This is a genomic window from Psychrobacter sp. AOP7-B1-25 (assembly GCF_052376195.1).
In the GTDB taxonomy this organism is placed as follows: domain Bacteria; phylum Pseudomonadota; class Gammaproteobacteria; order Pseudomonadales; family Moraxellaceae; genus Psychrobacter.
Genome location: NZ_JBQSVK010000022.1, coordinates 1 through 43,989 on the forward strand (window position 1 = coordinate 1; position 43,989 = coordinate 43,989).

General features: G+C 43.8%; 29 protein-coding genes. 14 read left to right on the forward strand and 15 right to left on the reverse strand.

All coding sequences use genetic code 11. The features are described from left to right. The first annotated feature begins 116 nt into the window (after positions 1-116). Positions 117-614 (forward strand): ribosomal protein S18-alanine N-acetyltransferase, encoded by a 498-nt coding sequence (gene rimI, locus ACT3QR_RS12790; protein ID WP_444521711.1) that lies wholly within the window; start codon positions 117-119, stop codon positions 612-614. A gap of 91 nt (positions 615-705) precedes the next feature. On the opposite strand, the gene ACT3QR_RS12795 is transcribed toward rimI, so the two are convergent. From ACT3QR_RS12795 to trxB, 3 genes are read right to left on the reverse strand one after another with little or no spacing between them, the layout of a single operon-like run. Next, positions 706-1,140, reverse strand: coding sequence for a MerR family transcriptional regulator (locus ACT3QR_RS12795; RefSeq protein ID WP_444521712.1), 435 nt, complete (start codon positions 1,138-1,140; stop codon positions 706-708). Between the two features lie 30 nt (positions 1,141-1,170). After that, positions 1,171-1,977, reverse strand: coding sequence for a leucyl/phenylalanyl-tRNA--protein transferase (gene aat, locus ACT3QR_RS12800; RefSeq protein WP_444521713.1), 807 nt, complete (start codon positions 1,975-1,977; stop codon positions 1,171-1,173). Then, positions 1,978-3,000, reverse strand: coding sequence for a thioredoxin-disulfide reductase (gene trxB / locus ACT3QR_RS12805; RefSeq protein WP_444521714.1), 1,023 nt, complete (start codon positions 2,998-3,000; stop codon positions 1,978-1,980). A gap of 547 nt (positions 3,001-3,547) precedes the next feature. Here trxB and ACT3QR_RS12810 point away from each other — a divergent pair. Both ACT3QR_RS12810 and ACT3QR_RS12815 read left to right on the forward strand, forming a co-directional pair. Beyond that, positions 3,548-6,904: a DNA translocase FtsK 4TM domain-containing protein gene (locus ACT3QR_RS12810; protein ID WP_444521715.1), complete on the forward strand. Its 3,357-nt coding sequence runs from the start codon at positions 3,548-3,550 to the stop codon at positions 6,902-6,904. A 321-nt stretch (positions 6,905-7,225) separates the two neighbouring features. Beyond that, positions 7,226-8,719: an amidase gene (locus ACT3QR_RS12815; RefSeq protein ID WP_444521716.1), complete on the forward strand. Its 1,494-nt coding sequence runs from the start codon at positions 7,226-7,228 to the stop codon at positions 8,717-8,719. A gap of 31 nt (positions 8,720-8,750) precedes the next feature. Here ACT3QR_RS12815 and ACT3QR_RS12820 read toward each other — a convergent pair whose 3' ends face one another. From ACT3QR_RS12820 to dapC, 8 genes are all read right to left on the reverse strand, one after another. Beyond that, a complete protein-coding gene (locus tag ACT3QR_RS12820; RefSeq protein WP_444521737.1) occupies positions 8,751-9,533 on the reverse strand; it encodes a DODA-type extradiol aromatic ring-opening family dioxygenase in 783 nt (260 codons plus the stop codon). Between the two features lie 191 nt (positions 9,534-9,724). Continuing rightward, positions 9,725-10,213, reverse strand: coding sequence for a 23S rRNA (pseudouridine(1915)-N(3))-methyltransferase RlmH (gene rlmH, locus ACT3QR_RS12825; protein ID WP_444521717.1), 489 nt, complete (start codon positions 10,211-10,213; stop codon positions 9,725-9,727). 77 nt (positions 10,214-10,290) lie between these two features. Beyond that, complete coding sequence (locus ACT3QR_RS12830) at positions 10,291-10,839, reverse strand: DUF421 domain-containing protein (RefSeq protein WP_444521718.1); 549 nt, start codon at positions 10,837-10,839, stop codon at positions 10,291-10,293. Positions 10,840-11,034: 195 nt separating this feature from the next. After that, positions 11,035-11,520: an ABZJ_00895 family protein gene (locus ACT3QR_RS12835; protein ID WP_444521719.1), complete on the reverse strand. Its 486-nt coding sequence runs from the start codon at positions 11,518-11,520 to the stop codon at positions 11,035-11,037. Positions 11,521-11,595: 75 nt separating this feature from the next. After that, positions 11,596-13,638 (reverse strand): D-alanyl-D-alanine carboxypeptidase/D-alanyl-D-alanine-endopeptidase, encoded by a 2,043-nt coding sequence (locus tag ACT3QR_RS12840; protein ID WP_444521720.1) that lies wholly within the window; start codon positions 13,636-13,638, stop codon positions 11,596-11,598. Between the two features lie 151 nt (positions 13,639-13,789). Then, a complete protein-coding gene (locus ACT3QR_RS12845; RefSeq protein WP_444521721.1) occupies positions 13,790-14,395 on the reverse strand; it encodes a 3'-5' exonuclease in 606 nt (201 codons plus the stop codon). A gap of 82 nt (positions 14,396-14,477) precedes the next feature. Continuing rightward, on the reverse strand, positions 14,478-16,460 hold the full coding sequence (locus ACT3QR_RS12850) for a DUF294 nucleotidyltransferase-like domain-containing protein (protein ID WP_444521722.1): 1,983 nt from the start codon (positions 16,458-16,460) through the stop codon (positions 14,478-14,480). 155 nt (positions 16,461-16,615) lie between these two features. Next, positions 16,616-17,845: a succinyldiaminopimelate transaminase gene (dapC, locus tag ACT3QR_RS12855; protein ID WP_444521723.1), complete on the reverse strand. Its 1,230-nt coding sequence runs from the start codon at positions 17,843-17,845 to the stop codon at positions 16,616-16,618. A gap of 260 nt (positions 17,846-18,105) precedes the next feature. Between dapC and ACT3QR_RS12860 the strand changes: the two genes are divergently transcribed. Next, on the forward strand, positions 18,106-18,777 hold the full coding sequence (locus ACT3QR_RS12860) for a hypothetical protein (RefSeq protein WP_444521724.1): 672 nt from the start codon (positions 18,106-18,108) through the stop codon (positions 18,775-18,777). An 80-nt stretch (positions 18,778-18,857) separates the two neighbouring features. Here ACT3QR_RS12860 and glnD read toward each other — a convergent pair whose 3' ends face one another. Further along, a complete protein-coding gene (gene glnD / locus ACT3QR_RS12865; protein WP_444521725.1) occupies positions 18,858-21,614 on the reverse strand; it encodes a [protein-PII] uridylyltransferase in 2,757 nt (918 codons plus the stop codon). Positions 21,615-21,827: 213 nt separating this feature from the next. Further along, the gene (gene map, locus ACT3QR_RS12870) at positions 21,828-22,619 is read right to left on the reverse strand and encodes a type I methionyl aminopeptidase (protein WP_444521738.1); all 792 of its coding nucleotides are present in this window, start codon (positions 22,617-22,619) and stop codon (positions 21,828-21,830) included. 314 nt (positions 22,620-22,933) lie between these two features. Here map and ACT3QR_RS12875 point away from each other — a divergent pair, with 314 nt between their 5' ends. The 9 genes from ACT3QR_RS12875 (at position 22,934) to ACT3QR_RS12915 (ending at position 37,353) form a co-directional block, all read left to right on the forward strand. Beyond that, positions 22,934-24,010: an esterase/lipase family protein gene (locus tag ACT3QR_RS12875; protein ID WP_444521726.1), complete on the forward strand. Its 1,077-nt coding sequence runs from the start codon at positions 22,934-22,936 to the stop codon at positions 24,008-24,010. A 46-nt stretch (positions 24,011-24,056) separates the two neighbouring features. Further along, positions 24,057-25,166, forward strand: coding sequence for a lipase secretion chaperone (locus tag ACT3QR_RS12880; protein ID WP_444521727.1), 1,110 nt, complete (start codon positions 24,057-24,059; stop codon positions 25,164-25,166). A gap of 356 nt (positions 25,167-25,522) precedes the next feature. After that, the gene (locus ACT3QR_RS12885; RefSeq protein WP_444521728.1) at positions 25,523-26,008 is read left to right on the forward strand and encodes an META domain-containing protein; all 486 of its coding nucleotides are present in this window, start codon (positions 25,523-25,525) and stop codon (positions 26,006-26,008) included. 348 nt (positions 26,009-26,356) lie between these two features. Next, complete coding sequence (locus tag ACT3QR_RS12890) at positions 26,357-27,319, forward strand: Xaa-Pro aminopeptidase (RefSeq protein WP_444521729.1); 963 nt, start codon at positions 26,357-26,359, stop codon at positions 27,317-27,319. Positions 27,320-27,461: 142 nt separating this feature from the next. Next, positions 27,462-28,118, forward strand: a complete 657-nt coding sequence (locus ACT3QR_RS12895) for a hypothetical protein (RefSeq protein WP_444521730.1) — start codon at positions 27,462-27,464, stop codon at positions 28,116-28,118. Between the two features lie 267 nt (positions 28,119-28,385). Then, positions 28,386-30,398 carry a hypothetical protein gene (locus ACT3QR_RS12900; protein ID WP_444521731.1) on the forward strand — a complete coding sequence of 671 codons (2,013 nt, stop codon included), beginning with the start codon at positions 28,386-28,388 and terminating at the stop codon, positions 30,396-30,398. Between the two features lie 312 nt (positions 30,399-30,710). After that, positions 30,711-36,941 (forward strand): DNA repair ATPase, encoded by a 6,231-nt coding sequence (locus tag ACT3QR_RS12905; protein WP_444521732.1) that lies wholly within the window; start codon positions 30,711-30,713, stop codon positions 36,939-36,941. Between the two features lie 51 nt (positions 36,942-36,992). Then, positions 36,993-37,154, forward strand: a complete 162-nt coding sequence (locus ACT3QR_RS12910) for a DUF2256 domain-containing protein (RefSeq protein ID WP_444521733.1) — start codon at positions 36,993-36,995, stop codon at positions 37,152-37,154. A 52-nt stretch (positions 37,155-37,206) separates the two neighbouring features. Further along, entirely contained in the window at positions 37,207-37,353 is a 147-nt protein-coding gene (locus ACT3QR_RS12915; RefSeq protein WP_087945540.1) for a DUF2256 domain-containing protein, read from the forward strand. Positions 37,354-37,532: 179 nt separating this feature from the next. On the opposite strand, the gene ACT3QR_RS12920 is transcribed toward ACT3QR_RS12915, so the two are convergent. Further along, positions 37,533-38,360, reverse strand: a complete 828-nt coding sequence (locus tag ACT3QR_RS12920; protein WP_444521734.1) for a hypothetical protein — start codon at positions 38,358-38,360, stop codon at positions 37,533-37,535. A 495-nt stretch (positions 38,361-38,855) separates the two neighbouring features. Continuing rightward, positions 38,856-42,650 (reverse strand): methionine synthase, encoded by a 3,795-nt coding sequence (metH, locus tag ACT3QR_RS12925; RefSeq protein WP_444521735.1) that lies wholly within the window; start codon positions 42,648-42,650, stop codon positions 38,856-38,858. 713 nt (positions 42,651-43,363) lie between these two features. Here metH and ACT3QR_RS12930 point away from each other — a divergent pair. Then, positions 43,364-43,924: a fasciclin domain-containing protein gene (locus ACT3QR_RS12930; protein WP_444521736.1), complete on the forward strand. Its 561-nt coding sequence runs from the start codon at positions 43,364-43,366 to the stop codon at positions 43,922-43,924. The last annotated feature ends 65 nt before the right edge of the window (positions 43,925-43,989 follow it).

Here is a 43,989-nt window from a genome sequence, read left to right on the forward strand (position 1 = left end):
GAGGAATGGTTATCCATTTATTTGATTGTATGATCAGATGTACGGTAAGTTTTATATATAATCTAAGCGTAATGCAATAGTAAAGCCAGTCTAATAATAAGTATAAAAGGAATGTCATGTTTGCGATAGAAGAGTTATCAACAAATATAGCAGAGACCGAAACGGTGATCCAAATTGTCGCCAGTATCGAAGCGATAGTGCAACCAGATGATGCTTGGAATCAGAAAACATTGGCTGAACTGCTTGAACAAGACAGTATTAGTATGTTGATTGCTTACGATCAAGCAAAAGAAAAAGGTATCTTTCATCGTAAGATAGTTGGTTATTGCTTATATCAAATGACGTTTGAGCAAGCAGAGGTGCTGCGTATTGGGACTGATCCAGAACACCAAAGACAAGGCATTGCGTCAAAAATACTGAATAAATTGCACGAGATGCTACCGCTTAATCAGGTAGAGAGTCTCCTGTTAGAAGTACGTGCAGACAATACTGCAGCGATAGCGTTATACGAGCAACAGGCATTTAGCATTATTCATATACGCAAAGGCTATTATAAAGTGCCACATAAACCAGCAGTCGATGCATTGATCATGCAGCATACTTATATTCAGTAGAGAGAGGAAGGTTTGATAAAAAGGAAGTGGTCACAATAGAAATAGCTATAACAGCCAAGATATAGATACAAAACCAAATAAGCTTCAAACTCTATTTTAAAGGTATCTTCTTTTTACAGACTTCCACATCAAGTTGATAGTCACTATCTGCTTTCATTTGCCCTAGAATATCTAAGCGTTCGCTCAGTAGTTCTATCATGATGCTAATATTGGCTTGCTGTTTTTTGACTTGTTCTAATTTTTGCTGTGTTAGAGCAAGCTGCGAATCGATATCTAAGTGGCCATCATAATAATCATTTAAACTATTTTTGATTTCGATTAATGTGAAGCCAATGGCTTGCGCACTTTTGATCAGCTCTATACGTTCGATACATTCTGGATGAAACTCAGTATATAGGCGTGAGCCTGCCTGACGCTTGCGAGATTTTAGCAGCCCTAACTGCTCGTAATGGCGAACGGTGTCTTTTGTTGTATTGGCTTTTGCTGCTAGCTCTCCAATCAATAGAAACGATGTGTCAAGTGCCATAATAACCTCGTATTTTTACCGCTATAATAATCATAGTCTTAGCTGCCAAGGCGCTTCGCTATTCAGTAGCGAGACGGCTAATGATTTATGAGAGTGCTTTTGCCATGGCACAGAATGGCTACCTATCAGGTTGTCTAACTGAGTTAAAAAGTCAGTACGCGGTAAGGTCGTCGCACCTAAGCTCATCAAATGGTCGTTTGGTAGCTGGCAGTCAACGAGTGCAACATCACTTTGTTCACACAGGCGCATTAAGCCCCAAAACGCTAGCTTTGAAGCATTAGAGGCACGGTGGAACATGGATTCACCAAAGTAGATACCATTTATCTTCAACCCGTACAATCCACCGATAAGTTGCCCCGCTTCATCCCAGACTTCAATGCTATGAGCATAGCCTTGTGCATGCAGTTTGGTATAGGCATCGATCATCTTAGCGTGAATCCAAGTATGCTCACCTTCGGGCTGATTGTCATTGAGGCTATCGCTACGCGGTAAGCTACAGGCATGTATGACATCATCAAAAGCTTGATTAAGCGTCACTTGCCAACGTTCACGATTAGCCTGCTTGCGTAGAGATTTGCTCGGTTGATAGGCAGAGGGAACGATTACACAACGCGGTTCAGGACACCACCAAGCAATCGGCTCATCTTCGTTAAACCAAGGAAACAGACCTTGTGCATAGGCTGATATCAGCGTTTCAGGAGCCAGATCACCGCCCATAGCGACGATACCAATACCATCAGGATCGATAGAAACCGGATCAGGAAAGTCATAACGCCCAAGACTTTTTAAGGTCTCAGGCGTGATGAGTTTACCGTTCTGTTGAGTCAAGTTACCCATTTAGGCTTCTTTATCTTCAGTTAGTGTTGAATCGTAAGTGTGATCGCGAGCGACAGTCTCGCCCAATGCATCCAAGTACTTTTCAGCATCAAGAGCAGCCATACAGCCCGTGCCAGCAGAAGTGATGGCTTGACGGTAAACGTGATCGGCTACGTCACCTGCAGCAAATACCCCTTCGATACTGGTCTGAGTGGCATTACCATTCAAGCCGCTATTGACGGTCAGATAGCCATCTTTCATATCTAGTTGGTCTTTGAACAAGTCAGTATTTGGCTTGTGACCAATAGCGACAAACATGCCCATTGTATCTAGTTGTTTGGTGCTGCCATCAATCATTGATTCGATGACGACGCCATTGACACCCATGTCATCACCGACCACTTCTTTTACTTGATGATTCCATTCGATTTTGACGTTGCCATTCTTTGCTTTTTCAAATAGCTTGTCTTGAAGGATCTTTTCAGAACGCAAGCTGTCACGGCGATGTACCAGCGTCACTTCAGAAGCAATATTAGAAAGGTACAAAGCTTCTTCAACGGCTGTGTTACCACCACCAATTACCGCAACTTTTTGATCTTTGTAAAAGAAACCATCACACGTAGCACAGGCTGATACGCCAAGACCTTTAAATTTGGTCTCTGATTCTAGGCCCAAGTATTGTGCAGATGCACCAGTTGAGATAATGAGCGCGTCACAAGTATAGCTACCATTGTTGCCTGTCAGTTGAAAAGGGCGCTCGTTCAAGTTCACTTCATTAATATGATCATAGACCAATTCAGTACCGAAACGCTCAGCATGTGCTTTCATCCGTTCCATCAATGCAGGACCCGTCAAGTCGTGCGCATCGCCCGGCCAGTTGTCGACTTCGGTAGTGGTGGTTAATTGTCCACCGACTTCCATACCAGTAACCATAACTGGCTTAAGGTTAGCGCGTGCTGCATAAACTGCTGCAGAGTAGCCAGCAGGCCCTGAGCCTAAAATAATGAGCTTTTCGTGACGTGGAGCAGTAGTGTCAGTTGTCATGAGTTGTTCCTTGCTAAATATACGAATTAAAAATGTAAGTTATAAATATAATAAAAGAGGAGTATCAAAAATGACTACGAATATGCTTCTTCTAATTGTTGTGTGATAATAACATAAGGGCACAGAGCACAAAGTGCAAGTTTGCTAAAACAAACATAGTTATCATTAGAATCAAAGAATAAATAACTTGGGAATATAACTGCGAAAACGGCGAGTGTTTTACAGAATTTAGGCCACAAAGTTAGCCGTGTTCTGCTATTAGTGTTTCGCTAACCAACTGTTTCCTTACGCAAAGTGTCTGTTGATTTACTTTCTTATACGCTTTCTTGATAAGACTGTCGCCACTGCACCTATGTATTTGTTATTATAAGAAGTTATGCAAAGTGTAGTAGGGGCCAAGCGATAACGGTTGTTGCAAGGTTCTACAGTCGGTACCTATCAAACAAACACTTTGCTCGATAAATTTATGTCAACACTTTATGTCAGCATGATTAAGCTTAGTCATGCATTGGCGACTATTTAGTATTAATAACAAGGCAGATCTTACGTGATATCAGCACCGCTTATTGAGTATTTAAAAAAGGGAATGTTTACCCTCCTTGGGTTAATACTAGCCGTTTATCTGTTTGTCATTTTGATAACTTATACGGGTAACGATCCTAGCTGGTCGCATATCAGCAGTGATATGACCACGATTAATAACATGGGCGGTGAGGCAGGTGCTTGGTTATCCGATTTGCTTTATAGTTTTTTTGGATTTGGTGCTTGGTGGTTTTTAGCATTTGTGGTTTATGAGTCTATCTTGATTTGGTGGGAAAACAAACCAACGTTTTGGCTCATGCGATTGGTCGCTTATGTGTTTTTACTATTAAGTGCTAGCGCATTGTTTGCACAATTGGTAACTTTGGTTCAACAAGTCACGAACCCTGACGCAATCGGACTCAAAGGTGTCGCTGGTGGTATCATCGGGCTAGAGTTACAGGCGCGCTTGGCACAGTTACTATCGCAGTGGGGGAGTGTGGTTTTCTTAGCAGTATTTGTTGTGATTACCGCTACGTATGCCTTTAATATTCACTGGATAACGATATATCAAAAGGTTCGTGCACTATCGTGGTTTGGTTCAGGTATAAGAAGTCAGGATACTATTGAAACTACTCAACCGAGTAATACCTCACAAGATGATACCCAAGTTGCAGATGAGCCAGTAGCTCAAAAAGAAGAGCATGAGCAGTTACCACTTGAGTTGCAGTCTGCTGAAAACACTAGCGGTACTCAAGACGTTAGCAGTGGTGGACGTTTCGGTAATGTGTTGTCGGACTTTCTATCAACATCAGGACTGGCTGATAGTGTAAAGGCTTCTGCCATCGCAGCAAAAGCAGTGGCGACATCTAATAGCTTAAAAGATGAGCAGGACAATACCGATATAGGTTCGCTTAATAACTCTACTGATAATACCGTTAACAATACAGTCCAGCCATTAGCCTCAAACCCGACCGCACCTGTCGCCCGCAAAGTTGAACCAAGTTTTGCGTGGAATGATGCCAATACTGTTGATGACTTGCTCGCAAGTGAACAAATGGCTTACAGTACTAATAGTGTGGACAGTTCTGCTATGCCTGCCCCTAACTACTCCCAGACAGTTACTAGTACCACGGCAGCGTTAGAGAAAGCAGTACCTGCAACTGCAGTAACTACCACGATGAAAGCGGCTGCTCAACCAGTGGTACACGATAAAGAACCACTAGCTCAGTCATTAGCTGATGAGCCAATGCCTTACGATTTAGCCAGTCAGCCAGCCATTCAACCTACTGAGCCTGAAATCCCTACGACAAATGAGACGGCGGAAGTAGATAAATTAGCAGAAGCATGGTTGGCAGAGCATGCTGAAATATCAGAGCCTACAGAGTTGATTGTAGAAACGCCAGAAGACTCTAATCTTATTCAGGAAGCGATAGCAGCTGAGTCAATAGTAAAAGTGAAGACTCCAGAACCTATCGCAGAAGAGAAGATGAGTTCTGCAGAGGAGCCAGCCAATCAATCGTCTGACACGCCTGTAGAATTGCCAGATACTGAAAAGGCAACAATAATTTCTGAGCCTATAGTTGCTCCAGTAGTAGAGGGAAAGGATTCTACAGTGTCAAATGTTTCAGATATGACACCAACCAATACGCCTCCTGCTAATCCAAAAGCAGCACTAACAGTAGAAGTGACTAGTCCAACTTCAAACGTGCCTGAGCCTAAAACGCCTGCGCAACCGTCTGTTAGCTTCGCTGTACCAGAGGGCGATAGTAGTAACCATATCACTGATATGATGCCAGAGAGCGACAACGACGATACTAACGTACCAGTCATGCCGCATATTAGTGATGATGCCGCTTTCAGTCAAAAGTCGCGCTCGATGCAAACGGCAGCTTATCGCAGCAGCCTGACGCCTATTCCAGAAGTGTCTATATTGGATAAGCCAGATCCTGACCGCAAGCCTAGCTATACTGTGGCTGAGCTTGAAAAACTGTCTGAGTTGTTAGAAATTAAGCTACAAGAATTTAACGTCAAAGCCTCTGTGGTTAATGCTATCCCTGGCCCTGTCGTCACCCGTTTCGAAGTAGAGCTGGCTGCTGGTGTGAAGGCCAGTAAGGTAACAGGTATTTCGCGTGATTTAGCGCGTTCACTATCGATGGCTTCTTTGCGTGTGGTCGAAGTGATTCCGGGTAAACCTTACATTGGTATCGAAGTGCCAAACAAGAAACGTGAAATGGTACGTTTGATTGAACTGCTCAATACCGAAACGTTCAAAGATCCTAAAGCGCAGATTAGCATGGCGATGGGTAAAGACATCGGTGGTAACCCAATCATTACCGACCTTGCGCGTGCGCCGCATATGCTGGTCGCTGGTACCACGGGCTCTGGTAAGTCAGTATTGGTCAACTCGATGCTACTATCGATGCTACTCAAATATACACCCAATGAGCTGCGTCTTATCTTGATTGATCCAAAGCAGCTTGAACTTGCTAACTATAACGATATTCCACATTTGTTAACGCCAGTAGTCACCGATATGACGGAAGCGGCCAGTAGCTTGTCATGGTGTGTGGCTGAGATGGAACGTCGCTATCAGCTAATGAGCTTACTAAAAGTTCGTAAGCTCAATGAGTTCAATAAGAAAGTCATCGCGGCGGAGAAATCAGGTAATCCAATGCTCGATCCTCTATGGCGTCCAAATGACAGCGTAAGTATTAGCCAAGCACCCAAGCTAAAAACACTACCCATGATTGTCATTGTCGCGGATGAGTTTGCTGATATGATTATGCAAGTTGGTAAACAAGCCGAAGAGCTCATCACACGTTTGGCGCAAAAATCGCGTGCTGCCGGTATTCACTTAATGCTAGCGACTCAGCGTCCGTCAGTCGATGTCATTACAGGTCTGATTAAAGCCAACATCCCAGTGCGTGCGGCACTACGAGTCAACTCAAAAGTCGATTCACGTACGATTTTGGATAGTGGCGGTGCTGAGGATATGCTGGGTAACGGCGATATGTTGTTCTTAGGGCCAGGGCAGATTGAGCCGGATCGTGTACATGGTGCCTACGTCAGTGACGAAGAAGTTAATCGTGTCTGTGACGCTTGGCGTGAGCGCGGTGCCCCTGACTATATTGATAATATGGCAGGCAATTTTGAATTGTCTAGCCCAGGCGGTGGTAGTACAGCCAATGCCTCTGGTGAAGATGATGATTTATATAATGATGCCGTGGCCTTTATTATGGAAACACGTAAAGTTTCTGCTTCAAGCATTCAGCGTAAATTCAGCATCGGCTACAACCGTGCTGCGCGTATTGTCGACTCTATGGAGGAAGCTGGATTGGTCAGCTCGATGGGCAAAAGTGGTAAGCGTGAGCTGCTAATGTAAGCATGCTAAATATGAGGTCAATATTGAAAAAGCGAGTCATGAAAGTGGCTCGTTTTTTTGTGGAAGAGGTTTAATTGTATTTTCATAAAAAGGTTTAATAGTGAGCTCCTATTGTAAAATAAAGCCTCATCTTCAAAGAGTAGGTTTGCATACTATTCATTAATTACTGAAATCGACCAGATGACTAATGAGTCCATTTATCAGATATCAGGCATGGTTTTTTATACTAAACTGACAGGAGTATATGAAAAGATAGTCTGTAATTTTAAAAAATGAGCTTTAGAAAATCTTAAGAAAGTTACTCTCTAAGGAAGGTCGGTTATGTTTAAAGAATATACTCAGTATGACGGGTTAGCCTTAGCGGCATTGGTCAACTCAGGTGATGTCAGTGCAAAGGAATTGCTTGATGCTGCTGTTCATCAAGCAAATCAGATTAACCCTAAGCTAAATGCCATCGTACATCGATTTGATGAGCGCGCCTACAATGCTGCGCAGGCAGGCTTGCCTTCAGGTGTGTTTACTGGTGTGCCGTATTTGCTAAAAGATTTATCTTTTAGCTTCGCCGACGAGCCCATTACGATGGGCAGTCGCAGCGTTAATATCATCTCAGAAAAAGACAGCGAAATCGTTAAACGGATGAAAGCGACTGGCGTTAATACCTTCGGCAAAACAAACACTCCTGAGTTTGGTTTGATTATCACCACTGAGCCAAAGGCGCATGGCGCCACTCACAACCCTTTCAAAAAAGGCTACAGCTCTGGCGGCTCATCAGGTGGTAGTGCAGCAGCAGTTGCAAGCGGTATTGTCCCGATGGCAGGCGGCGGTGATGGCGGTGGCTCGATACGTTTTCCGTCTGCTTGGTGCGGTACGTTTGGGCTGAAACCAAGCCGTGGACGTAACCCAATGGGCCCTAATCTTGGTGAAGGCTGGGAAGGGGCAGTGGCTGACCATGTTATTACGCGTTCAGTACGCGATAGTGCGGCGATGCTAGATGCCACTAATGGAGCGGAGATTGGTGCGCCTTATATTATAGCTCCGCCAGATGGTACGTTTCTGCAAGCAGCAATGCGTGCACCGCGACAGCTAAAAATCGCCTTGCATCAGCAGCCTTTGATAGCTAATACGACAGTGGACAAAGAAGTGCTGGCGGTACTTGAGCAAACGGCTAAGCAACTAGAATCTATGGGTCATGAGGTGGTATCGGCCGAGCCAAATATCAATATCGATCAGTTCTGGCACGACTTTATCGTTGTGGTCTGCGCGCATACGGCCTTTACGATTGATAATCTCGAGCGTGATTTTGGGGCTGACCATATCAAAAACCTAGAGCCGCAAACTTACAACATGGCATTGCTCGGACGCTCATTGTCAGCGGTGGATCTAGCACATGCCAAACATGGCTGGCATCATAGCCAGTATCAGACGGGTCTATTACTAGAAGACTACGATATGATCTTATGCCCGACGGTACCTACGCCTGCGGTGAAGCATGGTGTGCTACCGCCTAGCCGTATGGATGAGATGATGATGCGTAGCGCTAAGGTGCTTAACAAAGGCTTCAATATGGGTAGATATGCCTTTAGCTCAGGCATGATCGAAAAGCTTAGCGCACCTGTATTAGGTAAGATGGGCTTTACGCTATTGGGTAATATTACAGGGTTACCCGCGATGTCAGTACCCGTCGGTATGAGCAAAAAGGGTCTACCAATTGGCATGCAATTAATTGGACGCATGAATGATGAAGCGACATTATTTAGCGTGGCGGGCGAGATGGAGCGCGCTGGTCTATTTACCAAACACGCTTTTGAAAAATAGGATGGATATCTATGGTCTGAATTAGCAGCTCTCAATCAAAGCGGTAGATATCCATGCCTAAGCTATGGTGGGCCATACTTTGATGAACGACAGAGACGCGTTGACCAGTACCTAATGCAAAAAACAGCGGTAGCAAATGCTCATCACTCGGATGAATGTCCTTGTAGTCTGGGTATTGCTGCCAATCAAGCGCTGCGGGAATATCTATCTTGAGCTGTTGCAGCAACCACTGCTTAAAGGTTTTGGCTGCTTGATCGATGCTGTCAGCTTCCCAGCGTAATGCTTGCAGGTTATGTGTGATATTCCCTGAACCGATGACAAGGATTTGCTCATCACGCAGGTGCGCCAACTGCACGCCCAGCTGATAACAGGCAACGCTGTCGTAATGCTGCGGCAAAGATATTTGTACGATAGGCACACCTGCTTCTGGATACAAATGCCTAAGCGGTGCCCAAACACCATGGTCACAGGCACGTACTGGATTGACACTGCAAGTAATACCACGCGCTGTGAGCTGCTGAGCAAGGGTCTCAGCCAGCGCTGGCTGACCTGCAGCAGGATACTGAATATCATAAAGCTCAGACGAAAACCCTGAAAAGTCATGCCACGTCTTTGGCTGTGGGTTGCTGCTAATCTCTAGCTTTGCTGACTGCCAGTGCGCTGACATAATGACAATGGCACGTGGTTTGGGTAAGTTTTGGCCGATGCGCGCCAGTGCGCTGGTTGTAGCAGATTGCTCAATCGCAAGTGTAGGTGCGCCATGAGAAATAAAGAGTGCTGGTAACTTAGAGGTACTTGCTGCCACATCAGACATATTTTCCCATGCAGCAGCCGCTGTGATAGGCGTCTGCACATTCTGATTGTCATCACGTTGATGAGAGGTATTAGAGGCGTTAGGTGTCGCACGTTTTGGATATTTCATGCTGTATTTATTAGGGCGCACGCCAGTTTTTCAATCTATTCTGTAATTGATGTCTTAAACTAAAAAACAGCTTAGTCTTTTATTTAGTTACCACGGTGATAAGGGTGGTTATTATTGATACTCATCGCACGATACAATTGTTCCATGAGTACAACGCGAACTAGTGGGTGTGGCAATGTCAGTGCTGATAGAGATAACTTTGCGTCAGCCTTTGCCAGTACTTCTGGTGATACCCCATCTGCACCACCGATAACCAAGGCGATATCATCTCCTTGCTGCATACCATCAGCGAGCTTGCCTGCCAGTCCTTCTGTTGAAATCATCTTGCCTTTGACATCTAACACCCATAATTGCTCGCGGCTTGATACGTTGTGAGCGGCTAGTATTGCTTGACCTTCTTGCTCGCGGTACTGTGCTAAGTTAGCGTCTGAGGGGTTCTTGGCTCGCTTTGCAGCCGCAATTTCAACAATTTCTGTGCTCAGCATTGGTTGAATGCGCTTATAGTACTCGTCAAAACCCGTCTGCACCCATTTGGGCATCTTATTGCCAACGGTCAAAATTCTTACTTTCATAGTGCTTACCATCTCGATAATTAAATTCAAGCTTATTAGGGTGTGTCCTAAATAATTTGTTCTTTACTGTCTATAGTTTACATCAGCGGGTTAATTGTCTCTGATACCTTGCTGCTTATACCTTGACCATCGTCGCTCTTATCTGCTTGGCTTGGCTTTGGAATGACAGTAAGCTTCGCATCAGACTCAAAGACAATAGCTTCGACATCATCGAAACTATTAATCCCTTCAGTACGCATGGCACACTCAATTTCCTGACGAGTCAAGCGCTCATCACGCATAACATCTGGCAAAAACTGCCCTTGATAAAAAACAATACGTGGCTCTGACAAAATAAAATCACTAAATTGCGGTGAGATAGATGCGTATTTCGTCACCAAAAACTGTAAAAGATACAATACCAAAATAGATGAGAATCCTTCGATAAGAGGAATTTCCTTAAGTAAAATCGTGCTGGCACCCAACGAGCCGATCATGACGGTAACGACCCAGTCGAAATTGTTGAGCTGAGAGGTAGAGCGTTTACCAGAAGCTTTGGTCACCAGTACAATCAAAATATAAACAATAATTGTCGTCAAAATAATACGGCTAAGTTTGTCTATATTATCGAAAAAAAACATATCCATGAGGTTGGCTCCTATTACTAAAATCAAATAGTGCGTCGCTAATAGCATACTTATTTGGGTAAGATCTCACACAGTCGTTACTTGTAAGCTTCTTATACCATTTTGAAGGTAAATACATGCCTTAACGTTAGCCTAACGGATTTTGCACATGAGTAGGGGGAAACTTTGTAGCACCTTGTAGATGATGATTTGTACTTACGTTAGTCTGCGTATAGGGTCTAATAATCGATTGACAGCCCATAGGCTTATACGCGCGCTGACTAAAGTGAGCGCCAGCATTAGCATCAGTGATGAAAGCAAAGGCAGTGGACGCTGCATTGCCATTTCAAACAGTACCTCGCGGCTTATCGCATCAAACAGCCAAAGCCAAATGGCTGAAAAATAAATGACAGTTAATATCCAGACAATAATAACCCCACCAAACATCAATTTATTAATTTCATCTCGCGCTAGTGCTCGCTTTTGATGCTTGATGAATTTGCTGACAGCGATGTAGGCACCTATGATAATAGAAACCACCATGACCAACTGTGGGTTAAGCGCTAGTTTGGTTTGTATTATCATAAATATGGCACTGGCGAGCGTGTACCCAATCGCAAAAAAACCGACATATCGGGCCAGTTTAGGCTGAGCTTGTAGAGGCGTCTGAGGTTTGTTAAGACTGGTTGTCTGGCGTGACATAAGCTAACCTTTATAAAGATAAAAAATAGAATATTAGGGTCTGTTAAACATCGATTTAAAGTATTAATTAAAAAATTAGCGCTTTGCCGTCCAGTCGAGCATGGCATCTAATACAGGCCGCGCTGCATAAGGATTTAATGCTTGGTCGGTATTAATGATACCGACGACAACGTAATCTTGTCCTGACAACCCTTTGACATAACCTGCCATTGACGTGACATTGTTGAGCGTGCCAGTTTTTATCCATGCACGTCCAGTAGCGGCCGACTCAGGTAAGCGATCGCTATGGGCGGCAATAGTGCCACTAACTCCAGCGATCCCTAACGAGTCGACATAGGACTCAAAATCTGGTCGAGCATAAGCATAAGTCAGTAGCTCGCTTAGGTTGGCTGCGGTGATAGTACACTCGCGGCAAAGTCCTGAACCATTGGTCAAATGAGGCGGCGGTGTACTGAGGTGGGTTTGCCACCATTGATTGATGGCTTGTAAGGCTGCAGGGTAATCTGTTGTAGCAGGCTTACCAAATTGATATAAGCTATCAGCCTTTTTGCTACTAGATTGAACAGCCCCTATTTTATTATCCATCTCATTACTAGCACTGGCTTTATGACTGCTTGGACTAGTCGCAGTTGTGCTAGACGATATTGTTTGATCCAGCCTTTCTTTGTCATAAGCGCCTATAGATAGCGCCACTTGCTCAGCCATAACATTGTTTGAAAAGTGGTTAATGTCATGAATCTGCTTTGTTAAATTCAACGACGGGTAGCTGACCATAGGTAGAGGGGACATCGCGATAGCCGTAAGCCCGTGCGCTCGTTTTGTCGTTTTGGTCATATCGTAAGGGGTTTCTTGCGAGATTACCTGCCCACTCAAGGTATTACTTAAGGCTTGCCATTTGGCAGCGACGACGTGTGCGGCAAACTCTTTGGCATTAGGATGTGCCACGTAAAAGACATGCTCACCGCAGCTCACTGGCAGACTGGTATTTAATACGAGCTGTGTATCCTGCCACTGCGGCGCTAGACTATAGCTTGCTTGCCCACAACTGGCTGCACGAGTATTTATTGTAGCAGGCAGTTGGTAGTCTGCTAGCTGCGGCTTATAAGTCACACTGGCTTGGCCATTATCTTGAGGATAAGTTTTGATACCAATGGTACTAAAGTTAACCAAAAACCCATCGGGACTGGCGTTATAAGGGCGTAGTGGTGAGTTATCAAAGGCGGCAGGATCTTTAGTGACATTGTTAAAAACGGTACTATCGAGAATGATGTCACCATCGATGTGATGAATACCTAATGCTTGTACTTTGTACAGCAACTGCTTTAATCGCTCATGGGTCATTTTTGGATCGCCACTACCTTGAATAATCAAGTCGCCATGTAGATGGTCACCGATGACGATACCTGTATGATATACCCGCGTATGCCACACAAAGTCGGCTCCTAAAGTGTCTAAGGCAATAAAACTAGGCACGAGTTTCATGGTACTAGCAGGCGTACGAGGGATGTCGGACTGGTGATCTAGCACAGGCGAAAATGAAATATTTATAGAGGCTTTATTGTTGCTAGTGGTCTCTTGGACTTTGCCGTTCTGAGGAAGTGTATTCTGAGGTTCGTCAGGGATAACCGTTGGAATACTCTCTACACTCTGATAAGTATAAGGGTCGTCGGTATAAGTATGTATTTTTCGCTCGTGCTTCTCAATGGTACGCTGCTCTATGGTGACTAGTGCGCTCTGATAGCTCGGATCGCTGACACTTGTATCCGTAGAGGCGTTTGTAGTCTGATGATTAGATATTGCATTAGGTGCAGGCTGACTGTCAGGCTCATCACTATCAATGACTTGAATAGGAGTAGGCAGCTGGCTGGCAGCCTTATCACCTATAGGTGTAATGACGATGCTGATATCCGCTTCTGTTAAGTCGGCACGCGTCAAGGCTTTTTGAATAGCTGTGGGTAACACGGCTTGTGCATGTATTGGTGCGACTATCACCGTTGCCAATAACGCTAATCTAGGTAGACGTTTACTAAGTTTATTTAGCGGTCGCAAATGACGACGAAGCGTAGTAATTTTGGTAGCAGCAGTAGAGTAATGACGGTGTTTAGAAGGGAATCGCATGAGCATATTTCATCAGGTGGCAAAAACAGTCTATGGTAACATGAGTTGCTGTTTTCGCACACGAGGTCAGGAGCACAATTTTAGCAATAACGACACACTTATTTAGATATCTAACCCCAACTATCGATTGAACTGCGAGCATGCTTTACTGCTAACGCACATGTAAAAAAGCCATTGCCGTCATAACAGCATCGTTATAAGCATCGTGCGCGCCCAGTTCAGGAATGTTGTAATGGGCTAGTATACGAGTCAGATGTTGAGCTTGGCTAGATAAGCCTTGTGTATGTCCACTGATACGTCGACTGTACAAGTGCCGCAAGTCTATGACTTCGTTTGGTAGAGGTGTTCCCATATAGCGTTTGACCAAAGGATTTAAAAAAGTCATGTCTAGCTGTGTGCAGAACCCAACGATTGGTCGATTACCTATGAATGGTAATAGTAGGGCCAACATGTTATCGTAACTCATGCCATGTTCAACGTCGGCGGTACGCAGGCCATGAATAACAATGGTGTCGCGGTCTGGCATCACAGGAGGTCTGCAAACCAAATGTATGCCATTACCCGTGTCGATAGTATTGCCATTAATATGTATCGCTGCTACAGACAGCAGGTGATGCTTTTTGGGATTTAGCCCTGTCATTTCACAGTCAATCGCCACCCACTGCTCAGCCGAAGGTGTCGTAAACATTGAGGCTAGCTCCGGACGCTTTAATTGCGTCTTTTGCCAAGCGCACGATAACTGCTGTAACCAGCTCATATTAATCGCTCATTCATCTATGTTGTATTTGTATTTGAGACCTTTCTTTATTCATGAAGCTTCTGTATTAAGACTGCTACACTCATACGATTTCTAACTGGTAGTGTTGACGCAATTGATTCTTAAAGCTTTTAACCACAGTTAGACACTCTTTGAGTAGATCACGTTCAAGCGCAGTCAAAGTCGTTGGATCTACTTGCCGTGCATGCTTATCGTCGGTTGAGAGCGCTACAGATAAACGCTGCGCCATAAAAAACTCTAGCGCTTCTAGCAGAGTATCGGCGCGCTCTTGGGTCATAGCGTTAACTTGTACTAAGGCTTTTAAACGCGCTTTGGTACTAGGCACATCGAGCACATTGTTTTCTAATGCTAAGGTGCGAATACCATGAACCAAGGGAAAGATCCCTGCTTTTTTTAGGTCAATATCAGATGATGCTGATTTACCACTCAGTAAAGGCACAAACTTTTGCCACCATTGATTAACATCACCAAACTGTAGCGCGGCCCGCGCAAACTGTCTGACAAACATGGGATCTGCTGTTTTATGAGCCAGCTTTAAATGATGACGTACTTGCGTGAGCAGTGACTCATCGCCGCAGACGTATTCACCATCTAGTATCGCAGACAAGTAAATACCATGCATCGGATCTGAATTTCTAAACCATAGACCAATTTGTGTAGTGAATGACTTGAGCGGTTGTCGCCACATAGGGTTGGTCATCATAATATTGCCATCACATAGTGGGTAGCCAAGCGTTGCTAAGTGATCGTTAAAAGTATCAGCGAACTGTGCTAGGTCAGGATGTGTATAGCCATCACGAATGATAAGCGCGTTGTCTTGATCGGTACGCATGATTTGCTCACCGCGACCTTCTGAACCCATAACGATAAGGCAGGTATTGGCTAACACCTCATCAGGTACAATCAGCTGCCATAGCTTGGTAAACACCTGTGCATTTAGCGTCTGTACCATACGACTGATATTGCCAATTTTGACACCATTATGATGCTGTGCACGAATATAGCGGCCAATCAGCTCAACAGCGGTATCTAGGCTTGATAGGTCCTGTGCCTGTTCGATTTGAATACTAATGAGCTGTGAATGATGGCCAATGTGAGCGAGCATATCGCTTTGCCCCAGCACACCGACGACATCGCCATTCTTATCAATGACTGGCAGTCTATGAATACGATAGCGAGTCATGGTCAGCAGCGCATCACCAATCTCATCACTGGCTTTGATCGTACGTAGATTAAAATTAGCATAGCGCTGGCAAGGAGTGGTAGCCGGATCTTGTCTGTCACTTACGGCGCGGCAAATATCAGTATCAGTCAAAATTCCTAAGAGTAATTTTGTCTTAAGTTGCGCTATTTGTGAGCTACCTAAACCACCTGATTGTAAGTCATCTAAATCATGTAAGCTATGTAGCGGTCGGACCAGCACATGTTTTAATCCAGCTTCGGTCATGATTCGAGCGGCTTCGTACAAGCTGTCATTGGCATTGACAATGTGAACTGGCAATAGATGAACATCTACTACTGGTTGCAGAATGATTTGCTGTACTTCTTGTTGATTGGTGTAGTTGGCAGGATTTAGTGTTTTATTATGACGCCGCTGGCGCAATGCTTTTAATCGTTCAGGCAGCTTGTCTGATAGCATTTGGCGCACTAAATGGTTTTGTGCGCTGATTTTATCGATAGCATCGCCAGCGACTTGGATTAGTAAGGTCTCTTCATTAGCTCGGAATTGATAGGGCTGTATGGGCGTATTTTCAGTCTCTAGCTTATTGTCTTTGGTAAATGACTCAGGCAGGCGGCGACTGTCAAACCAATCATTATTATTCAGACCGTCAGCGTGGTTGCTACCTACATAAGAAGCGACAAACTCACCATCTAGTGATTGCTCGATTTGCCCTTTGATGACCACATACAGACATTGCAGTTCTCCTGCAGGCAAGATCTCGTTTTTGGCAAGGTAGCGTATTTGGGTGTTTTTTCTAATGCTTTGACGCTCAGCTAAGCTCAATACGTCGAAGGGCGGCTGGCTAAAATCAAGATGGGGCATGGCATCATCCTTGATGGCATATTTTCGGTAGAGACTTTACTATAGCATTAATAAAACAAAAAGCCTTCAATAACCCTATTTATATTGTGGTTATTGAAGGCTTTTTGATATGGAGATATTTATCTCAGCTACATTAGAATCTTTCTACATTGGCTCTAAGCACCTAATAGTTTTCGGATACGATTGATCGCTTCTCGGCTCTCATCGACACTCGCGACCAGAGCGATACGGACATAACCTTGTCCAGGGTTGTGACCATCAACTTCTCGTGACAAATAGCGTCCTGCCAATGCATGAATGTTGGCTTGCTCATACAATGCTTTGACAAAGATTTCACCATCACTACCGAATTGCTCAGGCACTTTAACCCAAAAGTAAAACCCAGCATCAGGCATGCGTAACTCTAGCAACTCTCCAAGCTCAGACATCCATAAGGCAAACTTCTCTTGGTATAGCGCGCGATTATGAGCGACATGTTTTTCGTCCTGCCATGCAGCGATAGAGGCAAGCTGATGTGGTATGGGCATCGCACAACCTTGGTAAGTACGATATTGCAAATAAGCCTGCAATATTTTGGCATCACCGGCCACGAATCCAGAGCGTAAGCCCGGTAAGTTCGAACGTTTGGATAAAGAATGAAACACGATGCAATTTTTGAAATCACGACGACCAAGGGCTGCACAAGCTTGGAGCAATCCAATCGGTGCTGTGTCAAAATACAGCTCGCTATAACACTCATCACTGGCGATGATAAAACCATATTGATCTGACAGACGGATGAGATATTCCCAATCATCCATTGTCATGACGGAGCCTGTTGGATTGTTTGGACTACAGACGAACAAGAGCTGTGTACGCATCCAGACGTCTTTTGGTACCGCGCGATAGTCACCTTTGTAGTCATTATCTGAGGTACAAGGGACAAAGTAAGGCGTTGCTTGTGCCAGTATCGCCGCACCTTCGTATATTTGATAAAACGGGTTGGGCATGACAACGGTAGGCGATGTATCAGATGATACAGAGTTGCTCTCTTTATCAGCTATATCATGATCAATAACTGCTTGTACGAAGCTAAAAATCGCTTCACGTGTGCCCATTACGGGTAATACTTGATCATTGGCATCGACATGATTCAGAAAAAACCGCTTCTCTAACCAATGAGCAATGGTTTGACGCAGCTCAAACATACCGTTTGTGGTTGGATAACGACTTATTTTGTCCAAGTTTTCGCGTAGGACGTCCAGTACAAATGCTGGTGGCTCATGTTTTGGCTCGCCAATACCGAGCTTTATTTCGCTGTAACCGTTGGCAGGATTGCTATCGGCAAGTAATGCGGCCATTTTTGCGAACGGATAAGGGTGCAAATACGATAAGTTGTGATTCATAAGTGTGATAACTATAATAGACAATTAATAATAAAGTTATAAAGAAAGTTTACATTAGAGCAGTGTAGCACTTCTCTAATTTTTTGTCCTTTTCTTCTTATACCGTGAATAGGTCTTTACCAAATGGAAACTATTCAACGTACGGCTCATAAGTATGTAGCCGTCGAGAAGCCTTGTGAAACTTTCGTCATTTATAACCTATAACAACATAAAAAATGATTACTCAAAAAAGGGTTAGATCGTTTTAAGGATAATTTGATATGTCTAGTGCGCTAAATAATGATGACTCCATCGCTATAGATATCAATAATGAAAACCTCGATGACAGCTTACAGCGTTCCCAACTCTATAAACTCCTCAAAGAGCGCGAGCAATGCTGGTGGCAAGCGCGGCAGCAACTCATCGATCGTCAAGAAAAGAAAGTATTTTGGTTTGGCGAAAACAGCCTTATCATGTGGTTACTATGGCAGCTAGTCGGCTATGTGGTCGTGGCTATGGCGCTGATGCTACTCAATAACATGCTAAATGTATCGCTAACGCTATGGCAGTATGTTTCATTGTTTGTGTTACAGACCTTAATCTTTATTGTCGCTTTTGCTGCTAAAGGCCAGTTGGCAAACAAACTGCAACGTAAAATAGATAATGATGAGCTGATGAGCGAAGAAGCACTAAATGAAATGGTTATTTTGGCAGAAGACAGTCTTTACCCTGATGTACATGCCAGATCGCCTATTTCTTTAGAAGCATTGGACGACTATCTCAACGGGCAGTTTCATTTAGCCAGCTTGCAATGTTTGTTGCAAAAAGAAATCGACGCTGGGCGTCTAATAATGCAGCAGCAGCCGTTAGAAGTAGGGGTTTTACCGCCAGATCTTGCTGATGATGAACTGAACGAACATGCCAGCGAGATAACATATAGAAGCACGTTATAAAGTGTGCTTCTATGATATCTATCAAACTACTTCTGCTAGTTAATGTTCAAAATGATGGTTAACCAAAACTCCTAATCGTATCAAAAATAGATTACGCTATTATGCTCTTTTTGAACGGTGAGACTGGCTAACAGCGCGGCTTTTAGTGCATCAAGCCTATCTGCAGATAGTGGCTCATCGTTTTGATCACTGATATAAAACATATCTTCTGCACGTTCACCCAACGTTGTAATACGAGCAGCATGAACTTCGATTTGCTCCTGCAAAAACACCTGTCCAACTCTTGCCAATAGTCCTGGCTGATCAAGAGTCTCTAGGCTCATGATATGCTGGTCTGACGCTTCATTAAATTCGAAGTTAATTACTGTTTTTACTTCAAAGTGTTTCAGCTGACGCGGCATACGTTTGTTTGTCAGCTTTAATACAGTGGGGTCTTTAAATGAGTCAATTAGGCGCTGTTTCAGCTCTTGCTGGCTGTCTTCATCGACGAGCAGCGTGCCACTAGGGTCAAGTAACACATAAGAATCTAAAGCAAAGTCGCGGGTCGCTGTGATAATGCGTGCATCTAACACATCAAGATTCATCTGATCAAATACTGCCATAGTAACGGCAAATAGATTCATCTGATCTTGGGTGTAAACAAAGACTTGTACCGCATCGAGCGCCAACTCACGATGTTCACGCAACACAACTAATGGTGGACTGTCCGCATTAGAAGCAAGACCAATCGGTGGATGGTTCAAAATAGCTTCGGTATGCCATAAAATATCCTCTGCGATTTCTCGCAAGAAGTACTCATCCCCCAAATCATCCCATAAACGCAGGACTTCATCACGATTCATATGTTGGTTGTTGACATTGTCTAACATCGTTAAAGCTTGTTTGCGTGTGGCACTGATCATATCTTGACGATTGGTGGGCGCATCGATATCAGCGCGCAAAATACGACGAGTCTGTGAATATAGCTGTTTCATAAGGGTTGCCCGCCAGCTGTTCCAAAGCTGTGGGTTAGTCGCATTCATATCAGCAACGGTCAATACGTACAGATGGTTTAAATGCGTGACGTTACCAATGAGATCAGAGAATATAGTTACCACTTCAGGGTCTGAGATATCTTTTTTCTGGGCAGTAATCGACATGAGAAGGTGGTAACGCGTGAGCCAACCAACCAAATTCGCATCGGCCAAGCTCATACCGTGTGATAAGCAGAACTCAATAGATTCTGTTTGGCCAAGCTCACTATGGTCACCGCCGCGTCCCTTAGCAATATCATGGAACATCGCTGCCAGTACCAGAATTTCTTTACGCTCGATACGCTGGAAGATAGAGCTGACCAGTGGAAACTCTTCATGGAAAGCCGGATCTGTAAATCGGTGCAGGATTCTGATCAAAAATAAAGTATGTGCATCTACTGTATAACGGTGGAATAAATCATATTGCATTAAGCCAGTGACTTGCGCAAAAGCAGGAATATAATTACCCAATACCCCATAGCGATTCATGGTACGTAGACGATGGAATAGGTAGTTTTGCTCTTTTAGGTTCGATAAAAACAACGCTTTGTGAGTAGGGTTATCTCTATATATCTGATCAATTCCTCGTGCGGCAATCTTGAGTGCGCGCAGGGTGTGGGTACGAACCTTATCGATGCCATGTTGCCCCATTAATAGGAACATCTCTAAGATTGACTCGGGGTGTTGTGCAAAAACTCGATGATGTGCGATGGCAATCTGATTGCCAATACGGTTGAATCGTGCGTTTATAGGCTGTTTTTTTGGACGTTCATCGTCAGGTAGTTGCGGTTCTATAATCGTTTCATAATAATGATTGGTTAGCATCTCTGACAGCGTTGATATCTGCATAGCACAGCGATAGTAATCTCGCATAAACCGTTCGACCGCAGCATTAGGCTGGTCGTCGGGCTGGGTCTCATAACCCATTAGTTGAGCAATTTCACGCTGATAATCGAACAACAGCTTGTTTTCATTACGGCCCGTCAGTACATGTAAATAATGACGAATTTGCCATAAATATCCTTCTGCAAAGCTCAGCTCATCGAACTCTTTCTCAGTCAGAAAGTTCTGTTGAACTAAATCATATAGCTTGCCTACGCGAAAATAGCGCTTAGTGACCCAACCGATGATATGAATATCACGTAGCCCGCCAGGAGCTGTTTTAATATTGGGTTCAAGATTGAACTCGGTTGCATTGTGCTGCAAATAACGCGCTTTGGATTCTTCCATTTTTGCGTCAAAAAAGGTGCGAGGAGACCACTGTTTATTGACGATTTGTACAGGCATGTCTTGCAATGATTCGTTGCCAATTAACAGACGAGCCTCTAGTTGCGCACTGGCAATCGTATGGTCAAGCGCCGCCTCTAGCGCATCATCAACACTACGTACAGAGAGCGCAGGCTCTAATCCTATGTCCCATAGTAGCGCGACTAATTTATCGATTTTGCTACTGGCCTCAGCACCTATTTCACCGGGAGACAGCAGTAAAATATCGATGTCCGAATAAAGTGACAGCTCACCACGTCCGTAGCCACCAGTCGCAAAAAATGCCAAATCAGTCTTATCCAGCTCAAACCATTTATACAATGCAATCAATAGACTGTCGATAGCGCAAGCACGCGCCGCAACCAACTGGCGAATGTTGGTGCCACGTTCTAGTGAACGGCTGATATCGTCGTTGATTTGTGCCAACCATTCAGGTATACCAAGAAGATTCTTGTCTGTCGTACTTTTGGCTGATAGTGGAGATGAGTCTGTCGCGACCTCGTTCGGTAGTATCGGTAAAGGCGTCAGATCAACAGAGGCGATATCACAATTAAACATGAGTGTTATCCAATTAAGAGTTTAGAAATAGAACGTTTGAGCTGAGAGTTATTGGGTAACTAACGTACTGATGGCTAGTAAATGTGCCAATAAGTATATCAATACAAGCTATTAGGTCATCTGAGTATAAAGACAAAACGTACGTAAGCACAATACTCAATATGCCCTAATTAAAGGCCAAAAAAAAGACCGCCTAAGCGATCTTTGATTGTACTACTGTGTCAAGAAACTTAAATCTTCTTCGGGACGAGTGGTAAATACTTCACAACCATTGTCTGTTACGACCATGGTATGCTCCCATTGGGCAGATAGTTTGCGGTCTTTAGTAATCGCTGTCCACTCATCTGGCAAAATCTTAGTCTGCCATGTGCCTTGATTAATCATAGGCTCAATCGTGAACGTCATGCCTGTTTTTAACTCAAAACCAGTACCTTTTTTGCCATAGTGCATGACTTGTGGCTCGTGATGAAATTCGTCACTGATACCATGACCACAGAACTCGCGAACGATACTAAAGCGTTCAGGCTCGGCAACGGCTTGAATAGCTGCACCAATATCACCCAAACGAGCACCGTTTTTGACCACGCTCATACCCGCATAAAGGGCATCTTGTGCCACTTTGCAAATACGCTGCGCCATAATAGAGCCGTTGCCAACGATCCACATTTTTGAGGTATCGCCATAGTAACCGTCTTTAATAACCGTTACGTCGATGTTGATAATATCACCATCTTTTAGCAGCTTGCTTTCAGTTGGGATGCCGTGACAGACAACGTGGTTGACTGAGGTACAGATAGATTTTGGGAAACCATTATAGTTAAGTGGCGCAGGAATAGCCTGCTGTACATTAACGATATAGTCATGCGCGATTTGATTGAGCGCTTCGGTACTGACACCCACTTTGACATGCTCGTCGAGCATGACAAGGACATCACTAGCAAGTTTACCGGCCACGCGCATTTTTTCTATGGCTTCTGGGGACTGAATAAGAGTTTTTTTAGTCATCATAATATATCTTATAATTATGGGTTCGTTGTGGCTAGATTATACCATAAACGCACTGGCGACATTTTGATGTTAAGTGATAGTGACCCTAACATCATCTTTGATAATAATTACTTTACAGCATGGTTAGCCTTTGTATGACTTGCTAGTCAAATCAATATATTCATATTTTGACAAATTAGTTGAATATTGAAGAATATATAAGTACTGTAAGTTTGACTGCTAACGGAATTAGCGGCAATTCTTACTGTTTCTATGTTTGCTGGTTTTAGGCAGTAGGGATAATCAAAATCAATGATAACAAGGATGTTGTTATGACGCTTGCTTTGTACATTCGTGCAGCTCTCGCACCAAAGACGTTTGTACCAATACTGGGTTCAATCAGTACGGGTATTCTTCTAATGACCATGCAAACTACCTCTGCTCAAGCTGCAGGCCAATACTATAATTGTGCCAATGCTAACGGCTGCAAGTTGGTAGACAGTAAATACTTCACCTCTAGTTATACTAAAACTCAGTATCCAGTCGTTTTGGCGCATGGGCTTGGTGGCTTTACGACACTATTTGGGGTCATTGATTACTTCAACGGCATTCCTGGAGACTTGATGAAAGGTGGTTCAGAGGTATATACCACCAAAACATCAGCGGTCAATAACAGCGAAGTTCGAGGTGAGCAACTGCTTCAACAGGTCAAGACCATTGCTGCGATTTCAGGTGAGTCTAAAGTCAATTTATTTGGACATAGTCAGGGCGGTATAGATATCCGTTATGTCGCTGGCGTCGCGCCGAAGTACGTGGCTTCAGTAACCGCGGTATCAAGTCCGGAGCAAGGATCAAAAACCGCTGATTTTGTTAAAAGTATCCTTGAGCCAAATAATACTTCGGGAGAACCATCGAATGTCACCACCCAGTTAGTATCAGGTGTATTTAATCTGATTGGTGGCTTTACAGATATTGGATCAGGTATCAATTTTAATCAGATTCAACAACAAGATGGCTGGCAAGCGCTCGTGGCTCTATCGACCGATGGTGCTACTAAATTCAATGCCAAGTTTCCTGCAGCAATGCCAAAAAACTACTGTGGTCAGCCGACCAGTACTGCGGTTAATGGCATCAAGTATTATTCATTTAGTGGCGTTGGGCAAATAACAAGCGCACTTGACCCTAGCGATTATCTATTGGCCGCAACGGGCGTACCGTTTGTAGGTGAGTCTAATGATGGACTGGTATCTGCCTGCTCAAGTCGTCTTGGTTATGTGATTCGTGATAACTATAGAATGAACCATTTGGATTCCGCCGATCAAGTCTTGGGTCTGACGGCATGGGGAGAGTCTGAGCCAAAATCTATCTATCGTACTCAGGTAAACCGCCTGAAAAACGCTAACCTATAAGCTGAACCGCAAAATAAGAATACTCATTGATTGAGAAATACTGCTTATGTCACATAACCGCCGTCAAATCTATGTAACAGTTGCTATCATCGCTGTGGTTGTCATAGCCACAGCGGCGGTTATTTTGTGGTTCAAGCCTGATAGTAATGATATAAATTCAGCTTCGACCAAGCCCTCTGTCTCCGATAATGAGAATAGCGAGTTAGTGACAACTGAGTTGGCTGCGGAACAAGTCGTAAAAGCTATAACGACACCTAGCCAGTCTCAATTTGTCACAGGACTGGAAAATTTACCACGCTCATTACAGGGCACTCAAATTGATGGTGAAATTATCATCGATGAAAATAAACAGTTAGTCGTTACTGAAGGTCTGCGGCGTTTGTTTGATTATTTTTTATCAGCATTAGGTGAAGAAGAAGAAGCGACTATATTTGCCCGTGTGGAGAGTTATATTAGCCATCACACACCAGAGCCTGCCGCTAGCCAAGCGGTCACTATTTTTAATCAATATGTTGCCTATCTTAAGGCACTTCCTGAGATAGAAAAGCGCTATGGTAATCTGCAACTACAAGCCACCAAAAGTGGTGAGCTGGATTTGAACGCAGTTGCTCAGCAAAAACAAGATATCGCTAATCTACGTCAGCAGTACTTTGATAAGCCAACGATTACAGCGTTCTTTGGCGCAGAAGATGATTACGATAATTATAGTATAGAAATGGTCAGAATTGACCAAGATAAGCAGATGTCTGACGCACAGAAACAAGCTGCCCGTCAGGAATATATCAGTCGATTGCCAGCGAGTGCTACTAAAACCAATATCATGCAACAAGCCAATATTAGCGAATTGATAACTCGCACCGAACAGATGAAAGCTCGCGGTGCAACGCCTGAGGAGCTATATGATATGCGCCGAGAGCTAGTAGGCGCACCAGCAGCAGAAAGACTGGCACAAGTAGACCAAGAAGATGCTAACTTTGACCAACGTTTCACCCAGTATGAAACTCAAAAAAATCGCTTATTAAGCCAAAGTGTCGACGCAGCCCAAGCGCAAATTCAAATCAATCAGCTGGAACAGCAATTATTTAACGATACTGAGCGTAAGCGTCTAGATGGTTATGCAGCATTGCAACGACAGCAAGCTGTGAATAATCCATAATTATAGTCAGTAGTGATCAATAGCTATCATCAATAGTCATCGTTGATATGGATGGATAGCGTTAGCGGTATGTAGTCAGCAGATCATCTTGGTACTGGCAAGAGCAAGTAGTCAGATATCTGCAAAGTTGTACAAAGTGCATTCCGAATAACTACCCAGTTTATGATGACACCTCACTATGATTCATGCACAATAGTGCAATTGTTTAAAGTATCAAATAAAACAATAAATGAATCATAATAAGTCTGAACTTTCACTATGTTTATTAGAGCTTACCGATTGTCTATTAGAGCTAATGGCTCATACAGATAATATGTTTAGTAAAAGTAATGGATGCAATAAAGAGAGGAGTTGATATGAAAAATATGACTAAAGTAATGATGGCCGCGACATTGGCAGTTGGTACGCTTGCTGCGGGTTGTCAAACGACGAATTTGCCTGCGCCAGTCAGCCAACCAATCACTGCAGATGTCTTACAGGCACATAACTGGCAGCTCGTTGATGCCAAACGTAGCAATGGTGATAAAGTAACACAGCTGTTTTTTGACCCAGCCAAACCTCTAACGTTGAATTTTATGAATGATAACGGTAGAGATTACGTGGCATTCATAAATACCTGCAATAGCATGGGTGCTGGATATAGTGTCGCAAATGGTGAGGTAGAGATTAAAAATGGTATCAGTACTATGATGGCCTGTCCTGAGCCGCAAGCCAGTTTTGATACAGCCGCACTGGCCACTGTACAAGGTGAATATAGCCTCAGCAAGAATGCCAACAATGTACCTATTTTGACTGTCAAAAATGATGATCAAGTCGCTTATTTTAAAGCTGTTGCTAAGTAGCGTAATGACCGAGTAAGAGTTTTGGGTTGGTTCGTGAAATCAATCGACTGACATTGCTCAATTGAAATGAAGTTTCTTAAAAGACAGAATGCCTCACTAATAAGTGGGGCATTTTTTTATCTAAAACTTAGTCCAGTTTAGGATACACTAGTGTAGCGTTTCTGTAATATCTTTAATTTTTAAATCGTTGGTGTGGTTTCGAGTTTGTGTCGATAGCGACCGCCTTTTTAGATATTTATCACACTTTCATCATCAAACTCTATTGGGTATGACGCTATGCTAAAAACTGCCACAAATAAAACAACCATATGTAAAGAAAACCTATCTAAATCAATCATAGATAGTTTAATGATGAAAGTACCTATTGCCATCGTTGTATTTACTGCGCTAACCGGTTGCCAGACATTATCCAACAAACCAGTCAGTACATCTGTCGGCACAGTCGAAACCAATCCGCTGACTGCACGTATGCCTGTGATTGATCGCCAAGGACACATTGCCTATATAGAAGAGCAGGGTGTAGGAACGGCAAAAGTATCAACACTTTATAGTATTCGTCCTGATGGTAGCGATCGTCAGCTCATCGATCAGCTTAATGGCTATATCTATGCGCCAGCATGGTCGGCAGATGGACAACTACTTGCCTATAGCAAACAAGCCCCACGTGAGCATCCCAAAATCTATATCTATGATCGTAGTAGCGATACGCGCAACCTAGTAGTGAATGCTGAAGGTAGCAATATGTCGGCGTCATTCTCACCCGATGGTCAAGATTTGCTTTATAGCTCTACTGTCGGTGGTAATGCTGATATCTATAAAATGCGTCTGAGTGATGGGAATATCCAGCAGTTGACGACCCTACCTAGTACAGAGGTACAGCCAAGTTATACTGCGGATGGCCAGAGCTTTGTCTATACCAGTGATAAAGTCCGTGCTGGACGACCGCGAATTTATCGTTATGACTTTGCTACGGGTAATGCGACACCTGTATCAACAAATGGCTATGTCGCCAGTCCGCAGCTTAGCTTGGATGGTGAGCGTATGGCTTATCTAAATGGTCGCAAGGCGGCTATCATGACTTTGACGACTGGACAGGTGGTTAACTTGGCGGAAACAGGACTTGATGAGCCTGCACGTCTATCTCCCTCTGGCAATTATGCTGTCTATCCAACTCGTCGTTTAAGTGTAGGCGGGCAAGTGGCAGGCCAAAGTAGTAGCAGTTTGGTTATTCACTCACTGTCAGGCAATACCAGCTATGCTATTAGCGGTCAGAATGGTGAAGTCGTACGGTCACCGATATGGGGCCGTTAGAGAAATATGTCTTATGCCGTAATATGTATATATACTTGTTTATAAAAGAACATAAGTTTATAAAAATTAATCGATGAGCACGAGCTTTTGTAGTAGATTACTACAAATCGCAGATTAGGTTGATAAAGGGAGAACCCGCGTAATGCAAGAGGCTTTTTTAGTGTTTATCACCAAAATAAGTTTATATCCGACGATTGTTTTCACCGGTCTTGTGATGTTCGTTACCTTATATTGGGTGGTATCTTTGCTCGGCATGGCAGATATGGATAGTGTGGATTTTGGGGAGCCAGGTAGCGATGCTGCGGCTTCTGATTTATCGTCGACCGGTTTTTTTACAGGCCTCATGCTGAAGTTTGGTCTTTACGGTGTACCGTTAATCATTATATTGAGTCTTATTAGTTTAATCGGTTGGCTATTGAGCTATTTGTATACCAGTTTCTTACATCAAAACTTCGACTCTGGTGTTCTGTATTATGTCTTTGGCACAGGAGCACTGATATTCGTATTGGTCATTTCTATGTGGCTAACAGGTATTATTATTTCACCCATCCGCAAAAACATTGCCAGAATTCCTAAACGTAATGCTTCTAGCAATATAGGTAAAATCGCTGTGGTACGCACACTTAGCGTGACACATAAGCATGGCGAAGCAGAATTGAATGATGGCGGTGCAGGGTTGATACTGAAGGTCCGTTCAGATAACAGTACCAGCTTATTCAAAAAGGGCGATAGAGTGATGTTAGTAGAGTATCTAGAAGAAGCAAACACCTATCGAGTCGCTCCTATTAAAGACAAATAATCATAAATTATCTAATCGACACGACTTTTATCATAGAGCAAACTCGAAAATTGGATAAGCGATGATGAACAATAAAAAGCAAATTAGCTAAAAAATTTCTGTTTTTTACATCATAAGAACGGTTTTAAATTTGGTCATTATCGGTTCAATTAGTCCAGATATGAGAAAGGCAAGTGAAGCTACTACATAGAGTAGATTGAACAAGCTTTACTGAGCATTTGATGGATATAGAACTGATTATAGAATGTTTTAATTAAAGGAATAAACATGGACATACTCATTATCGTCGGCGTGGTTGTGGTGCTGGCGTTTGTTTTCGTGATGGCAGCACTACTGATGCTCAAAGCCTTTTACTTCAAGGTTGAGCAGGGCAAAGCGTTAATTATCAATGGTGTGAGCAAAATAGCCGTACGTTTTGATGGTGGTTTTGTTTGGCCAGTTATCAATAAAAAAGAGCTGATGAGAATCTCGCTCATCACGTTAGAGGTAGATAGACGTGGTAAAGAAGGCTTGATTTGCGCAGACAACATGCGTGCTGATATCACTGTTGCGTTTTATTTACGCGTCAATGAAACCGAAGAAGATGTATTAAAAGTTGCCAAATCGGTCGGAGTTGAGAGAGCTTCAGACAAAGTCGCTGTTAATGAGCTGTTTAATGCCAAGTTCTCTGAAGCATTAAAAACCGTTGGTAAACAGATTGATTTCGTCAAGCTGTTTGAAAATCGCAGTGAGTTTCGTGACAGTATCGTTCAAGAAATTGGTAACGATCTAAACGGCTATGTCTTAGAAGATGTTGCGATTGATTATCTAGAGCAAACGCCAAAAATGTCTTTAGATTCAAGTAATATCTTGGATTCTGAAGGTATCAAAAAGATTACCCAGTTAACTGCCACGCAAAATGTTATTACCAATGAGCTTGAGCGTGACGAAGAGCTGGCGGTCAAGAAAAAGAACGTTGAAACTAGAGAGGCGATGCTAGAGCTTGAGCGTCAACAAGCTGATGCTGAAGCCAAGCAGAAGCGCGAAATCTCGTCAGTGATAGCTCGAGAAACGGCTGAAACTCGCAAAATTGAAGAAGAAGAACGTAAAAAGTCTGAAACCGCGATTATCACGGTTGAGCAAGACTTGGCGATTCAGCGTGAGAATCAGCAGCGTGAAATCGAAGTGGCGGGACAAAATCGTCTGCGTGCCGTCGTCATCGAAGAAGAGAAAGTCACGCGTGCTCGTGATTTAGAAGTCGTCTCTCGTGAGCGTGAAGTCGATCTGCAACGTATCGAGGCAGAACGTGCCATTGAGCTTGAGAAAAAAGAAATCGCCAACGTCATTCGTGAGCGTATCGCGGTAGACAAAACTGTGGCACAAGAAGAAGAGCGCATCAAAGAGGTTCGTGAAGTTAGTGAAGCGGATCGAGACAAGCAAACGCGCGTCTTAGCAGCTGAAGCTGATGCCGAAGAGCTCAAAGTACGTCAGGTCAAAAAAGCTGAAGCAGAAGAGTTGTCTGCTAAGCACAAAGCTGTTGAGATTACGACGCTTGCCAATGCTAATTTAGAAGCTTCAGCCAAAGACTCAGAAGCCAAAATTAAAATGGCCGAAGGTATCAAAGCAGAAGAGTCGGCACATGGTTTCGCCGAAGCCGCTATTCAAGAAGCCAAGGCTTCATCGCTTGAAAAAGAAGGCATCGCTAAAGCCAATATCATTAAAGCGACAGGCCAAGCCCAAGCTCAATCAGAACGTGAAAAAGGTATGGCAGATGCCGAAGTTATCGCGGCTCGCGGCGAGTCTACCGCCAGAGCTGAGCGTGAAAAAGGTATGGTCGATGCTGAAATCATCGCGGCTCGCGGTGAGTCTAGTGCCAAAGCAGAACGCGAAGTTGGATTGGCAAAAGCCGAAGTTACTCGCGCGCACTTCCAAGCCGAAGCAGATGGTCTGGTCGAAAAATTCAATGCTATGGGTAGTATGAATAAAGAAGCGCGTGAGCACGAAGAGTTCCGTATGGGGCTTGAGACTGCCTTGCAAGAAGCACTTGCTTCTATTGACGCTGGTAAAGAAATTGCGAAAGAAAATGCTGAAGTATTGGCAGTGGCGCTACAGAAAGCCAAAATCGATATTGTTGGCGGTGAAGCGCATTTCTTTGACAACTTTGCCAAGTCACTGTCTATCGGTAAAGCCATTGATGGCTTAGCGGGTAAGTCAGACACATTGAGCGGTATCATCAACGGTGTGATGGCCAGTCAAGCTATGAAAACCAACCAGCAAAATGATGATAAAACGACTTATTAATAGGATCTAAAGGCCTAGTCTTAATATGCAAGTATTAGTAAGCAAGTTTTTATCATTTAGTATGAATAAGTAATATTCTCTAAAATAAAAAATCTGTCGTTTAGGCGGCAGATTTTTTTGGCTAACTCACGGTGATTCAGAACGATGAATAACGATGAGTTGGCTAATCTAAAAAAACAGCAGTGATGACTCGTTTTCTTAGATTAGCCAAGTGCTACTTTGTTAGGGCCTATTAAACAAACCCTAAGTGCCTTATTTTCTCTATTGCCCAACATTCTCTTATTATGTAAAAACAGAAACGGACGAGCAACGATGGCGGATACGCAAACTTCAAAGAACTCAGATAGCAACGACAATAATAATGCTAAACAAGCAAACCAAACCGATCAGGCAGTTGCTTCAGGCAATGCTTATGAGCTAATCAAAAAACGTCTGACGGAGCAAGGTAGCCGCTTAGAGCAGCAGACGCAGACGCTAAATAATGCGCGTCTCGAAGAGTTTGGCAGCACCCAGATGCAAGTCATCGCCCGTACTCGTATTCGTACCGAGCACAACTGTGTGGCGCAGGATATGGTGCAGGTTGGTGATTATCTGCTATTTGGTTATAACGTCTTTATGGGGCTCAAGCGTGCGAGCAATATTAAGGATGTATTGTCGCTATATCGTCTGAACGAGCCAGCTGGTAACGAAGAAGAATATCAGCTCGAAGAAGTCGATTTAAAGGGTACTTTTTTAGATCAAGATGCTTTTGTCCAAGACTTCAATGAGCTATACCGATATTACAAGCAAACGCGCTTGATTCAAATAACAGTGAAAGACAGCAAGCTACTGTTGGCATTTCAGATTGGTGAGCGCATCACTGATATTCGAGTGTTCCGTTTCGCGCTAGATTTTAGTCAAGATACGCCAGAGTCGGCGCAAGTCGCTTATGTGGATAATCGAGGCGAGCGTGATATCGAGTTGCCGCCTGCCTATGATTTCGACTGGATTGAGACCACCCGTGATCAAATGATCAATGGCAAATATCCACATATGAATATCTTGGATACGATATTTGTGGAAACGGTCGGTGGCGATCTGACTATCAAAATTGAGGACAATACGCAGTCAGGCCAGGGGATTTATAGCGAACCGGTCAATGATCGCACCCAATCGCTGACTGATGCTGAGATTGCTTATGCCAAGGTCGGCAGTCTAATACTGCTCAAAATACTGCCTTACCGCGAAGAGGACTACCGTTATTTTGTTTATAACACTTTGACCGAAGCGGTTATGCGGTTGGATGCGATTGGACAGTCGTGTGTTCAGCTACCAGAAGACCATGGCATCATGTTTCCAGGTGGTTATTATCTACAGACCGGTGAGTATAAGCTGTTTGAGGCCAATAATGTTGGCGCTACCGACCTGCGATTTAAGCGTAAAATTGTATCGCCAAACGGAGAAGACGTTCTATTCTTATTCTATGACAGAGACTTGGGCGTTACAGGTCTGTTTCCTTATAACTTGATTAAGAAGCAATTGGCAAACCCTATTTACTGTAACGGTATGGCGTTGGCAGAGGATGGACGTTTGGTGCTGTTTAGCGACCAAAGTGAGCCATCTCGCATTCATCCGATGCAGATATGGCACACGCCTTATGCCTCACACGAGTATGTGAGTGAGTTGCCTGAGAGCACCAGTTTTTATGGCAAAATTGGTAATAAAGAACTGGTACGCGGCATCTCGGACTTATATAGCATCACGCGCCTGATTGATAATCAAAGCGTGTCACAAAAGCTCTATGAAGAGCTGACCAATAATACCAGCCGCCTCTTTGACAGTTATTACTGGTTGTCTGAGCCTGAGCTGAGCGAAGTCGCCAGCAGTATTAAAGAAGTGACGGCCACGGCTGAGCTGGTCATTGACGAGTTCGCTAAAGTACAAAGCATCCAAAAGAAAACCCAAACTGCATTAAGCGATGCTGATACACAGCAAAGTGAGATTTTGCGACAGATACGCATTACTAGCTTTGAGTCTGCCAGTGATTATGTCGATCAGTTGTCCGCATTAAGACGCCAAAAAGGCCGCTTGGTTAGTTTGGAGGATTTGCGTTATTTAGATGCCGATAAGCTACAAGCATTGCAGACGCAGTTAGAAGAAGCCGAGAGCGAGTTGGCTGAAAAGACCGTACTGTTTTTGAGTGGTGAAGAGGCACTATCAAGCTACGAAGGCACACTGGTCGATGTCAGTGAGCGCTTAAATACCGCTGAAACCAATGCGGAGCTAAAGCCAGTACTAGAGAAAATCGATGAGACCGCGCAAGGTTTGGATCTACTAACTGAGCTACTGGGCACGTTGGATGTAGCCGATGCCACGGTGCGTACGCAAATTATCGACGATATATCGACCATTTATGCCAGTCTAAACCAAAGCAAAGCCAAGCTTAATCATAAGCGTAAAAACTTAGGCTCGGCTGAGGCTGTGGCGCAATTTGGTGCGCAGTTTAAACTGTTTGGGCAGTCGATTGCCAATGCGTTATCTATTGCCAATACCCCTGAGAAATCAGATGAGCAAATGGCAAAGTTGCTAGTACAGTTAGAAGAATTAGAAAGCCAGTTCGCTGATCCAGAGACCAACAGCGGCGATCAGTTTTTAGCCGATATCATCAGTAAGCGTGAAGAGATTTACGAGACCTTTGAAAATCACAAGCAGCAATTGCTCGATGCTCGTAACCGTAAAGCGCAAAACTTAGGTGATGGCGCGCTGCGAATGCTCGAAAGTATCAAGAAGCGGACACAAAGCACTGGCGTCACAGGCTTTACCGAGGAAGAAGCGCTCAATACGTATTTTGCGGCTGATGGTCTGGTACAAAAAGTCCGTAACATCGCAAAAGAGTTACAAGCGATGGACTTTAGCGTCAAAGCAGATGACATCGACGCTCGCCTAAAAGCCATTCAAATCGAGAGTTATAAGAGTCTAAAAGACAAGTCGGACTTGTTTGAAGATGGTGGTCAGATCATCAAACTGGGCAAGCACCGCTTTTCGGTCAATACTCAGCCATTGGATTTGACTTTATTGAGTCGTCAGCAGTCAGATGGAACACGTGTATTAAACCTGCATCTAACGGGCACAGACTATTATGAAGTGCTTAATAATGCTGAGCTGAACGCTTTGCGTCCGTATTGGGATATGAATATCGCTTCTGAGTCTGACAAGGTATACCGCGCTGAGTATTTGGCCTACAGCATCATTGAGAGCGCCAAAAACAGTCAGGACGGTTTAACCGAAGAGCGTCTATATCAAGCATATGATGCGACCATCATTACCCTCGATGTTAATGGTGATATTGATAATGACAGTCCATTATCCAAATTGGTCAAAGCGTACGCCACCCCTCGCTATCAGCTAGGTTATGACAAAGGCATTCATGATCATGATGCGACGTTATTACTGATGCAGATATTGCCGACGCTACGTGAGGCAGGGCTGCTGATTTATACCCCGCAAGTACGAGCATTGGCGCAGTTGTTTTATTGGCAGCTCAATATCGTACAAGCGCTTGGCTTAGACAGCTTACGCCAGTTCGGTTATGACGCTTGGCTGAGTGAGTCTGTACTGACGCGCGCGAGTAACTGGACAGATCGAGCCGCGACTGCCGAGCAGCTACGCCGTGCATTGGGTAGTGATAAGGCCAAAGCGCTATTGGTCGAAGACATGGCTCAAGTGATGCGTGATTTTGTGAGCACCTATAACGACGACAGTAATGATGAAGTTGTTAAAGAGTCAACTGTAGACACAGATGAAAATATAAGTGACGATCACAGTGCTAGTATCTTTAAACCTAGTATTTTTAAGCTAGGCTATGTGCAACTGGCCTGTGAGTATCTGGTTAGTGTCATGGGGCAGTCAATGCAAGCTGTTACCCCTAATACCAGTACACATAAAATACACTGGCAAACCAGCCAACAAGCGCAGCAGTTGTGTGAGCAGCTAAGCCAAACGCTAAGCGCTTCATCAGCTAGTATGCAAGCGACTGCCAGTTTTGATCAACTACAATCCTCAATCGGCAAGCTTGGCTTTCAGCCAAAATCAGCCTATGAGCTATTGACCACATGGTTTCATGCGTTACTTGATAAGACTTACGATGATACTGACTCGGCCAATGCAGCAGCGGATGGTACCGATGAAGATGGCGAGCTCAGTGAAGAGCAGCTGGCCGAAATCGCAGAAAAAGAAGCGCTACGCAAGCAGCAGCTAGAGAGTGGCCGTCACTATGTGCCAGAGGCGATTGCTGTGTTGCTCACTCAGCTGAACGATGCCCAACGTGAAGCTTTGGTGCAGCGACTGATTGACTCAGGTGTCAGCTTTGATAAAGGATTGGTTATTAAAGGGCTGGGTGCTAAAGGAATAGGTAACAAAACCTCAAGCAACCAAGGTTTAGGCAGTAACAGACTAGGCACTAAAGGTGCCAATGCCACATCATCTGCTTTATCATTTTCTTCAATCACCTCGTCGACGATGTCATCGATCACGTCATTGACCAGTATCAATAATCCGCTCAATCAAGTGCAAAGCTTTGAGCGTAGTACGGGCAAGGTATCGCTTGAAATACAAGTCAATAACCTGCTGGGTGAGCATCCACGTATTCATCAGCAGACCTTAACCTTTGCCGTTGATGACTTTCTCAATCGTCTACACCATCATGATACCCAAGTCATTCCTGCCTATAGACGTTATCTGGCCATGCGCTCAGAGATACTGCATGACTCAAAAGAAACGTTACGGCTGGACGAGTTTATGCCGCGTCCGTTGTCCTCATTTGTACGTAACCGCCTGATTAATGAGAGCTATCTGCCACTTATCGGTGACAACCTCGCTAAGCAGATGGGTACGGTTGGTGAAGATAAGCGTACCGATTTGATGGGTATCCTGATGATGATATCGCCACCAGGGTATGGTAAAACGACCTTGATGGAATACGTGGCAAACCGTTTGGGCTTAATCTTTATGAAGATTAACTGTCCATCGCTCGGTCACGATGTCACCTCGTTAGATCCCGAAAAAGCGCCCAATGCGACTGCCCGAGAAGAGCTGAATAAAATTAACTTAGCCTTTGAGATGGGCAATAACGTCATGCTCTATCTCGATGATATTCAGCATACACATGCGGAGTTTTTGCAAAAATTCATCTCATTAGGTGATGGCACACGCCGTATCGATGGCGTTTGGCAAGGTAAAACCAAAACCTATGACATGCGTGGCAAAAAATTCTGCGTGGTCATGGCAGGTAACCCATACACCGAAAGCGGTGAGGCATTTAAAGTGCCTGATATGCTGGCCAACCGTGCTGATATCTACAACTTAGGCGATATCATGAGCGGTATGGAAGAGGTGTTTGCCCTCAGTTATATCGAAAACTCGCTGACTTCTAATACGGTACTTGCACCAATGGCCAACCGTGATTTAAGCGATGTACATCGTTTGATTAAAATGGCAAAAGCGGACAATGCTAACCTTGCCCAAGCACAAAGTAGCGATTTGACCTATCCGTATAGTACTTCAGAGATTAATGAAATTGTCGCAATCTTGCGTCATATGTTTGCTGTGCAATCGGTTATTTTGGACGTCAATCAGGCCTATATTGCCTCTGCTTCACAAGATGATAAATACCGTGTTGAGCCGATATTTAAGCTGCAAGGCAGTTATCGTAATATGAATAAGATGACCGAAAAGCTGTCGGCGGTCATGAATGAAAGTGAGCTGAACCAGCTAATAGATGATCACTATTTGGGCGAGTCGCAGCTATTGACCCAAGGCGCGGAGAGTAATTTACTCAAACTCGGTGAGATGCGCGGCACCTTGAGCGAAGAAGAAAAAGCACGTTGGGAGCAGATCAAAGCGGACTTCTTACGTAACAAAGCGATGGGCGGTGAAGATGGTGATACAGGTGCGCGTATCGTCGCGCAACTGGTCGACTTGGCCAGTGGTTTCAATGCCATTAGTAGCCAGTTTGAAACCTACTTATCAAAAAATGATCCAGAGAAAATCGCTCGCTTACGCGCAGCAGGGCAACAAGCACAGTTAGATACTCAGATTGAGGCGCAGATAGAAGCACAAAAAGTCCTCGCCGATAGCCTGATGAACAATGCCAAAGTGGTCAGCGACAGCATCGACAATGGCTTTGAGAAGAGTATGAGCCAGCTGATACAAATCTATAAGCATGATCATAAAGCCGAAGGCGAGCATCTCAAGCAAAATCAATATGTACAAAAACAGCTCATGGTGCAGCTGGTCAATGCGGTAGAGCAACTAGCGCAAAAAATGGCAGATAGCTTGGTTGGCAATAATGATACTCAGGTAAATGATAACCAGCTAGTAGAGAGCAATATACCTGATGTGCAGCAGCAGACTGCACTGATGGCAAATGCTCTCAAAGAAGCACTGGCGCCATTAACGATGCGTATGGATGAGAAGCTGGCGATTGATACCAGCACTGATCAATCAGGCAAGCTGATCGTCAATAGTCTCAATCGCCTAAATAAGATATTTGACGATTATGATTAGTAGACTATAGTGACCAGTGACTAATGTAGTAAACAAACCAATGAGAAAGCTATGGCGCACAAAAAGAAGAACGTCCGCAAAAAAGAATGTCCAGTTTGTGAGCGCGAGTTTAGCTGGACAAAGAAGCTGGATAAAAACTGGGACAATATGGTTTATTGCTCAGACCAGTGCCGACGGGTGAAAAAATATGAAGGTGTCGAGCATCAACAATAAAGCTCAGGTTTGGTCATAAAAATTTGGAAAGATAAAGATAAAGGAGCAGGTGATGGCACATAAAAAAGTAAACCTACCGCAAAAAACTTGCCCCGTCTGCCAGCGCCCATTTACGTGGCGCAAGAAGTGGGAAAAGGATTGGGAGCAGGTGATTTACTGTTCTGAGCGGTGTCGACGGACTAAAGGTAAGGCTGATTAAATTAAAGCATTCAACCCTATCTTGATTGATTGAATGCTGTTATAAGTAAATTTTGAAGGCTGCTAGCGTTTGAAGTTAAATGATGCAATGGTCTAAAAATCTTGAATTATTGGATCATGATCATCAAGTTATATTTTATAAAGTCCTTAGAGCTGGTGAGGGTCTAGAGACTTTCTAGACTAGGGTCTTGAGAATTTGAATATTTCGTCATCGTCTATGATATTATCTTGGTTGTCGTCCACTTCAATATTAAGAGATGTATCGTTTGTCACTCGAGCATAACGTGTACGTGGTTCTGACAACCCAGTACCCGCATTATCGTCGTAAATTATAGTCGTAGATAGTTGACTAGTAACAGCATCAACAGTGTAGTTACCCCATTCCATACCATTTTCGGAATTATTGACTGACCCGTCTTCATCAATTTGCACTTGGATATAAGTGCCATTTTCTAAAAATGCCAAGCCAATAAGTTCATTGTCATCAGTATCATCAAAGTTCCAAGGTCCTAAGATACCTTCAGACTTAGTTTCTGAGAAGCGATAGCTTTCATTACTATCGATAACGCCATTGCCGTTTTCATCTACCTTCAAGGTAAGCCTACCGTTAGATATTTGAGCATAGCGAATAACAGAGTCTGACAACCCAGAAGTACCGTTTTTATCAAAAATAGGCGTAGCAGTGAGCTTACCTTCTGTACTACTAACGCTATAATTTCCTAGTTCTACACCGTTTTCAGGTTCACTAGTCAACTGACTGCTATCAACTTGTGCCTGTATATAGGTTCCATCATCCATGAATATAATTGTTGATAGTTCCCCATCAGCGGTATCATCGCTATTCCACATTCCAACAATTTCGGTATCTATATTAGGCTGATCAGGTTGCGTAATATCTGGTTGGTCAGGGGGAGTTGTAGGTGTTCCATCTGAATCTGAATCGTTACCACAACCTTGTAGTAACAGAGCCATTGATAAGGTTAATAAGGCTACTTTAAATGATTTCATTTTTATCTCTCCTTGATTAAAAAAATATAAAATCTTACTCAGCTCAAATATTAGCGCCTAACACCCCCTTGAATAATATATTGGGAAAAGAATATTTAAATTATTATTTATGAATATATCAAACATCTTTTGATTAATCCAATCCAAAAAGTATTTTCTAGATAATTAAAATAGCAAAGGTGGTTATCAAAGAAATAGGAAGCAAAAAAGGTTAGCTATCAAAGCTAAGCTGGTTAGTAAAAGCTTGCCAATAGGGTGGATTGAGAGAGTTTTCTGTTTTGGATATTCTTTTGCCACATAGAAACTTGTGAGAAAAAATATCTAGTAAAATAGTTAGAATACTAATTTTATTAATATTTATCATCATACTAACTAAGTTAATGATAGTGAGCTGAGGATAGGCAAAATTAAATACCATAAAAAATGGCTTACCCATATTAAATGAGTAAGCCAAAAAAGAACTATTAGGTTTCTATAGCTTGATTAGCCAATCGACTATAAGTTCGGATTCAACCACTTCTCAGCAGTCTTCATATCCCAGCCTTTACGCTCAGCATAGCTCTCTAACTGATCACGACTGATTTTACCGACGTTGAAGTATTCACTATCAGGATGCGAGTAATAGAATCCGCTGACCGATGACGCAGGCCACATCGCATAGCTTTCGGTTAGTGTTGTACCGATAGCATCGACCGTACCCAGCCAATCAAACAATTTGCCTTTTTCGGTATGCTCAGGGCAAGCAGGGTAGCCAGGCGCAGGGCGGATGCCGACGTATTTCTCTTTAATCATCTCATCATTAGTGAGTGACTCAGTTGGCTGATAGCCCCAATACTCTTTACGTATCAGCTCATGCAGATGCTCAGCGAATGCTTCGGCTAGGCGGTCAGACAGTGCCTGTACCATAATGGCATTATAGTCATCGCCTGCCGCTTTATATTGCTCAGCGAGTGCTTCTGTACCGACGATAGAGACAGTAAAGCCGCCCAAGTGATCGGTATGTGTCTCTGATGGCGAGATAAAGTCAGCTAGGCTAAAGTTCGGCTTGCCACTGGCTTTATCGCTTTGTTGACGTAAATGCTCGAACTGATAGGTTGGGCTGCCACCATTACCAGGCGCATTGTCATAGACCGTCACGGTGTCCGCATCAGTACGGCGAGCGGGCATGAGTTTAAATACCCCTTTAGCGACGATTGATTTTTCATCAATCATCTTTTGCATCAGCTCATTGGCATTATTAAACAGGTCACGAGCCGCTTCGCCGACCACATCATCTTGCAAGATCTTTGGATACTTACCTGCCAGTCCCCAAGAGATAAAGAAAGGCGTCCAGTCAATATACGGCAGCAAATTAGTGATGGGGTAGTCATCCAATATCACTTGCCCCAGTTTATTAGGTACTGGTGGCACATAATTATCCCAGTCACCTTTAAAGCCCATTTTAATTGACTCAGCATAGGTGATTTTTGCCGCTTTTGGCTTACGCTTGGCCAGACGCTCACGTACCTTAGTATACTCTTCGCGGGTCTCATCGATTAGCGCTTGACGATGCTCTTTTGAGAGGAGCTTGGTCACCACACCGACTGAGCGCGAGGCATCAGTGACATAGATGACGCCATCGTTTTGATATTGCGGCTCCACTTTAACTGCGGTATGCGCTTTGGAAGTGGTCGCACCGCCAATCATAAGTGGTAAGGTCATGCCGCGCTCTTGCATTTGCTTGGCCACATAGACCATCTCATCGAGACTTGGGGTAATTAGACCAGACAGACCGATGATATCGACTTTTTCTTTGATTGCGGTATCTAGGATGGTCTCACAGGGTACCATCACGCCGAGGTCAATGATGTCATAGCCATTACAGCCGAGTACCACGCCGACGATGTTTTTACCGATATCATGCACGTCGCCTTTGACGGTTGCCATCAGGATTTTACCTTTGACTTCGCCTTCGACCTTTTCGGCTTCGATATACGGGTTGAGCCAAGCGACTGACTGCTTCATTACGCGGGCAGACTTGACCACTTGCGGTAGGAACATTTTACCTGCACCAAATAAATCACCGACGATATTCATACCGTCCATCAATGGGCCTTCGATGACTTCTAGCGGCTTGGGGTATTTCTCCCACGCTTCTTTGGTATCTGCTTCGATAAAGGTAGTAATGCCTTTGACTAGAGCATGGGCGATGCGCTCTTCTACTGTACCTTCACGCCAGCTCATATCGACTGTACTGTCTTTTTTCTTACCGCCATCTTGGTAGTTTTCAGCGATGGTCATCAGACGCTCGGTGGCATCTTGACCAGTCTCGCCTTGATTGCGGTTGAGCATGACGTCTTCGATAGCGTCACGCGCTTCCTTTGGAATATCATCATATAACTCAAGCATGGCAGGGTTGACGATACCCATGGTCAGGCCGTTTTTGATCGCGTGAAATAAGAATACCGAGTTGATCGCTTCACGGATTGGGTTGCCACGGAAACTAAACGATACGTTAGACACACCGCCCGATACCATGGCATTAGGCAGGTTTTCAGTGATCCATTTAGTCGCATTAATAAAGTCAGCACCGTAGTTATTGTGCTCGGTGATGCCGGTTGCGACGGCAAAGATATTAGGGTCAAAAATAATGTCTTCAGATGGGAAGCCAACTTCATTGACCAGTACATCATAGCTGCGTTGGCAGATTTCGATTTTGCGCTCGTAAGTATCGGCCTGACCGTCTTCGTCAAAGGCCATCACGATAATGGCGGCACCGTAACGCATACACAGTTTGGCTTTTTCGACAAACTCATCATGCCCTTCTTTGAGCGAGATAGAGTTGACGACAGATTTACCCTGCGTGCGCTTTAGCCCTTCTTCGATGATGTCCCATTTAGAGGAGTCAATCATCAGCGGTACACGGCTGATATCTGGCTCGCCTGATACGAGATTGACAAAGTGAATCATGGCTTGCTTGGAGTCGAGCATGCCCTCATCCATATTGATGTCGACGATTTGTGCGCCGCCCTCTACTTGGTCACGGGCGACATCAAGCGCCTCGGTGTAGGCTTCGGTTTTGATCAAGCGTAAGAATTTTTTAGAACCTGTCACGTTGGTACGTTCACCGACATTGACAAACAAGCTATCAGTATTGATGGTAAATGGCTCAAGTCCAGACAAGCGGCAGGCAGGCGCGATTTCAGGAATCACGCGCGGTGCATAGTTTTTTACCATATTGGCGATTTGGCGGATGTGTTCTGGCCTAGTACCACAGCAGCCGCCGACGATGTTTAAGATACCTGCTTTGGCAAAGCCTTCTAGCAATGCTGCCGTCTCTTCAGCCGTTTCATCGTACTCACCGAACTCATTGGGCAGACCGGCGTTTGGATGCGCTGAGACATAAGTGTCAGCGATATTGGATAACGTTTGAATATGCGGGCGCAGCGCATCGGCACCGAGCGCGCAGTTGAAGCCGACTGATAAAGGTTTGGCATGACGAACCGAGTTATAAAACGCTTCAGCCGTTTGCCCTGATAGCGTGCGTCCTGACGCATCAGTAATCGTACCCGAAATCATAATCGGCAGCTCAAATCCAATATCGTCAAACACGCCAGTGATCGCAAAGATTGCTGCTTTGGCATTGAGCGTGTCAAAAATAGTTTCGATCAGAATAAGGTCGACACCACCTTCAATCAAGGCCAATGTCGCTTCACGGTAGTTAAGTACTAGCTCATCAAAGGTAATATTACGAAACGCAGGATCGTTGACATCCGGTGATATCGAGCAGGTACGTGAAGTGGGGCCAACCACACCCGCGACAAAACGCGGCTTGTCTGGTGTTTTTGCAGTAAAGGCATCGGCGGCCTCGCGTGCCAGTCTGGCCGCTTCTTTATTTAGCTCAGGTACCAGATACTGCATATCGTAATCGGCCATCGACAGGCGCGTACCATTAAAGCTATTGGTTTCGATGATATCTGCACCAGCACCAAGATGATCATCATGAATCTCTTTAATCATCTGTGGTTGTGAGAGCACCAGCAGGTCGTTATTACCGCGTACGTCTTGGCTAATATCTGCAAAACGCTCACCACGATAATCGGCTTCTTCTAATTTATAGGTCTGAATCTGTGTACCCATCGCTCCATCTAGCATCAAGATCCGTGATGCCATTTGCTCAGTAATACGTGCTCTTGCGGTTAGTTGTTGCTCTTTATAAGGAAATACGGCAGGTGGTGTCAGGACAAAGTCATCGGCAGATTGTGATGGGCTAGAAGTTGCATCGGTTTGTGAGTCAGTTGCTTGGGTCATAGGAGCGCTGCTTATATCGTCAATGTTATAGAAAAAAGGAGTAACAAATAAGGTTCAAGGTTTTATAAAGGAGTCGTGAAATATGCTTCATTTTAGCATGAAAATCACATATCACATGGTGTCGTGCTTATTCCGCTTTGGCAATATAACTAGGGCATGTCCTCATTTTATAAATGGTCGTAAAAATGAGATAGGTGGCAGTCAAACAAGCAAGATAGCGCAAATAATATCGAATTATTAGTCAGTTATTCGACATCGTTTAGCACTGTTTGGTAAGAGTTAGCTATTTTCAATCCATCTAAATGACTACCGATTAGATTGTGGACATACTTTAATATGCTGTCCATATTTCGAATATGATATGAGAATTTTTTGCACAAAAAAATAGGCATAAATGAATCATTATTCACTCAAAGATTACATAAAGCTTTGCTTGTATAAACTAACGACAAACATGACACTTAAAAGTCAGACAGAACTTACACCGCCACTACAAAAACAGCGTAAAGGTATCTTGATAAACTTTTTTGAGATGCTAATTTGATTTCAGAAGAATTAGCATTTCGTAAGTAATACTTACTAATGAGTGTTAATCGCTTTTACTAAAGCCGTTTTCATCGACGTAATGGTTGTCTACGAAATGCAAATTAACCATTAAGATGACATTACCATCATTTGAGAATACTCAATCATCAATACTTAAGGATATGACTATGAAACTTACTAAAATTGCTACTATGGGTACATTGGCACTTTCAATTGCAGGACTGAGTGCTTGTAATAACATGACACCAAGTAGCAGTGAAGATGTGTCAACTCAAACCCCTACAAGTAGTCAAGCTGTGTCGGATATGAACGTGGTACAGATTGCACAAAGCAATGCTGACTTCTCATTATTGGTTGAAGCAGTAGAAGCAGCAGGTTTCGCTGCACCACTGTCTAATCCTAATGCTAATTTCACTATCTTTGCACCAACCAACGAAGCATTTGCACAAGTATTGCAAGAAACAGGTATGACAAAAGATCAATTGTTTGCCAACAAGCCATTGCTGACCAAAATATTGGGCTATCATGTGATTAACGGCGCTGCGCCAGTATATGCTGAAGATATACAGCCAGGTGCGATCGCTATGCTTAGCAAAGACACACTGATGGTAACGGACCAAGGCCAATTGAAAGATGAAAACGGTCGTACAACCAATATTGTAAAAACTGATATTGCTGCCAACAACGGTGTCGTACACGTGATCGATAAAGTTTTGTTGCCTAAATAAGTATTGACGTAGTCATACTAACTGTACTTATCGCAAGGCTAAGCAGCCATTGTCTGTAATGATTT

What these genes read in the sequence shown, in the direction of transcription:
- rimI (WP_444521711.1), top strand. Translation starts at nt 117, where the DNA reads ATGTTTGCGATAGAAGAGTTATCAACAAATATAGCAGAGACCGAAACG.
- ACT3QR_RS12795 (WP_444521712.1), bottom strand. Translation starts at nt 1,140, where the DNA reads ATGGCACTTGACACATCGTTTCTATTGATTGGAGAGCTAGCAGCAAAA.
- aat (WP_444521713.1), bottom strand. Translation starts at nt 1,977, where the DNA reads ATGGGTAACTTGACTCAACAGAACGGTAAACTCATCACGCCTGAGACC.
- trxB (WP_444521714.1), bottom strand. Translation starts at nt 3,000, where the DNA reads ATGACAACTGACACTACTGCTCCACGTCACGAAAAGCTCATTATTTTA.
- ACT3QR_RS12815 (WP_444521716.1), top strand. Translation starts at nt 7,226, where the DNA reads ATGTTTAAAGAATATACTCAGTATGACGGGTTAGCCTTAGCGGCATTG.
- ACT3QR_RS12820 (WP_444521737.1), bottom strand. Translation starts at nt 9,533, where the DNA reads ATGTCTGATGTGGCAGCAAGTACCTCTAAGTTACCAGCACTCTTTATT.
- rlmH (WP_444521717.1), bottom strand. Translation starts at nt 10,213, where the DNA reads ATGAAAGTAAGAATTTTGACCGTTGGCAATAAGATGCCCAAATGGGTG.
- ACT3QR_RS12830 (WP_444521718.1), bottom strand. Translation starts at nt 10,839, where the DNA reads ATGGATATGTTTTTTTTCGATAATATAGACAAACTTAGCCGTATTATT.
- ACT3QR_RS12835 (WP_444521719.1), bottom strand. Translation starts at nt 11,520, where the DNA reads ATGTCACGCCAGACAACCAGTCTTAACAAACCTCAGACGCCTCTACAA.
- ACT3QR_RS12840 (WP_444521720.1), bottom strand. Translation starts at nt 13,638, where the DNA reads ATGCGATTCCCTTCTAAACACCGTCATTACTCTACTGCTGCTACCAAA.
- ACT3QR_RS12845 (WP_444521721.1), bottom strand. Translation starts at nt 14,395, where the DNA reads ATGAGCTGGTTACAGCAGTTATCGTGCGCTTGGCAAAAGACGCAATTA.
- ACT3QR_RS12850 (WP_444521722.1), bottom strand. Translation starts at nt 16,460, where the DNA reads ATGCCCCATCTTGATTTTAGCCAGCCGCCCTTCGACGTATTGAGCTTA.
- dapC (WP_444521723.1), bottom strand. Translation starts at nt 17,845, where the DNA reads ATGAATCACAACTTATCGTATTTGCACCCTTATCCGTTCGCAAAAATG.
- ACT3QR_RS12860 (WP_444521724.1), top strand. Translation starts at nt 18,106, where the DNA reads ATGTCTAGTGCGCTAAATAATGATGACTCCATCGCTATAGATATCAAT.
- glnD (WP_444521725.1), bottom strand. Translation starts at nt 21,614, where the DNA reads ATGTTTAATTGTGATATCGCCTCTGTTGATCTGACGCCTTTACCGATA.
- map (WP_444521738.1), bottom strand. Translation starts at nt 22,619, where the DNA reads ATGACTAAAAAAACTCTTATTCAGTCCCCAGAAGCCATAGAAAAAATG.
- ACT3QR_RS12875 (WP_444521726.1), top strand. Translation starts at nt 22,934, where the DNA reads ATGACGCTTGCTTTGTACATTCGTGCAGCTCTCGCACCAAAGACGTTT.
- ACT3QR_RS12880 (WP_444521727.1), top strand. Translation starts at nt 24,057, where the DNA reads ATGTCACATAACCGCCGTCAAATCTATGTAACAGTTGCTATCATCGCT.
- ACT3QR_RS12885 (WP_444521728.1), top strand. Translation starts at nt 25,523, where the DNA reads ATGAAAAATATGACTAAAGTAATGATGGCCGCGACATTGGCAGTTGGT.
- ACT3QR_RS12890 (WP_444521729.1), top strand. Translation starts at nt 26,357, where the DNA reads ATGATGAAAGTACCTATTGCCATCGTTGTATTTACTGCGCTAACCGGT.
- ACT3QR_RS12895 (WP_444521730.1), top strand. Translation starts at nt 27,462, where the DNA reads ATGCAAGAGGCTTTTTTAGTGTTTATCACCAAAATAAGTTTATATCCG.
- ACT3QR_RS12900 (WP_444521731.1), top strand. Translation starts at nt 28,386, where the DNA reads ATGGACATACTCATTATCGTCGGCGTGGTTGTGGTGCTGGCGTTTGTT.
- ACT3QR_RS12905 (WP_444521732.1), top strand. Translation starts at nt 30,711, where the DNA reads ATGGCGGATACGCAAACTTCAAAGAACTCAGATAGCAACGACAATAAT.
- ACT3QR_RS12910 (WP_444521733.1), top strand. Translation starts at nt 36,993, where the DNA reads ATGGCGCACAAAAAGAAGAACGTCCGCAAAAAAGAATGTCCAGTTTGT.
- ACT3QR_RS12915 (WP_087945540.1), top strand. Translation starts at nt 37,207, where the DNA reads ATGGCACATAAAAAAGTAAACCTACCGCAAAAAACTTGCCCCGTCTGC.
- ACT3QR_RS12920 (WP_444521734.1), bottom strand. Translation starts at nt 38,360, where the DNA reads ATGAAATCATTTAAAGTAGCCTTATTAACCTTATCAATGGCTCTGTTA.
- metH (WP_444521735.1), bottom strand. Translation starts at nt 42,650, where the DNA reads ATGACCCAAGCAACTGACTCACAAACCGATGCAACTTCTAGCCCATCA.
- ACT3QR_RS12930 (WP_444521736.1), top strand. Translation starts at nt 43,364, where the DNA reads ATGAAACTTACTAAAATTGCTACTATGGGTACATTGGCACTTTCAATT.